General features: G+C 55.3%; 58 protein-coding genes, 1 tRNA gene and 2 pseudogenes (2 of these 61 only partly in view). 39 read left to right on the top strand and 22 right to left on the bottom strand.

Features of this window, described 5'->3' with window-relative positions; translation table 11 throughout:
• From COMA1_RS03015 to COMA1_RS03000, 4 genes are all read right to left on the bottom strand, one after another.
• Positions 1–144, bottom strand: the 5' portion of a protein-coding gene (locus COMA1_RS03015) for a PilZ domain-containing protein (protein ID WP_090743571.1). 192 nt of this gene lie to the left of the window's left edge; only the first 144 of its 336 coding nucleotides appear in the window; the start codon lies at positions 142–144; its stop codon lies beyond the left edge, outside the window.
• Positions 145–287: 143 nt separating this feature from the next.
• A complete protein-coding gene (locus COMA1_RS03010) occupies positions 288–1,991 on the bottom strand; it encodes a glutamine--tRNA ligase/YqeY domain fusion protein (protein ID WP_090743567.1) in 1,704 nt (567 codons plus the stop codon).
• A gap of 97 nt (positions 1,992–2,088) precedes the next feature.
• Positions 2,089–2,514: a DUF6941 family protein gene (locus tag COMA1_RS03005; RefSeq protein ID WP_090743564.1), complete on the bottom strand. Its 426-nt coding sequence runs from the start codon at positions 2,512–2,514 to the stop codon at positions 2,089–2,091.
• Between the two features lie 142 nt (positions 2,515–2,656).
• Positions 2,657–3,175 carry a hypothetical protein gene (locus tag COMA1_RS03000; protein WP_090743560.1) on the bottom strand — a complete coding sequence of 173 codons (519 nt, stop codon included), beginning with the start codon at positions 3,173–3,175 and terminating at the stop codon, positions 2,657–2,659.
• 259 nt (positions 3,176–3,434) lie between these two features.
• Between COMA1_RS03000 and COMA1_RS02995 the strand changes: the two genes are divergently transcribed.
• The 10 genes from COMA1_RS02995 to COMA1_RS02950 all read left to right on the top strand — a co-directional run bounded on the left by COMA1_RS02995 (position 3,435) and on the right by COMA1_RS02950 (position 11,582).
• Positions 3,435–3,512: transfer RNA gene (locus tag COMA1_RS02995), tRNA-Glu, on the top strand.
• Between the two features lie 152 nt (positions 3,513–3,664).
• Complete coding sequence (locus COMA1_RS02990) at positions 3,665–4,225, top strand: hypothetical protein (RefSeq protein ID WP_090743557.1); 561 nt, start codon at positions 3,665–3,667, stop codon at positions 4,223–4,225.
• A gap of 247 nt (positions 4,226–4,472) precedes the next feature.
• Complete coding sequence (locus COMA1_RS02985; RefSeq protein WP_141654198.1) at positions 4,473–5,165, top strand: hypothetical protein; 693 nt, start codon at positions 4,473–4,475, stop codon at positions 5,163–5,165.
• 329 nt (positions 5,166–5,494) lie between these two features.
• Positions 5,495–6,601, top strand: coding sequence for a deoxyhypusine synthase family protein (locus tag COMA1_RS02980; RefSeq protein WP_090743551.1), 1,107 nt, complete (start codon positions 5,495–5,497; stop codon positions 6,599–6,601).
• Positions 6,598–7,239, top strand: a complete 642-nt coding sequence (locus COMA1_RS02975; RefSeq protein ID WP_090743549.1) for a DsbA family protein — start codon at positions 6,598–6,600, stop codon at positions 7,237–7,239. The genes COMA1_RS02980 and COMA1_RS02975 overlap by 4 nt, the downstream gene beginning before the upstream one ends.
• Positions 7,240–7,351: 112 nt before the next feature.
• Complete coding sequence (locus tag COMA1_RS02970) at positions 7,352–7,621, top strand: hypothetical protein (RefSeq protein WP_090743546.1); 270 nt, start codon at positions 7,352–7,354, stop codon at positions 7,619–7,621.
• Complete coding sequence (locus COMA1_RS02965; protein ID WP_245630825.1) at positions 7,572–9,113, top strand: aldehyde dehydrogenase family protein; 1,542 nt, start codon at positions 7,572–7,574, stop codon at positions 9,111–9,113. The genes COMA1_RS02970 and COMA1_RS02965 overlap by 50 nt, the downstream gene beginning before the upstream one ends.
• A 153-nt stretch (positions 9,114–9,266) precedes the next feature.
• On the top strand, positions 9,267–9,839 hold the full coding sequence (locus COMA1_RS02960) for a pyruvoyl-dependent arginine decarboxylase (protein ID WP_176697809.1): 573 nt from the start codon (positions 9,267–9,269) through the stop codon (positions 9,837–9,839).
• Between the two features lie 62 nt (positions 9,840–9,901).
• Complete coding sequence (gene speB, locus COMA1_RS02955; protein ID WP_090743541.1) at positions 9,902–10,837, top strand: agmatinase; 936 nt, start codon at positions 9,902–9,904, stop codon at positions 10,835–10,837.
• A 43-nt stretch (positions 10,838–10,880) separates the two neighbouring features.
• Positions 10,881–11,582, top strand: a complete 702-nt coding sequence (locus COMA1_RS02950) for a pseudouridine synthase (protein WP_090746770.1) — start codon at positions 10,881–10,883, stop codon at positions 11,580–11,582.
• An 84-nt stretch (positions 11,583–11,666) separates the two neighbouring features.
• Here COMA1_RS02950 and nhaR read toward each other — a convergent pair whose 3' ends face one another.
• Positions 11,667–12,566: a transcriptional activator NhaR gene (gene nhaR / locus COMA1_RS02945; RefSeq protein WP_090743538.1), complete on the bottom strand. Its 900-nt coding sequence runs from the start codon at positions 12,564–12,566 to the stop codon at positions 11,667–11,669.
• A gap of 145 nt (positions 12,567–12,711) precedes the next feature.
• Between nhaR and COMA1_RS02940 the strand changes: the two genes are divergently transcribed.
• The 8 genes from COMA1_RS02940 to COMA1_RS02905 all read left to right on the top strand — a co-directional run bounded on the left by COMA1_RS02940 (position 12,712) and on the right by COMA1_RS02905 (position 24,868).
• The gene (locus tag COMA1_RS02940; protein ID WP_176697808.1) at positions 12,712–14,265 is read left to right on the top strand and encodes a TolC family protein; all 1,554 of its coding nucleotides are present in this window, start codon (positions 12,712–12,714) and stop codon (positions 14,263–14,265) included.
• 23 nt (positions 14,266–14,288) lie between these two features.
• Complete coding sequence (locus COMA1_RS02935) at positions 14,289–15,836, top strand: TolC family protein (RefSeq protein ID WP_090743532.1); 1,548 nt, start codon at positions 14,289–14,291, stop codon at positions 15,834–15,836.
• 25 nt (positions 15,837–15,861) lie between these two features.
• Positions 15,862–17,460 (top strand): TolC family protein, encoded by a 1,599-nt coding sequence (locus COMA1_RS02930; RefSeq protein ID WP_090743529.1) that lies wholly within the window; start codon positions 15,862–15,864, stop codon positions 17,458–17,460.
• Between the two features lie 141 nt (positions 17,461–17,601).
• Entirely contained in the window at positions 17,602–19,278 is a 1,677-nt protein-coding gene (locus tag COMA1_RS02925; RefSeq protein ID WP_090743526.1) for an ATP-binding cassette domain-containing protein, read from the top strand.
• Positions 19,279–19,326: 48 nt separating this feature from the next.
• A complete protein-coding gene (locus COMA1_RS02920) occupies positions 19,327–20,772 on the top strand; it encodes an HlyD family secretion protein (protein ID WP_090743521.1) in 1,446 nt (481 codons plus the stop codon).
• 293 nt (positions 20,773–21,065) lie between these two features.
• Positions 21,066–21,656, top strand: a complete 591-nt coding sequence (gene purE / locus COMA1_RS02915) for a 5-(carboxyamino)imidazole ribonucleotide mutase (protein ID WP_090743517.1) — start codon at positions 21,066–21,068, stop codon at positions 21,654–21,656.
• The gene (locus tag COMA1_RS02910) at positions 21,656–22,837 is read left to right on the top strand and encodes a 5-(carboxyamino)imidazole ribonucleotide synthase (protein ID WP_090743514.1); all 1,182 of its coding nucleotides are present in this window, start codon (positions 21,656–21,658) and stop codon (positions 22,835–22,837) included. Before purE ends, COMA1_RS02910 begins: the two co-directional genes overlap by 1 nt.
• A gap of 183 nt (positions 22,838–23,020) precedes the next feature.
• A complete protein-coding gene (locus COMA1_RS02905) occupies positions 23,021–24,868 on the top strand; it encodes an ATP-binding protein (protein WP_090743511.1) in 1,848 nt (615 codons plus the stop codon).
• Between the two features lie 29 nt (positions 24,869–24,897).
• Here the strand turns inward: COMA1_RS02905 and COMA1_RS02900 are convergent, their stop codons facing one another.
• The 4 genes from COMA1_RS02900 to COMA1_RS02885 form a co-directional block, all read right to left on the bottom strand.
• On the bottom strand, positions 24,898–25,602 hold the full coding sequence (locus tag COMA1_RS02900; protein WP_090743508.1) for a rhomboid family intramembrane serine protease: 705 nt from the start codon (positions 25,600–25,602) through the stop codon (positions 24,898–24,900).
• A 21-nt stretch (positions 25,603–25,623) separates the two neighbouring features.
• Complete coding sequence (locus COMA1_RS02895) at positions 25,624–26,487, bottom strand: DHHA1 domain-containing protein (protein ID WP_090743506.1); 864 nt, start codon at positions 26,485–26,487, stop codon at positions 25,624–25,626.
• A gap of 66 nt (positions 26,488–26,553) precedes the next feature.
• Entirely contained in the window at positions 26,554–27,609 is a 1,056-nt protein-coding gene (locus COMA1_RS02890) for an LOG family protein (protein WP_245630821.1), read from the bottom strand.
• Positions 27,610–27,689: 80 nt separating this feature from the next.
• Positions 27,690–28,466: a CBS domain-containing protein gene (locus tag COMA1_RS02885; RefSeq protein ID WP_090743503.1), complete on the bottom strand. Its 777-nt coding sequence runs from the start codon at positions 28,464–28,466 to the stop codon at positions 27,690–27,692.
• Positions 28,467–28,637: 171 nt separating this feature from the next.
• On the opposite strand from COMA1_RS02885, the gene COMA1_RS02880 reads away from it, so the two are divergent.
• The 7 genes from COMA1_RS02880 (at position 28,638) to COMA1_RS02850 (ending at position 34,724) form a co-directional block, all read left to right on the top strand.
• Positions 28,638–30,119, top strand: a complete 1,482-nt coding sequence (locus COMA1_RS02880) for a multinuclear nonheme iron-dependent oxidase (protein WP_176697807.1) — start codon at positions 28,638–28,640, stop codon at positions 30,117–30,119.
• Between the two features lies 1 nt (position 30,120).
• Complete coding sequence (locus COMA1_RS02875; protein WP_090743497.1) at positions 30,121–31,299, top strand: tRNA dihydrouridine synthase; 1,179 nt, start codon at positions 30,121–30,123, stop codon at positions 31,297–31,299.
• Complete coding sequence (locus tag COMA1_RS02870; RefSeq protein WP_090743495.1) at positions 31,290–31,922, top strand: Maf family protein; 633 nt, start codon at positions 31,290–31,292, stop codon at positions 31,920–31,922. The genes COMA1_RS02875 and COMA1_RS02870 overlap by 10 nt, the downstream gene beginning before the upstream one ends.
• Before the next feature lie 95 nt (positions 31,923–32,017).
• Positions 32,018–32,665 (top strand): hypothetical protein, encoded by a 648-nt coding sequence (locus COMA1_RS02865; protein WP_141654196.1) that lies wholly within the window; start codon positions 32,018–32,020, stop codon positions 32,663–32,665.
• A 53-nt stretch (positions 32,666–32,718) separates the two neighbouring features.
• Positions 32,719–32,997, top strand: coding sequence for a type II toxin-antitoxin system RelE/ParE family toxin (locus COMA1_RS02860; protein ID WP_090743489.1), 279 nt, complete (start codon positions 32,719–32,721; stop codon positions 32,995–32,997).
• Positions 32,998–33,009: 12 nt separating this feature from the next.
• Positions 33,010–33,324, top strand: a complete 315-nt coding sequence (locus COMA1_RS02855; protein WP_090743486.1) for a HigA family addiction module antitoxin — start codon at positions 33,010–33,012, stop codon at positions 33,322–33,324.
• Between the two features lie 539 nt (positions 33,325–33,863).
• Entirely contained in the window at positions 33,864–34,724 is an 861-nt protein-coding gene (locus tag COMA1_RS02850; RefSeq protein WP_176697806.1) for a DcaP family trimeric outer membrane transporter, read from the top strand.
• Here the strand turns inward: COMA1_RS02850 and COMA1_RS02845 are convergent.
• Positions 34,712–35,611 (bottom strand): integrase core domain-containing protein, encoded by a 900-nt coding sequence (locus COMA1_RS02845; protein WP_090743480.1) that lies wholly within the window; start codon positions 35,609–35,611, stop codon positions 34,712–34,714. The genes COMA1_RS02850 and COMA1_RS02845 overlap by 13 nt on opposite strands.
• A gap of 41 nt (positions 35,612–35,652) precedes the next feature.
• On the opposite strand from COMA1_RS02845, the gene COMA1_RS02840 reads away from it, so the two are divergent.
• The 5 genes from COMA1_RS02840 (at position 35,653) to COMA1_RS02820 (ending at position 40,442) form a co-directional block, all read left to right on the top strand.
• On the top strand, positions 35,653–36,078 hold the full coding sequence (locus COMA1_RS02840) for a hypothetical protein (protein WP_090743477.1): 426 nt from the start codon (positions 35,653–35,655) through the stop codon (positions 36,076–36,078).
• Between the two features lie 300 nt (positions 36,079–36,378).
• Entirely contained in the window at positions 36,379–37,371 is a 993-nt protein-coding gene (locus COMA1_RS02835) for a zinc-binding alcohol dehydrogenase family protein (RefSeq protein ID WP_090743474.1), read from the top strand.
• A gap of 119 nt (positions 37,372–37,490) precedes the next feature.
• A complete protein-coding gene (gene soxC / locus COMA1_RS02830; RefSeq protein WP_090743471.1) occupies positions 37,491–38,750 on the top strand; it encodes a sulfite dehydrogenase in 1,260 nt (419 codons plus the stop codon).
• Between the two features lie 235 nt (positions 38,751–38,985).
• Positions 38,986–39,501, top strand: a complete 516-nt coding sequence (locus COMA1_RS21940; protein WP_090746765.1) for a c-type cytochrome — start codon at positions 38,986–38,988, stop codon at positions 39,499–39,501.
• Positions 39,502–39,722: 221 nt separating this feature from the next.
• On the top strand, positions 39,723–40,442 hold the full coding sequence (locus tag COMA1_RS02820; RefSeq protein ID WP_218055292.1) for an SDR family NAD(P)-dependent oxidoreductase: 720 nt from the start codon (positions 39,723–39,725) through the stop codon (positions 40,440–40,442).
• Between the two features lie 193 nt (positions 40,443–40,635).
• On the opposite strand, the gene COMA1_RS02815 is transcribed toward COMA1_RS02820, so the two are convergent.
• Positions 40,636–40,830: a hypothetical protein gene (locus tag COMA1_RS02815; protein WP_090743468.1), complete on the bottom strand. Its 195-nt coding sequence runs from the start codon at positions 40,828–40,830 to the stop codon at positions 40,636–40,638.
• Positions 40,831–41,232: 402 nt separating this feature from the next.
• Positions 41,233–41,616 carry a CBS domain-containing protein gene (locus COMA1_RS02810; protein WP_090743465.1) on the bottom strand — a complete coding sequence of 128 codons (384 nt, stop codon included), beginning with the start codon at positions 41,614–41,616 and terminating at the stop codon, positions 41,233–41,235.
• Positions 41,617–41,954: 338 nt separating this feature from the next.
• Here COMA1_RS02810 and tnpA point away from each other — a divergent pair, with 338 nt between their 5' ends.
• From tnpA to COMA1_RS02795, 3 genes are all read left to right on the top strand, one after another.
• On the top strand, positions 41,955–42,404 hold the full coding sequence (gene tnpA, locus COMA1_RS02805) for an IS200/IS605 family transposase (protein ID WP_090743461.1): 450 nt from the start codon (positions 41,955–41,957) through the stop codon (positions 42,402–42,404).
• Positions 42,405–42,541: 137 nt separating this feature from the next.
• The gene (locus COMA1_RS20940) at positions 42,542–43,231 is read left to right on the top strand and encodes a hypothetical protein (protein ID WP_176697805.1); all 690 of its coding nucleotides are present in this window, start codon (positions 42,542–42,544) and stop codon (positions 43,229–43,231) included.
• Positions 43,143–44,162, top strand: coding sequence for a TIGR03790 family protein (locus COMA1_RS02795; protein ID WP_176697804.1), 1,020 nt, complete (start codon positions 43,143–43,145; stop codon positions 44,160–44,162). Before COMA1_RS20940 ends, COMA1_RS02795 begins: the two co-directional genes overlap by 89 nt.
• A 107-nt stretch (positions 44,163–44,269) precedes the next feature.
• Here the strand turns inward: COMA1_RS02795 and COMA1_RS21475 are convergent, their stop codons facing one another.
• The 6 genes and pseudogenes from COMA1_RS21475 to COMA1_RS22105 all read right to left on the bottom strand — a co-directional run.
• Positions 44,270–44,407 (bottom strand): hypothetical protein, encoded by a 138-nt coding sequence (locus COMA1_RS21475; protein ID WP_245630819.1) that lies wholly within the window; start codon positions 44,405–44,407, stop codon positions 44,270–44,272.
• Positions 44,408–44,445: 38 nt separating this feature from the next.
• Positions 44,446–44,787 (bottom strand): annotated as a pseudogene (locus COMA1_RS22110) (Mov34/MPN/PAD-1 family protein); the annotation flags it as partial.
• Positions 44,788–44,918: 131 nt separating this feature from the next.
• On the bottom strand, positions 44,919–45,560 hold the full coding sequence (locus COMA1_RS02785; RefSeq protein ID WP_090743450.1) for a hypothetical protein: 642 nt from the start codon (positions 45,558–45,560) through the stop codon (positions 44,919–44,921).
• Positions 45,561–45,639: 79 nt separating this feature from the next.
• Positions 45,640–47,367 (bottom strand): ABC transporter ATP-binding protein, encoded by a 1,728-nt coding sequence (locus COMA1_RS02780; protein WP_090743447.1) that lies wholly within the window; start codon positions 47,365–47,367, stop codon positions 45,640–45,642.
• Positions 47,368–47,463: 96 nt separating this feature from the next.
• Complete coding sequence (locus COMA1_RS20545) at positions 47,464–47,688, bottom strand: DUF6812 domain-containing protein (protein WP_141654195.1); 225 nt, start codon at positions 47,686–47,688, stop codon at positions 47,464–47,466.
• 68 nt (positions 47,689–47,756) lie between these two features.
• Positions 47,757–47,814, bottom strand: a pseudogene (locus COMA1_RS22105) (AURKAIP1/COX24 domain-containing protein); the annotation flags it as partial.
• Positions 47,815–47,962: 148 nt separating this feature from the next.
• On the opposite strand from COMA1_RS22105, the gene COMA1_RS02770 reads away from it, so the two are divergent.
• Entirely contained in the window at positions 47,963–48,418 is a 456-nt protein-coding gene (locus tag COMA1_RS02770; RefSeq protein WP_090743445.1) for a hypothetical protein, read from the top strand.
• Between the two features lie 3 nt (positions 48,419–48,421).
• Positions 48,422–50,056 carry an L-aspartate oxidase gene (gene nadB, locus COMA1_RS02765; protein ID WP_090743442.1) on the top strand — a complete coding sequence of 545 codons (1,635 nt, stop codon included), beginning with the start codon at positions 48,422–48,424 and terminating at the stop codon, positions 50,054–50,056.
• On the opposite strand, the gene COMA1_RS02760 is transcribed toward nadB, so the two are convergent.
• From COMA1_RS02760 to COMA1_RS02750, 3 genes are all read right to left on the bottom strand, one after another.
• The gene (locus tag COMA1_RS02760; RefSeq protein WP_090743439.1) at positions 49,989–50,687 is read right to left on the bottom strand and encodes a lytic transglycosylase domain-containing protein; all 699 of its coding nucleotides are present in this window, start codon (positions 50,685–50,687) and stop codon (positions 49,989–49,991) included. The genes nadB and COMA1_RS02760 overlap by 68 nt on opposite strands.
• Before the next feature lie 99 nt (positions 50,688–50,786).
• A complete protein-coding gene (locus COMA1_RS02755) occupies positions 50,787–51,662 on the bottom strand; it encodes an aminotransferase class IV (RefSeq protein WP_176697803.1) in 876 nt (291 codons plus the stop codon).
• Between the two features lie 16 nt (positions 51,663–51,678).
• The gene (locus COMA1_RS02750; RefSeq protein ID WP_090743433.1) at positions 51,679–53,145 is read right to left on the bottom strand and encodes an anthranilate synthase component I family protein; all 1,467 of its coding nucleotides are present in this window, start codon (positions 53,143–53,145) and stop codon (positions 51,679–51,681) included.
• A gap of 174 nt (positions 53,146–53,319) precedes the next feature.
• Here COMA1_RS02750 and COMA1_RS02745 point away from each other — a divergent pair, with 174 nt between their 5' ends.
• The 4 genes from COMA1_RS02745 to atpF all read left to right on the top strand — a co-directional run bounded on the left by COMA1_RS02745 (position 53,320) and on the right by atpF (position 55,206).
• On the top strand, positions 53,320–53,553 hold the full coding sequence (locus COMA1_RS02745) for an AtpZ/AtpI family protein (RefSeq protein WP_176697802.1): 234 nt from the start codon (positions 53,320–53,322) through the stop codon (positions 53,551–53,553).
• A 40-nt stretch (positions 53,554–53,593) separates the two neighbouring features.
• A complete protein-coding gene (locus COMA1_RS02740; protein WP_090743427.1) occupies positions 53,594–54,343 on the top strand; it encodes a F0F1 ATP synthase subunit A in 750 nt (249 codons plus the stop codon).
• A gap of 36 nt (positions 54,344–54,379) precedes the next feature.
• Entirely contained in the window at positions 54,380–54,610 is a 231-nt protein-coding gene (gene atpE, locus COMA1_RS02735) for an ATP synthase F0 subunit C (protein WP_086424598.1), read from the top strand.
• Positions 54,611–54,699: 89 nt separating this feature from the next.
• Complete coding sequence (gene atpF, locus COMA1_RS02730) at positions 54,700–55,206, top strand: F0F1 ATP synthase subunit B (RefSeq protein WP_090743424.1); 507 nt, start codon at positions 54,700–54,702, stop codon at positions 55,204–55,206.
• 29 nt (positions 55,207–55,235) lie between these two features.
• Here the strand turns inward: atpF and larE are convergent, their stop codons facing one another.
• On the bottom strand, positions 55,236–56,013 hold the 3' portion of the coding sequence (gene larE / locus COMA1_RS02725) for an ATP-dependent sacrificial sulfur transferase LarE (RefSeq protein WP_245630818.1). It continues 59 nt past the right edge of the window; 778 of the gene's 837 nt are visible here — the last part of the coding sequence; its start codon lies off the right edge, out of view; the stop codon is at positions 55,236–55,238.

Genomic DNA, 56,013 nt, shown 5'->3' with positions numbered 1-56,013 from the left:
TGCCAGCGATACGGCGCTGGTCACTGCACAACCGCCGGTTGAAATGTCGAACGTCGTCCCTTGGCGGACATCCGTCTGGTCGGTCATGGAAAAAAGGATTTGGAGCTCAATGGGGATGCGAGGATGTTCTCGACATTCGATCATGGTTACTCTCGAGGAGCCGCAAGGCTGGTAACCACAGGCTCAACAATCGGCTCCTCGAGAGAGTATAGCCCGCCTTGTTTGCGGTGGCACGCGTCGGGCGAAAATCCGCAAGGGCACTGGGAGTCATCAGCCTGAAAGGCCGATCAAGCGGAAGCCTGCTGGGTTTTCGCAACCTTGGCCCATGCATCCTTGAGGGGCACGGTTCGGTTGAAGAGGAGTGTGTCGGGTGATGAGTCGGAGTCGACACAGAAATACCCCTGCCGCTCGAACTGAAATCGAGAACCAGGTGCGGCGGAGCGAAGGCCTGGCTCCACCCAGCAATCGGTCAGTCGTTCAAGAGATTGTGGGTTCAGGGACTGTGTCCAGTCCTGATCGGCCGCAGGCTTGGCCTGGTCGGTGAGTAACAGCGGCTGATAGAGTCGGATGGTCGCCCGGACGGCATGTACCGCCGATACCCAATGAAGAGTAGCCTTCACCTTGCGCTGCTCCTGCACCGACCCGCTTCTGGTCTCAGGATCGTATGTGCACCGGAGTTCAGTAATCGCACCGGTTTGCGGGTCCTTCGTCACGCCGATGCATTTGATAATGTACCCGTAGCGCAGCCTGACCTCTCGACCCGGGGCAAGGCGATAGAACTGTTTTGGTGGGTCCTCCTTGAAATCATCCTGCTCGATGTACAGGACTCTTGTGAAGGGCACTTTCCTTGTTCCCGCGGATGCGTCTTCAGGATTGTTCACGGCCTCGAGCTCTTCAACGACATCATCTGGGTAGTTCTCGAGGACCACCTTCAGTGGTCGGAGGACCGCCATCACGCGAGGCGACCGTTTGTTGAGGTCTTCCCGGATGAAGTGTTCAAGCAGCTGCATCTCGACGATCGCATCACGCTTGGCGACGCCGATATGCTCGCAAAAGGTCCGAATCGCTTCCGGCGTCACGCCTCGCCGACGGAGGCCTTTCAAGGTAGGAAGACGTGGGTCATCCCATCCGGCGACCAGTTTCTTGTCGACCAGTTCGAGCAGTTTGCGTTTGCTCATGATGGTCGAGGTGAGGTTCAGCCTGGCGAATTCGATCTGCTGTGGGCGATGGGGCGCATCGGCTTCAGCGACCACCCAATCGTACAGCGGGCGGTGATCCTCAAACTCCAGGGTGCAAATGGAGTGCGTAATGCCTTCGATCGCATCGGACAACGGGTGGGCAAAATCATATGAGGGGTAGATGCACCAGGTGGAGCCTGTTCGATAGTGGATCGCATGGCGGATTCGGTAGAGGATCGGATCGCGGAGGTTGATATTGGGAGATCCCATATCGATCTTGGCGCGCAAGACCTGGGTCCCATCGGGGAATTCTCCGGCACGCATGCGTGCAAACAGGGTCAGATTCTCGTCGACGGATCGGGTTCGGTGGGGACTGTCACGGCCCGGTTCGGTGAGCGTCCCGCGGTATTCTCGAATTTGATCGGGCGTCAGACTGTCGACGTAGGCCTTCCCTTTCCGGATCAGGACCGCCGCGAAGGCGTAGAGCTGCTCGAAATAGTCCGAGGCATAAAACATCTGACCGTGCCAATCAAACCCTAACCAACGGACATCATCCTGGATGGCTTGAACGTATTCGAGATCCTCGGTCGTGGGATTCGTATCGTCGAATCGGAGATGGCAGACACCACCGGACATCTCGTTCGCCAACCCGAAATTAAGGGCCATGGATTTGGCATGACCGATATGAAGGTAGCCATTGGGCTCAGGAGGAAATCTGGTGACAAGCCGCCCCTCCTGTTTGCCTGCTGCACGGTCAGCGACGATGAGATCACGAATGAAATTTGAAGAGGCGGAAGACTCTGGTGTGGTCATGGTGTTGGATCAGTCCTGTCAGCCCTGGTACTGTGAAGGCTGTGTTCAGGGAGGAGTTCTATCACAGACAGGGCGATGAGAGGAATGGGGGGAACCGCTAGGCGGCAGGTTCGGTTGCCGTGGGATTCGGCATCGGCATGACGGTAAAGTCTTTTTGGGCGATCAGCCGGCCCTCCATCAGGAGGCGGAATTCATATCGACCGGGTGCCGGAAGGATGAGAAGCGGGATATTGACGCCGAAATCGGAAATTTGGAGACGGTCATGGATCTCAATGTTGGGAAGCGTGGCTCGACAGACCAGTTGTTCCGAGTTGAGATAGATCAAGTCGATATCAAAGTGATAGAGGCCTTCGGCATCGGTAAGGCAGAAGTAGAGTCCCATATGCTGGTGGTGAAACGGGAATGAAGCCGTCTGAAGATGTGTGAAAATTCCGATCAGGCTCTTCTTTTTGGTGAGGCTATCTTCAATGACTTGGTCGCAGACGAGAAACGCTTGCACGGACGGCTTGGGGATATCGATCATGTTGCGCTTCTAGGACAAGGTGCTGAAGGTAAAACGGTTTCTCATCGCCCAGGACAATACATGGCCGGTATGGAATTCTCAAGGGACAATGGGTGGGAAGCGCGCACCTGAGTAAGTGAAGGAGTGCGAACGATCAATTGAATCAGCCGAGGGTGGCGGGGCCGCCGCGCATGTCCAGGATCTCTCCAAAGAGCGTCGTGTGGGAGCCGATTCGACAATAGTGCGGGGTGATTTCCACCGGCATGCCCTTGTGCGAGAACAGTTTCCCGCAGACGAGGTCGACCCTATGCACGGACATCATGTGGACCTCGAGCGCCAGATTCCCGGACTGCAGATCGGACAACTGAATAGCCGGCAACGTTTGACCGTGAGACGTCTCCACGGCAAATCGTCCACGTTCATTCAATGTCAGAACGTTTCGGCGTAGGTGCGCGTTGCGAACACCCTGTTCGTTGTAGAGGTCGAGGGTGATGAGGAGTTGGCCGAGCTCGGGTTTGAGTTCGACCACGAGCTGCTCTTTTCCGTGAATCGTGACCACGCCGTTGGTGTTTCGGAAAATATTCGATCCGATTCGAAGTTCGAGTCGCGGCTTAGACAATACCCCCATCGCCGGTGAACGGGAGAAGGGATCGGTCCCGCGAAACGGCACCGACTCACCCATTTAGCAGCCTCGAACCGCAACGACCGTGGGTCGTGTAAAGCAGGTATAACGCATAGGGAGTATCGTAAAAACACTCATTAGGCTAGGCTTTCTGCCCTGTTCTGTCAAGTTTGTCTGGCATGGAAATGCCAGGTATTATGGCCCCATGCAAAAGGCCCACAGAGCAGACCCCCAAAGGGCTCCCCTTTCGATGGAACGGCGATTCGTTGCAAAGGGAAAACCGCTTGTGCTACCGTCGACCCTTCAGATTGGTTCGGCTGGTCCCATCGTCTAGCCTGGCCTAGGACGGAGCCCTCTCAAGGCTTAAACACGGGTTCGAATCCCGTTGGGACCACCAAACGTTCCTGCTCTCTGCAGAACTGGCGAAGTTCAAGCTTCCGTCAAGGAAGGAGCTGAACAGGTTGAAGAGGGATGGGAATGGATTAGTCGAGCCCGTGTCCCTTCCTAAAGGTTTCAGACATCGCGCCCCTTCGTGATGGGGAGTGAATTATGAACCTCCTGACCTTTCGCTTCCGCGAGTCCCAGGCCGTGGACTTTTATTGGAACCTCGAGCTGGCCAAGCGTGGATCCCTACGCGAATTCAAGGTGCATCCCAACATCGTCATCTACGAGTCGGCTTTCGATCTCCTGAACCCGATTCAAGTCGGGCACGCCTTGTCCCTTGCCAAGGCCTTGGTGCTCGACAAGCGAGCCGAGGTCTTTTCTGGGAATACGTCATTGACCATGGGGACGGTCCGTGATGTATTGCAATGCTATCAGCACTCAATGCAGGTCGACGATCACCATGCTCATTGTTGGTTCAAGATCCGGCTCACGTTTGATCTGACCGTGACACGATTCGAGGTGGAGTCCGAAGACGTGACGAAGTCATTCGTGTTCCCCTGTCGAAGTGCGGCCACCTATGCCTATGGCATTCACTATGAGCACCCAGGAACGATTGATGATCAACTAGACTCGGCCTTATGGCGTGCCGGCACACGTTGGTGTCCGCGGCTCACGGATCTCTCAGAAATAAAACTCGTCAACGTGGAATTTCAGACAAAACGATGAAGAGCTGACGACGGGTACCGATCTGATGGCAGCCGTAGCCAGACTGCTTCTGTATGACTTGTTCAGGCTTGATGGCAGCAGATAAACCCCTCCAGTGTTTTTTGCATTGATGCCGCAGTATCTACGTACCACCGCTCACGAGGTATCCCCTTTTTGTCGGTGGCGGCGAAGTCTCTGTAACTGATGGAACTGTTGCAAATCGACTATAATCCGTTCGGTCCGGACTGTCGGCTTAAGGGGAAATGACATGATGGCTAGATGGCAAGTGGGGTGGGTCGTCGTTGGTTGCTTCCTTCTCCTGATTGGTCTATCGACTGTGTGGGCTGGATCGAGCGAAGGCTCTGGACCAGAAGAGGGGCCCTCGTTGGAAGAGACAATGGCGTTTATCAAAGGTACATGGGAAGCGTGTGCGACGATGCGCAGCGGGTTACAACGGATGGCTCCGAAGGACGGAGCGCCGTGGCAGATGGATCGAACGGCGAAAGTTGACGTGGTAGTTCGGCCTCCCTCCGGACTGCAACTGACTACGCGGCTCAATGAGCGGATGCGCGTCGGCGGCGCCCTTGACCTCCAAGCACCGGTTGAAAAAGTTCAGGAGTTCGACCTGAGCGCCATGTCTCCCGCCGTCAATCCTGAACGAGAAGGAGAAGGAACGAATCTCTATGGGATTCGGCTGCGCTGCACACGTGCGGCCTGTGTGACCGAATGGGTGGCAACGCTTTCGATGCCGGGGAAGCCCATGCAGGATCTCAAGACCGGCCGGTTGGTCGTCACAAATCTGGAGGAGCTTGTGTATGAGGATCGTGCGCCACGAGACAAACAGGGGGAAAAGAAGGGGGAGCTCTCTCTCCCGGTTTGCGATGCAGCAGCTGCGGAGAGCCTTTCAAAAGCGCTGAGTCACGCCATCAGCAAGGCAGGCGGGAAGAAGCCGTTATTCTAGCCCGCATTGTTCATGAACACTTCCGTGGCAATTGTCGACCCGCGGTTGCGACAGGCCGGCGGAGGGCGTTCTCACCCATTCTTTTCTTTCGAATCGACTCGCTCTTACTTCCATCCAGGTTTGTGGTGCCGGGTTGTGTGAGCTTTATACCGAGGTTGATGTAGCGACAGTTCTCTAGGAGAAGGTCTCTCTTCGTGTTCTGAATCATTCTCGCTGAACAATCAATTGATACGAGTCCGTGCGCAACATTCATTGACGCCTCTATTCAGGGTTGTGTATAAACGAATCCACGTTAGTCACTGGTGCAGTTGGTTATAGAGGGTTGTCTTATGTACGCACGCGAGTTTCGTGATGGAGCAAAAGACGGGTTAGAGGCGCTTGAGCCGCTTGATCCTGACAAGATTTCCTCATTCGGTGACCTATTGGAGGCCATGGGCAAAACCGCCTTCGGTGGGCGGCACGTGGGAAAAGCCTTCGAGGTACTCTGGGAGATGGTCGCAGACCCTGAGTGTAAGGTGGTCATGACGTTGTCTGGTGCAATGACCATCGCCAAGATGGGGAAGATCATCACGAAGATGATCGATGAGGGGATGGTGCAGTGCATCATCTCGACCGGTGCATTGATGGCGCATGGCCTGAGCGAATCCGTCGGAAAGACGCATTATCGGCATGATCCCTCGATGAGTGACGAGGAGTTGTTCAAGAAGGGGTACAACCGCGTCTACGACACACTGGAGATGGAAGCGAATTTAAACTACGTTGAGCATGTCGTGGCGCAGACGCTGAAGCGCCTGGATCAGGATCAGCCGCTGTCGTCGCACTTGATCACGAGAGAACTTGGAAAGACGTTGGCGGAAGAACTGCATGGTGACGGCATTCTGAAAAGCGCCTACCTGAAAAACGTACCGGTGTACATTCCAGCCTTTACGGATTCAGAAGTGGGACTGGATATAGGAACCTTGGCGATGGCGCGGCAAGTCGAGCAAGCTCGTTCACGGGGCGATCAGAATGGTGATCTGGGGATCTTGCAGACGATTCTGCAATACCACCCATCATTTAATCCGTACTTGGACTTGAATAGCTATGCCGACCACATGCTCTCCGCGAAGCGACGGGGAATTTTTACGATCGGTGGCGGCGTGCCACGCAACTGGGCGCAACAAGTCGGCCCCTATGTTGAAGTGGGCAACCTTCGGTTAGGGCTGAACGTGACACCGCCACGATTTCACTATGGTGTGAGGATTTGTCCGGAGCCGGATTACTGGGGTGGACTGAGCGGCTGTACCTATCAGGAAGGACTCTCCTGGGGCAAGTTTGTTACGCCGAAGGATGGGGGACGATTTGCTGAAGTCTTGAGCGATGCCACCGTCGTGTGGCCGCTGCTGATGATGGGTCTGATGGAAAGAAAAAAAGCCGGGGTGGTGCGCAGTTCATGATCTGGTCGATGGGACAACGGGTATGTCTGGCTGTCCTTGGCGGCATGCTCTTGTGGTCTGTGCCGGCTTCTGCCGGAAATTCAGGTGAGACCGATTTGCGGATGAGGGGGCAAGCCAACGCCCCGGTCACCTTGATCGAATACTCGGATTTCACCTGCGGGTTTTGTTTGAAATTCTTCAAGCGAACCTGGCCGCGTATTCAAGCGCAATACGTTGATACGGGGAAAGTGCGATTTCTGTATCGGGATTTTCCGCGGGGCGACCAAGGGTCGGGGCTCGATGCAGCGACGGCGGCACGATGTGCCGGTGAGCAGGGTCAGTATTGGGCGATGCATGACCGGTTGTTTTCCGAAGGAGGACAGCTGGATAAGCAGGTGTATCGGCGACATGCGGCGACGTTGAATCTGGATCAAGCCGCCTTTGAACGGTGCATGAGCGATGGGCGGTATACCAAGGCGATTTTTGAAGATCGTCAGGAAGCCAATCAGTGGGGGTTTCATGGAACCCCTGGGTTTATCCTGGTCCGGACGGCGACGGAGCCGACGGACAAGGAACCGGCTGTGGCGATTCCGGGCGCATTTCCGTTCGAGATGTTCGCGGAAGAGATCGATCGCTTGTTGGCGAACGGCAAAAAGTAGAAGACGTCTCTCGCTGAGAAATGTGGAACGGAAGGTAAGTCTGTGCGCGTAGGGTTGACATCGGTACTCAGGTGCGATAGTCCTCTGTATCACACAAGGGAGAGGTATCCCTATGGATTCGATGCAATCGTTCTGGCCGGTCTCTCATCGCGATGACTTCTGGGTGTGCATGTCCTGCCTCACGGAAGTTTTTTATCGAAAAGTCCCGATGCCGGATTGTCCGTCCTGTCATGGCGTCTCGACCTACGAAGGGTTTACCCTGGAGGCGATTCGCGATTGGGGGACGGAAGAATTGATCGCCAAGGCGATTGCCGCACAGGAGGCAGCCGCGATTGTGGAATCGGCGGCCGAAGCGGCTGCGTCGGTGGAAGCGGCGGACTAATACCAACCTCATCCAAGAGACTCCAGCGAATCTTCCTGTGCAGGAATCCCGTCCATTTCTCGTTCATGGCCAGTGGAAACCGGGTGCGGTCACGACTCCGGTCGTCGATCCGTTCACCGGAAAATCCGTGGCTCAAGTCGCTCAAGCCACCGAGTTTGATGTAGAAGAGGCCGTCGCATCGACGTCCAGCTCTGCTGCGGTGATGGCGCAGTTGCCGGGACACGCCCGGTACAACATGCTCCAGCAGATCGCAGCGTTGCTCTACCGACGGCGCGATGAATGTGCGCAGACCATCACGGCCGAGTCGGGGAAGCCGATCACAGATGCCAAGCGGGAAGTCAGCCGAGCCATCCAGACCTTCACCGTGGCAGCCGAAGAGTCGCGGCGGATTGCGGGTGAGGTGGTACCGCTCGATTGGACGCCGGGCTTTGACACCCATCTCGGCATGGTCCGTCGGTTCCCGATCGGTCCGATTCTCGGCATCACCCCCTTCAACTTTCCACTGAATCTGGTGGCGCACAAGGTGGCGCCCGCACTCGCGTCGGGGAATCCGATTCTGATCAAGCCGGCTCCGCAGACGCCGTTGACGGCGCTGCTGCTCGGCGAGATCGCACTCGAAGCAGGCGTGCCTCCAGGCGGACTGAACGTCGTACCCTGCGACAACCCTCTTGCCGAACGGATGGTGATCGACCCTCGGTTCAAACTGCTGAGTTTCACCGGCAGTGTCTCGGTGGGATGGATGTTGAAGGCCAAATGCGGGAAGAAAAAAGTCACGCTCGAACTCGGCGGCAATGCAGGCGTGGTGATCGAGCCGGATGCTGACTTGGAACTGGCGGCGCAGCGCTGCGCCGCAGGCGGGTTCGGGTATGCCGGCCAGACTTGCATTTCGGTGCAGCGGGTTTTCGTGCATCAGGCGGTCGTCGACGCGTTTACGACCAAACTTCTCATGCATGTGGCTCGGCTCAAACTCGGTGATCCTGCCGAGGAGACGACGACCATCGGGCCTCTCATCGATCAAGCAGCTGCGCAACGAGTAGAGAGCTGGATCGGGGAAGCGGTGGCGGACGGGGCCCGACTGCTCTTGGGTGGGAAACGGATCGGATCGTTGATGGAGGCCACGGTGTTGGGGAATGTGAGGCCGGAGATGAAAGTCTCCTGTCGAGAGGTATTTGGACCGGTCGTGACCGTGACGCCCTATCGTGAGCTCAGTGAAGCCGTGGCGTTGCTCAATCAATCAGACTTTGGATTACAGGCTGGTATTTTCACCCAGGATATCAACAAAATCTTTTACGCGTTTCGTCATTGTGAAGTCGGAGCCGTCCTGGCGAACGAAATTCCGACGTTTCGCGCAGACCACATGCCCTACGGCGGCGTGAAGGATTCCGGGTTGGGACGCGAAGGCGTCCGTGCCGCGATCGAGGATATGACCGAGCCCAGGATGCTCATCATGAACCTCAAGGAACCATCCACGCCATCCGAAAAAGGTAATTAGAATATATTGCGAAGCCGGTTCAATCTTGCTACAACAAACGCCCGATACGACCGTTGGTACGGCGTAGTTTGTGTGTCAGGCTGACCGCTTGAGCGCACGTCACGCAGCAACTTCCGAACAGCCAGAAAGGCCGATAGTCGGACGAAAGGGGAGATGATGGTACCTACGCATATGTTTCTCACGAGAGGGGTGGGAGTCCACAAGGAAAAGCTGGCCTCCTTCGAAGAGGCGTTGCGCAGCGCCGGTGTGGCGTACTGCAACCTGGTCAGCGTGTCCTCCATCCTTCCGCCGCACTGCAAGATCATCCCCCGGAAGCGCGGTGAGCAACTGCTGAAACCCGGTGAAATCACGTTTTGCGTCATGGCCCGCTCCGAAACCAATGAGCGGAATCAGCTCGTGTCGGCGTCCGTGGGGCTCGCCAAGCCGACCGATCGCGGAACATACGGATATCTGTCCGAGCACCATGCGCATGGCGAGACAGATGAAGAGACGGGAGAATACACCGAAGACTTGGCGGCACAGATGCTGGCCACGACGTTAGGCGTTGAGTTCGACCCCAATGTCGCCTGGAAGGAGCGGGAACAGGTATTCAAGATGGGTGGGAAGATCGTGCAGACGCTGAATATCACCCAGTCGGCTGTCGGGAAGAAGGGCAAGTGGACGACCGTCATCGCACTGGCCGTGTTTATCCCGCCGGAAAACGTGCCCTCCCGTCCTCGCCGGTAAATGACTGTGGTGTGCGCCATAGGTACGCCTCAGTCGCTTACTCCGCGAAGGGAAGAACGCGCATGACGCTTCCCGTTGGCTGGGAAGGCCCCAACCATAACTTTTTAGGAATCGACGAACCCTGGTGCCATCCCGACCAGGCTGGTGTCTATATCCTGCCGGCTCCCTATGAGCACACCTCCAGCTACATCCGGGGCTCGAACCTCGGCCCTTCCGCTATCCTTGAAGCCTCCAGTCAGGTGGAATTCTACGACGAACAACTGCGATGTGAACCCTATCGAGAATGGGGTGGCGTAGCCACGGTATCCCCGTTGGAACTGAACGGCAAGGTCGATCGCGCTGCCGTCGATGCGATTGAGGCGTTTGTCTCACCACATGTGGGATCCGGCCGGTTTCTGGTCACACTGACGGGGGAACATACCGGTGCCTTGGGGGCGATTCGCGCCCATGCCAAACGATATCCGCAGATGACGGTCGTGCAAATCGACGCACATGGCGATCTGCGGGAGGCCTATCAAGACAATCCATTCAGCCACGCCAGTGTCATGGCACGGGTGGTGGATGATGGATTACCGCTTGTACAGGTGGGGATCCGATCGATCAGCGCTGAAGAGGTCGCCCGTATCGACAGGACGGACCGAATCAAGACCTTCTTTGCAGCAAGCATCCTCGACCCATCCGGTCCCTACGAAGGGAAGGCGGCCAAATGGATTCCCGATGTCGTTGCAGCCTGCCGAACCCCGGTGTACCTCACGTTCGATTGCGATGGGCTGGATGCCTCGATTATTCCGGCCTTGGGCACTCCAGAGCCGGGGGGCCTTGGATGGTACGACACTCTCAATCTCATCACAGCGCTGGCCAACGGACCGGGTATCGTGGGAATGGATCTCAGCGAGATAGCTCCTATAGAGGGATTTGTCGCGCCGCAATTTTCAATCGCGCGGTTGATCTATCGTGTCTTGGGGCGTATCAAAGCTGGCCGCCGCGTTCATTCGTAGTCGATACACATATTAATCGTCACCTGCTCTCGTGGCGCACACCATCCGCATCAATAAATTCTTTACCGAACAGGGGATCTGCTCTCGGCGTGAAGCCGATCGATTGGTCGAGTCCGGAGCGATCACGATCAATGGCCATGTGGCCAAGCTCGGGGACCAGGTCGGGCCATCAGACGTCATCGCTCGCGAGGGCCAGGTCTTACCCTGGGGAAAAGCTTCCCTCTATATCAAGTACCATAAGCCGGTCGGCGTCACGACCACGAGCGAATCGCACGTCGCTCGAAACATCATTGCCGAGATCGGACATCCTGAACGAATTTTTCCGATCGGGCGGCTCGATAAGGATTCATCCGGGCTCATCTTGCTGACGAACGACGGTAACATCGTGAACGAGATTCTCCGTACGGAATTCGGCCACGAGCGAGAGTATCTTGTGCGGGTGGATCGTCCGTTCGATCAGACCTTTCTGGATCATATGGCGGAGGGCGTCGTGATTCTCGGCAGCCGGACGAAGCCCTGCCGAATGAGTCGGGTCGGGCCTGACCGGTTTCGCATTGTCTTGACCGAGGGGCGGAATCGGCAGATCAGACGGATGTGCCATGCGCTCGGCTATCGGGTGATCCTGCTGCATCGAACCAGGATCATGCACATCACAGTCAACGGGCTGGGCATCGGTGAGTGGAAGGAGCTCACGAGTCAGGAGCGAGCGCAACTGCTGGACGCTGTTGGGCGCCATCAGATGTGACGGATGTTCATGGTAGAAATGAACCAGCTTAGCGGGGAGGTGTTTAAAAAGGCTACACCTCCGCAAGGTGCTCAAACAGCTCCGTCAGTTGAGTAACTCGCGTCGGGCGGTGCGGACAAGCGCAAGCACAGCGGGGTGTTTCAGCTTCCGTTCCACGGTGATCGCGTAGAAATGTTGGATGAGTCCGTCCAGCTGTCCAACCACCTGCACCTGGTATTGGCGACAGATCTCCTTTTCGATCACAGTGGCGCCGGGGAAGATCCCATGGCCATCCTGGCCGAAGGCTTTGAGAGTCGCACTGTCATCAAACTCGCCCACCACGGTGGGGTGGACGCCGTGGTTCACCATCCATTGGTCCATCAAGCGACGAAGCACCGCACTCGAGGTGGGGAGGAGGAGCGGGGCATTGCGGAGTGAGTAGGGAAAGTCTCGACGATACTGGGCAGCCAGTCTTGCCGTGGCGAACAGCGTGACGCCCGATTCGCCCAACGGGTGGTTGTACGCATGTGCCTTTACTCCAGGTGGAGCCGGAGTATCAGCGATCACCAAATCGGAACGATGAGCGGCCAGATCGGTCAGAAGCTGGTGCAGGTTATCCTCTTGGCAGATTAAGCGTGTCGGCTTATAGAGCCTGAGAGCGGACTTGAGCAGTTGGGTGGCGAGCGGTTTAGGAACGGCGTTGGCAATGCCCACGACCAGACGTGTCGGCTGTCCGTTCTCCTGCCCTCTCACGGTATTCATCAGCTCTTGCCCGGTCGCGAAGATGTCCTCCGCGTACTTGAACACGAGCTGACCCATCTCCGTCAGCACCAGACGCCGGCCTGTTCGAATGAACAACTTTTCGCCCAAGGTCGCTTCTAACAGATGGATCTGCCCGCTAATCGTGGGTTGAGCGAGGCGGAGTTCTTCGCAGGCTTTAGTTACGGTCCCGTGTTTGGCAACGGACCAGAAATATAACAAGTGATGGTAGTTTAACCAATCCATATGGCCCGTAGCTCTTGGGAGAGCGGCGGTACTATACCATCGGATTAATCGATACCACAAATCTGTTTTATCTATTTTGAAAAAAGAAGGGGAGGTTGCTAGTGTGTGCGCCGTCCGCCGAATGTATACGAGAGGAGCATCCCACATGGTCGCACTGGTGTTGGCTCTGGTCGTAATTCTGCCAATGACCGCGATAGCGGAGCCGGTGATCGACTCCCGCACGGTGCAGGCACAGTCGACACGCACCGAACCTCTGAGCATAGGGGAAGTGCTGGCGCGTATTGAGTTGACCCATCCCCTGCTTCAGGCCACGGGAGCCGAGCGCACGAAGGCCCGGGCAAAAATCCTCAAGGCGCTCGGGGCCTGGGAGCCGCAGGTCAAGAACTATACACAGTTCGAGCGTTATACTAACTGGAACATTACGACGGCGTTCGACATTCCAAATCAACATACGATTGGATATGCCGACAGCACGGTCGAGGTCGGGCATCCTTGGGGCTTCAGGGTTGCCGGTGGACTTCGCAGCGGCTTCGGGGATAGCGAAAGTATCAACCGTATTGCCCTACCCCCTGATCTGCGCGCTGCCTATCATAAGCAACACTTCTACTACAGTGGGACCATCCATTTCCTACGAGACTTCATGGTCAACGAAGAGAACGCCGAATTTCAAAGGGCCGAGCTCGCGGGCCCGCAAGCAGAGATCAAGGTGGCGCAGAAACGGCAAGACCTTTACTTGGCTGGAGCCGTGCAGTACTGGGATTGGCAGGTTGCGGTTAAGCAAGCTGATGTCGTGAAGCGTGCACAAGCTGTGGCTGAAGAGCGCTTAGTCCAGATCGAAGGGTTGGCGAAGGGCGGGAGGGTTGCGCCGCTCGATGCTATTGAGGCGAACCAAGAGGTTCAGGTTCGACGAGAGGCCGCCATCGCCGCGCAACGCAAGGTGGAGTATGAGCAGTACAAACTGTCCCTCTTCCTCTGGGAGAATGGGGAGCCGGTGACGCCCCGACGGGAATGGGCACCTGAATTCCAGGGGGAAACGCCGCTCCCGACCAACGCGGAGGTCGCAGGCTATAAAACAGAGGCGAAAGAAGTGCGGCCGGAAGTGCGAGACCTCTACGTCGAAGCTAAGCTCAACAACATCGATATGAAGCTTGCCAAGAACAAGCTGCTCCCGACGTTAGATCTAGAGGGGGGGCCGACCCCGGGCGCTGCGGACTGGTTGGTGGGACTCGGGTATCGGGTCGGCCTGCACACCGAGATGCCGCTGTTCCAGCGAGAAGCGCGCGGGAAGGTCATGGCCGCTGAAGTGGCTCAGCAACAATTGGCGTTGAAACAACTGTACACCGAGCAACAAGTCACCTTTGACGTGGACAACTGGCTCTCGGCCCAAGTGCGCGCCAGAGATCGGGTAACCGCGGCGACGGAAGCGCTGCGGTTGGCGAAGACGCTGGAAGAAGGCGAACGGACCCGATTCAATATGGGCGCGACCACCGTCCTCTTTGTCAACCTCCGTGAACGCCACGTGGTGGAGCAGGCGTACCAGCTGTATCGGGCGCAGGCTGACTACGCCGTGGCGCGTGGAGGGATGCTGTGGGCTCGAGGGCTGCTGTCCAAGCCGTGGCCCGAAAGCGAGTTGGCTAAGTACGGAAACCCGCTGACGGCAGCGGGCATGAACGGCTTCAAACAACCGGGTCGCGATTAATCCTGCACAAGGAGCATCTGTCGATGACCGCTCTCTTACTCGTGATTCTGATCTTGCTTCCCGTGACGACCCTGGCGGCACCGGTGCACGATTCTAGCGCGTTGAAGGCGCAGTCTGTCCGCACCGAGCTTCTGACCATCAGCGAAGTGCTCGCACGTATTGAGTTGACCCATCCGCTCCTTCGGGCGACCGGCGTTGAACGGATGCAGGCCCGGGCAAAAATCCTCAAGGCGCTCGGGGCCTGGGAACCAAAGTTTCAGAACAGGACAGAGGTCGATCGCTATCAGTCGTGGAACTTTCTGGCCTTCATCAATACGACGACGGGGGGATATAACGACAGCACGATCGAGATGGGACATCCTTGGGGCTTCAGGCTCAACGGCGGGATCCGCAACGGGTTTGGGGATCGCATCAACCAAGGCGCCCATGCACTCATCCCGAATGATGGACTGCTCTTCTATCATAACCAACAAATGCTCATCGGGGGGGAGGCTCACCTGCTGCGAGGATTCATGATGAACGAAGAGTACGCCGACTTTCAGAAGGCCGAACTCGCGGGGCCGCAGGCTGAGATCGCGGTGGCGCAGAAGCGGCAAGACCTCTACCTCGCCGGGGCCGTACAGTACTGGGATTGGCAAGTTGCCGTTAAGCAAGCTGATATCGTGAAGCGCACCCTGGCTGTGGCCGAAGAACGGTTCACGCAGATCGAGGGGCAGGCGAAGAGGGGGTTGTCCTCGCCGCTCGATGTCATTGAGGCCAACAAAGAGGTTCAGGTTCGGCGAGAGGCTGCCATCGCCGCGCAACGGAAGGTGGAGTATGAGCAGTACAAGCTGTCTCTTTTTCTCTGGGAGAACGGCGAGCCGGTGACCCCGCAACCAGAATGGGCGCCGGAATTTCAGGGCGAAACACCGCTTCCGACCAACGAGGAGATTGCAGCCTATAAAGTGGAGGCAAAGGAAGTGCGCCCAGAGGTGCGGGACCTCTACATCGAAGCCAAGAAGAATAATATCGATATTAAACTTGCGAAGAACTACCTGCTCCCGAAGTTTGATTTTAAGGGGGGGCAAATGGAGGCCAGCGCGGACTGGAATGTGGGAGTCGGGTATCGGGTCGAATCGTGGTTTGCAGTGCCGATCTTCCAGCGGGAAGGGCGGGGGAAGGTCCTGTACGCGGAGGCGGACCAGCAGCAACTGGCCTTCAAGCAGCTGTACACCGAGCAACAAGTCAGCATCGACGTGGATAACTGGCTCTCAGCTCAAGTGCGTGCGAGAGACCGGGTGAAGGCGGCGACGGAGGCCTTACGATTAGCCAAGACGCTGGAGGAGGGCGAGCGGACCAGGTTCAATATGGGCGCAAGCACCGTCCTGTTCGTGAACCTCCGTGAGCGCAACGTCGTTCAGCATGCGTACCAGCTGTATCGGGCGCAGGCCGACTACGCCGTGGCGCGTGGAGGCATGTTGTGGGCGAGGGGCGCCTTGGCAAGGCCTTGGCCAGAAAGCGAGTTGGCCAAGTACGGGAACCCGTTGACAGCGGCGGGCATGAACGGCTTTAAACAACCGGGCCGCGATTAATTCCGCAACAAAGGAGCATCATTCCTTGATCTTTCTCTTGTTGTTCTCGTTGATGATGGTGCCGGCGATCGCACTGGGGGAACCGGTGCTCGACTCCAGTGTCATGCAGGCTCAGTCAACTCGCACCGCTCCCCTGACCATTGAAGAGGTATTGGCCAGGATTGAGTTGACTCATCCGCTGCTCAGGGCCGTCGGACTGGAGCGAGCGCAGGCTCGGGCAAAAATTCTCAAAGCACTAGGTGCCTGGGAGCCGAAATTTCGAAACGAAATCGAGTACGATCGGTATCAAACCTACAATCTGACGAATGCGACAGGTCTGAATAGCCTAAGTGCTGGCTATGTCGATACCATGCTCAAGATCGGGCACCCCTGGGGCTTGGAGCTCTTCGGCGGCATCCGTAACGTTTTCGGCGATCGTGCAACGCTTGAGGGGAACAGAGCCTACCCTATTATCGATGAACGCAACGTCCAGAGTCCTGCGATTGCGGTCCCTCAAGACTTTCAACTGTTCTATCCGCAGCAAATGGGCATAGTCGGTGGAAAGATTAATCTCCTGCGGGGGTTCATGATTAATGAAGAGTATGCCCAGCTCCAGCAGGCGGAACTCGCTGGACCACAAGCGGAAGTGAAGGTGGCTCAGAAACGGCAGGATCTTTATCTTGCTGGGGCGGTTCAATACTGGGATTGGCAGGTTGTCGTCAAGCAGGCCGATGTGGTTAAGCGTACGCTGGCGATCGCGGAGGAACGCTATCGTATGGTGGAGGGCCGAGCCAAATCCGGCGCGGTCGCTCCGATCGACGTGGTCGAAGCCCGGGAAGAAGTTCAGCGGCGTCGTGAGGCTGCCATTGCCGCGCAACGGAAGGTGGAGTACGAACAATATAAACTCGCCCTCTTTCTCTGGGAAAACGGGGAACCGGTGACGCCGAGACCGGAATGGGCTCCAGAGTTTCAGGGTGAAACGCCATTACCAAGCGAAGAGGATGTCGCGGCCTTTAAGGTGGAAGCTGCGGAGGATCGTCCGGAAGTGCGCGATCTCTACATTGAAGCTAGGTTGAACAATATCGACCTGAAACTCGCCAAGAATGGCCTCCTTCCAAAGCTCTCAGTTGAAGGTGGTCCGGCGATCGGCGCCATCTATTGGGTCGGTGGGATCGGCTATCGAATGGCTGCTCTGTTCAGCATGCCGTTGTTCAATCGCGCTGCGAGAGGGAAAGTTCTTCATGCAGAGGCAGAGCAGACACGGTTGGCATATAAGCAGGCCTACACCGAGCGCCAGGTTCAGATCGAGGTAGATAACTGGCTCTCGGCCATCGTGAGGGCCAGAGATCGAGTCAAAGCTTCGACCGAGGCGTTGCGCTTGGCCAAGACCTTGGAAGAAGGCGAACGAGCGAGATTTAACATGGGAGCCACGAGCGTGCTCTTCGTCAACCTGCGAGAGCGTGCGGTGGTTCAGGCAGCGTACGAGCTCTACCGTGCACAAGCCGACTATGCCGTGGCTCGTGGAGGGATGCTCTGGGCGAGAGGAGCCTTGTCGAAGCCTTTGGCGGACAGTGTGCTTGCCAAGTATGGGGACCAGGTACAATCAGCGGGTTCATCCGGACGAAAACTCCCAGGACGTGATTAATGACTCCTGATGTAGCTGGTAGTACCACATAGTTCATTTGGTGGGCTTGGATCTTGATCAAAGAATAGCGTATTTTTCGTTGTATACAAGAGTTGGAAAGGGGCCGATGATTCACATTCTGACATATTACTGGGGGTGCTCATGAAGGAACCTCAGGGCGAAGGTTATAGGGGCCTGTTCGAAGCGCTGATGAAACAGTTGTCCGTGGCCATCCGGGCTGAGAAAAAGATTATGAGTCTTCTTTTCTCCTACGCCCTTGCGGTTGGCTTTTTCTCCCTTATCATTCCGTTGACCGTACAGGAATTGGTCAGCACCTTTTCCTATGCGATTCAACCGGTCATGATTTATACCTTGACGGCGGTGATGTTCTCGGTGCTCCTGTTCGTCGGTCTGTTCAAGACCTTTCATTTTTATGCCGTGGACGTCGTCCAGCGCAGAATCTTTGCCCGCGTGGCGGTGGCGATGGTTGAGGCATTGCCTCGTAATCGATTTAAAGGAGCCCGTCCGGAAATTGCGAACTACTTTATCGAAACGGTCTTCATGCAGCGGGCGCTTTCAACGCTGCTCATCGATCTGTTGAACGTGGTGGTCGGCGGATCGGTCGGGATGATCATGCTGGTCGTGTACCATCCCTATTTTCTCATTTACAACCTCATGCTCATGACTGGCTTTGCGATCACGTTCTTCGTACTCTCCCGTGGTGCGCTGAAAAGAACCCTGGAGATGTCTCACGCCAAGTACGATGTCTTCAATTTCATCCAAGAGGTTTCGCGGAACGCCTTACAGTTAAAGGCGACCGACAGTAAGCCGTTTCTTATCCAGAAGACCGATGCATTGGTCACCAGGTATGTCGAAGCTCGGAAAGCACGGTTTGCCGTGTTGGTGCGGCAGTATATCGGGTCTGTGGCCGGACAAGCCATTGCACAGGCCGGTGCGCTCTCCATCTCAGGCTCGCTCTTGGCCTCAGGACAATTGACACTTGGGCAGCTGGTCGCAGTTCAAGCGGTCGTCAGCGCCCTGGTCATCAATTTTGACTCGCTGATCAAGAACATGGGGTACATCTATTATTTCTTTGCTTCGCTGACCCACCTTGATGAGGTGTTTAGTCAGGAACAGGATTACGTGTCCACCGAATCTACCGTGGCTCTGCCAAAGCACCTCGGTCAAGGGGTTCGCGTGACCTGCAAAGGGGTGAGTCTGGTTCACAGTGGCGTGGCGGTGTTCGATGGCTTCAATCTGGATGTGGCCCCCGGTGAGAAGCTTGGGATATATGCTAAAACCACGGCTGCAAAAACGGCATTGGCAAGAGTGCTTGGTGGACTTGAAGTACCGACCGGTGGCGTTGTGCAATATAATGGTGTCGATCTTCGCTACATCGATCCCAGCGCGATCAATCAGTGCCGCAGTGTCATGATTGACTCGCAGTTGTCCCTCGTTAAGGGCACGATCGAAGAAAATATTGTAATGGGCCGGTCCTATGTCACCTATGATGACCTGAACTGGGCGCTCCGCTTCACGGAGTTGGAAGAAGATATCGAAGGCCTTCCGCGCGGGGTGAAGTCCGAGGTCTCCGCACTCGGAGAGTCGTTGTCGCCAACTCACGTGGTCCAGATTCTTCTGGCCCGTGCGATTCTCGGTCGTCCACAAGTGCTCGTGTTTGATGGGCTGATTCATTCGCTTGAGCCATCATTGCGCGAGCGCATTTTACGACGGCTTTGCTCGAAGGATGAGGCCTGGTCGGTCATCTTTGTGTCGACCGATCCAAATCTAACGGATCATGCTGATCGTCGTATCATGTTGCATCATACTCATGCGTAAGTCGTTGAAACGGCCAATTCATAGCAGTACTTTTATTATGGAGGCTCCATGGCTAGCCTAGGTAGCGGTCATGATAGTAACGGTGAGCGTGCGCTGGTTCAACGAGGGGTCGGCTTGGCAGCGATCACGATTGAACAAGGCCCGGCATTGGCAAAGTTGCCTTGCTGGCAGGCTGTGCAAATACCACGAGGGATGTTTACGGCGTCCCGTGCCATTCTCACAATTCTTCTCTTGTTTCTGATCGTCCTTGAGTTTGTCCCCTGGACACAAACGATTCAAGCGTCCGGCAAGGTTTCTGCCTATACTCCCTATGATCGGCCCCAGAATATTGAATCTCGAATTACTGGTCGGATCAAGGCGTGGCACATTTATGAAGGTGTGAAGGTTAAAAAGGGTGAACTTGTCGGTGAGCTTGAAGATTACGATCCGACCTTTATGGCCCCAGAGATCCTTCCTCTGTTTGAGCAGAGAAAAGACGCCTTGGAGAAAACCAAGCAAGCGGCATTGGCCAGGGCAGACCAGTTGAACCGGCGAATCGGTGAGATGAAGAAACTGGTCCAGGCGGCTGTTCCTTCAGCAGAGGCGCGGGTTGTTGAGGCAGACAATAAAGTGCGTGAGGCTCAACAGAAGGTTGAGCAGTACAAGATCGACGTGCACACAGCCCAACTCAATGTCGACCGCCATCGGCAACTAGTTCGGGAAGGGTTGGTCTCCCAACGTGAACTTGAGTTGACGATCCAAACCGAGATCGGGACCAAGGCAGGCTTGCAGGCGGCACAGGCGAGTTTGCAGGGTGCCGAGCAGGCCAGGTCATCGCTGAGCTTTGGTCGTGATCAAGTCTCAGCGGATGTCAATCAGAGGCTGATGGATGCAATCGCATCCCGCGATTCCGCGGTTGCTGAAGCTGCGAAGGCCACCGAATCGTTGGCGGACATCGCTTATCGGCAACAGGGGGTTCAGCAACGTATTGAAGCAGCAAAACTTTTTGCCCCTATGGACGGCACGGTCGTCAAGATGGCGAAAGTTGGTATCAATGAGACGGTCAAGCAGGGAGATAATTTGGTCACCATCTCTCCCCTCGCTGCCGATCCAGCTATTGAAATGAAGGCTGAAGGGTTGGATTCTCCCCTCCTGAAGCCTGGGCGCAAGGTGCGGATTCTCTTCTTCGGGGTTCCGGCTATTCCGCTGCCGGCTTGGCCCGGCCTAATGGCTGGCACCCGTGGAGGTATCATCAAGGTAGTTGACCAGATCGATGATGGTAAGGGGAACTACCGATTCTGGGTGGTTCCGGACCCAGATGATCCTCAGCCATGGCCTGAGCAAACTCAGGTAAGACAGGGAACAAAGGTGCTGGGTTGGGTGGTTATGAATCGTGTTCCGCTCTGGTACGAACTGTGGCGGCGATTCAACTTCTTCCCACCTGACTATCTGGAGCGTGAGCCGAGTCTGTTTGAAATGTTCGCGCCGAAGGTGGCAGCGCCTGCCGCTAAGTAAGTGAATGGCGCCGCGGCGCCGAGATCCTCAGAACAATGGCCCAGGGGAATCCCCCCTGGGCCATTTTATTTGAACCCTCCGGCCGAATGTAAACCAATCAGCGTTAAGCTGACCGCTTACGGCATCACATCTTGAATGTCTAAGCTGGGATTCTCCTAAGTACTCAGTACCAAGCTGGTACTCGCGGGGTCCTTGTGGGTGGATTGTCTTGACCCGGTTCGGCGGACTCGCTATGGTGCCGCTATCAAGCTGCTATTGGTGTGTGTTCTGTCTACTCAAAGGAGGCGGAGGGTATGGGTAAGCGTAAGCTGCCGGTACGACAATCTCAGGTCAGCACCCGTGCGAAAGCGCTGGGTGGTCGGCCGATTGTTGGAGTATTAGGAGGTAGTAAGTCGGACTTTCCTATACTTGAAAAAGCCGGGGCGATCTTAGCTGAATTGGGGATTCCGTATGAACTCCTTGTTGTTTCGGCGCACCGGACACCAGATCGACTCTTTGAATATGCCACCACGGCTCCGGAACGAGGTATTCAAGTTATTATCGGTGGGGCAGGTGGTGCGGCGCATCTTCCTGGAATGCTCGCTGCGAAGACCCATCTCCCCGTGATTGGTGTGCCGATTCCGACGGAAAACCTTCGTGGTTTAGATTCATTGCTCTCCATCGTTCAGATGCCCAAAGGTGTTCCTGTGGCAACGGTGGCGATCGGTGGTGCAGAAAATGCTGGTCTCCTGGCCGCGCAGATCCTTTCAGGGAGCCGTCCTGACATAGCGGAGCGCCTGATTGCGTACCGGCGTATTCAGACAGAGACGGTTCTCCACTCCCCTGAAGCGAAGGGAGTCGGTTGTGACACGTCAGAGGTGTCATCGACCAAACGGCGACCGTGATGCATACGATACTTGACCCAGGGGCTATGCTGGGGGTGCTTGGTGGTGGGCAACTCGGAGCGATGTTCGCCGGAGCAGCTCGTCGCATGGGCTACCGGGTTGCCATTTGGGATCCCGATCCCGATGCCCCCGCCCATCGGGTTGCGGACGAATCATTCTCTACATCCTTCGCAGATCATGACATTAGGGAGCGGTTCATCGATACGGTTCAGGCCATAACGCTCGAATGGGAAAATATCCCGGCCGAGCTCTGTCAATGGCTTGAACAACAGCGGCCGCTGCGTCCGTCCAGTGCCGTCCTGCGCATCATTCAAGACCGGCTTACCCAGAAGCAGTTTTTATCGTCCTGTTCGCTCCCCCTTCCTGACTTTGCTGAAGTGACATCGGAGCATCAACTTCATCAGGTGATCAGTCGCCTTGGTCTTCCGCTGATCTGTAAAACGGCAAGGAGTGGTTACGATGGGAAAGGGCAATGGCTGATTAGAGAGCCCTCTGATATCCAGCGGTTTGAGCGTATTCTTGCCACATCCTCTACCAGGGTCAGGTGGATTGCCGAACAGTTTGTCTCGTTTGTGCGGGAGCTCTCGGTCCTCGTGGTCAGAAGTGCGAGCGGGGAAACACGAGTCTATCCTGTCGTTGAGAATCGGCATGAGCAGGGGATTTTACGTGATAGCGTCGTTCCTGCTTCCATCTCCCCCAGTGACGCCGAGGCAGCCTGTGAGCTTGCCGTCCGGGCAGTGGCTGAGCTGCATGGAGTCGGAATCTTCTGTATCGAGCTCTTTCAGGCCCAAGACGGTCGCCTTCTCATCAATGAAATTGCACCGCGCCCGCATAACTCCGGCCACTATACATTGGATGCCTGTACCGTCTCTCAGTTTGAGCAGCAAGTGCGCGTGATGTGTGGTCTTCCATTGGGTGAAGTGAGACTCCTGTCCCCTGCTGTCATGGTGAACCTCCTTGGTGACGAGGTGACCACGGTGCTGTCCGGTGAGAGAAGCCGGGGAACCTTTTCCATCCCAGGTGCCGCAGTACATCTGTATGGAAAGCGGGTGATTCGCCAGGGAAGGAAGATGGGTCATGTGACGTTTACGGCTCCAGAAAGAGAAGCTGCAGTCGCATCGGCTCAGCAATTCCTGTCGCAAGTCCGCAAACCTCCCTCCGCCATTCCATTCCATCAATAGGCCAAAGGTGCCCTTCAAACGTTCGTTCTTGACCGACAGTGTCCGTTCGATTTTGTCCCGTGATGGTCCGGAAGCGGTCCAAGCCAGGGCGGCACAGGCAGAAAATCGAAGAATTCACCACGAGCTGGGGGGCACACAATTTGCTGTTTTCCCGCTATTCTCACCTCTGGAGGTAGACCTAGCATGGGAACTCGCTCGACCCAATCTCACTCCCCCCAAGCGCCAGACAGACTTTATCGGATGCTGACGGACTCGGGATCACGCTACCTTGTCCTTCAGGGGCTGGTCACCATCATCTTGTCCTATGAGCTCCTGTTTGGTGCAGACCCCATTTTGAGCCGAGTGACTACCAATAGCTTGGTGCTGGGGCTCTGGCTTGGGGCCATTGCCCTGGTCATGCTGCCTCGAACCGTTTTTGACGCAGCCTGGTTTGGGTCCGTGCTGGTGACCCTCGATACGATTCTGGTGACCGCTGCTATTTATCTTTCAGGGAATGCCCGATCTGATCTCTATATCACCTATTTTGTGCTTATGTTACTGGCGGCTTCCGTTCGGCGACTCAGTCATCTATTTGGTCTCTCCTTGCTCTTGAGCGCCGGATATTCTGTCGTCCTGTATGAAGGCATTCTCAACACGGGAGCGCCGGTAACCGGACAGTTGTTGGGAATCCCGGTGCTGGTCGTGATGGCGGTTTTCTATGGAGTGGCTTTAGAAAATACGGAGGTTGTCCGGCAGGAAAAAGACTCCTTACAAAAAGATGTCGAAGGGTTGAAGAAGACCGAAGAGGGCCTGGTCGCTGCGAAAACAGAATTGGAGGCCAGGATCGCGGCATTAAAATCAGATCTGACCAAGGCGAAAATGGATCTGCGAGAAGGTCAACTTACCCGTCAGGGGCTTGAGCGGCAGCTGCAGGAAACGCAGAAACTAGAGGCCGTCGGTCGAGTCGCGGCGAGAATTGCGGTGGAATTTGGATCCCTGTTTTCAGCGGTTGGGAAACAGACGGGTGTTATGTTGGCGCACCTTCAGCAACATGACCCGCTTCGAGGTACGGTTGATGAACTGTTTAAGGTCGGAGAGCAGGCGGCTACGCTCACGGCACAACTCATTGCGCTGAACCTTGAGAAAGGTTCGGATAGAAACAAGGTGTCGGTCAATGCCGTATTGGGTGATGTACGTAGCATGATTGCTGATCTTCTACCCGAGCAGATTGAACTGAAAGTCATGCTGGATCCCCAGGTGAGTCATATAGAAGTTGATCGGGAGGGATTAGAAACCATCCTCTTTCAGCTGGTCGTGAATGCAAGGGATGCCATGCCGAATGGAGGTCGGCTCACGATCGAGGTCAAGACGATCGAAACGCCAGTGAAATCCGCCAAGACAACTCAGATCGGTGCGGCGGCCTCTCAGATTGAGATTGCCATCAGCGATACCGGAACCGGTATGAACCTGGATACCCAAGCCCACATGTTTGAGCCGTTGTTTTCAACCAAGGAAATGAATATTGGACTCGGACTAACCGCTGTCTTTCGGATTGTCAAACAACATGGAGGTCGGCTTAGTGTGGAGAGTCGGCCAGGGCAAGGGACGGTCGTCCGCCTGTCCTTTCCCGCTGCATCCGTACCAGAGGGACAAGAGGAATCACTTCCAAAGTCTATGTTGGCCAGGGGGGGAGAGACCGTCCTGCTGGTGGAAGAAGACGAAATTGAACGAAAGTTAGCGAAGTCGGTCTTGCAGCGGCACCGCTACCATGTCCTGGAAGCCGCCTCACCGGTTGAAGCGCTGATGCTGACACAACAGTATCAGGGGATTGTGCATCTTACGGTGAGTCCATTGGTCATGCCGGAGATCGGTGGGCGTGAATTGGCTCGCCGGCTTTTAGACCTCCAGCCCACAATGAAGGCATTGTTTCTATCCAGTTATGATGATGAAACGATTCGACAGCATCGAATCAATCAGCGGTTTGTCCTGCAGCAGCCGTATCGCCAAACCGGATTGATCGGGAAAGTTAGAGAAATGTTGGATGCCGCCTAACCTTCTTCGGCGGCGTCTGGATTGCTTAGTTACCGATCCCAGGTTGACCGTCCTGGAGCAAAGAACCGCACGTCCTTCCGCTTGAACAGTCCGATTAACGCCATACCTGCAAGAAATCCTCCGATGTGAGCGAAGAAGGCGACCCCACCGCCTTTGGATCCTACACTCATGCCTCCGCTGACGAGTTGAGTCACGAACCACATGCCTAGGACGATGCCGGCCGGCACACGGGTCATTCCGATTGCCGGGAGCATCACCAAGACCCGCGCGCGTGGGTAAAGCAAGAGGTATGCGCCCAGCACCGCAGAAATGGCTCCACTGGCACCGACCATAGGAATCTCGGAGGAAGGATCTGTGAGTGCATGGCTGAGTGCCGCCAGAATCCCGGATAGGATATAGAAGACGATGAACTTGGCATGACCCATGGCGTCTTCAATGTTGTTCCCGAAAATCCATAGGTAGAGCATGTTCCCCAGGAGATGCATCCAGCCTCCATGCAGAAACATGCTCGTCACCAGTGTGAATACGGCGGGAAACGCGACCGCCGCTTCCTCTGGGAGTGAGGCGTGGCCGAAGATCACAGAGGGAATGGCACCATATTGAATGGCAAAGAGCTGAGCTGGTACGTCTAATAGATTGCTCTGATAGAGAAACACGACGAAACACATGGCGATGAACACCATCGTCACGAAAGGGGTCAGTCTGGTCGGGTTATCGTCGTGGAGTGGGATCACGACTCTTCACAGGTATAGGTGTTAGCGTCGATCCATAACCAAACGAGGCAATCGCTCGTCGATTGGGGGATATCCATCGGGGCTTAACGGAACCGAAAACCCGGCAGCATGAGTATGGCCGCCACCGCCGAATGCAGCGGCAATCGCGCCCACGTCCGTCCCATCTGGTCGAGAACGCATGCTGAAGTAGCGACGGCCATCCCGATCATGCCAGATTACGCAAAACGGATGCTTTGGCGAAAGCCGCTCGCCGATCTGGCTCGTAAGGATCGCACTCTGGACGGACGGAACGACTTCTTCCTGGAATGAGACCATCACCGCCTGTGCCGCAAGTTTCCCAACTAATTCCTGTTCATAGCGGAGAATGGCCCGACCTTCCTGCTCGAGTGTCGATTGCGAAAACTTATCCCATAAGTTGAAGTCGAGTGGATAGGAAGCCAATGCCGCGCTGATTTCACGACTGCCGGATAATGCCCATGTCCATAAGTCCTTGTCTTGCACGTACTGGAGCAGCCAAGGTGCGGTCGTTCGATGAGTCCATTCCCAGCTCAAGACGGCTCCGGACTTGGTCTGGTCAAAGTAGGCATGGGGAAATCCGGCCAAGGTTCGTTCGGCGGTGATATGGTGGTCCAAGATCAGGAGTTCTTTAGTTTCTGCGGCCATCGTCTCCAGAATCGGTCGTGCATAGCTGAAGTCGACGATTAATACTCGACGATCATTGAGGTCGGATGGCGGAGGCTGGCCGTGTTTCACGGGGAGAAATCTGGCGTTCGGAAACTTTTTCCAGACCGCCCAGGCGGCTCCAAACCCATCGAAACAGTCCGCATGGTACAGGACGATGTCAGGGGAACCGTGGAATGGTGGAGCGGTTGATACGGGAACCATAGACTTCGGCGAGGACCTATATCTGGCGTAATACAACGGGTTAACTGTACATGGAATCGGAGTGTCTTACAAGTCGTTGAGATGGTGAATCAGTTGGCGGAGCCGTCCGGCACTGCGTCGATTGAAGCTGAACACGAGCCGTGGGAGCTCTCGTATGGTCGGTTCATCAAGTTCTTCTTGCAGAGAGCCGCTCTGTTCAAAGGTGCCGTCGGAGAGTAGATCGGAAAAGCGTTCTCGAATCTGTTCAAGTTGTTCCGCAGCAATGGGCTGTTTCAGTCGCATAGCCAACTGTCTGCCCACAAATCGCATGGAGTGATAGCGCCGGTAGAAGCGGAGAATGTGGCTCACGGCTTCATCGGCGGAGGTCACGATGGTGAAGAGCGCCAGGTCTTCCTCATTGATCAGTTTGCGGCGCAAGAGTTGTCTTGTGATGAATGCCGCCCAATCGTCCCAATAGTCACAGCCGGGAGCCTGAAGACAGACGATCGGCTGCGGATCGCTCTTCCCGGTCTGAGCGAGCGTCAGGATTTCAAATCCCTCGTCATGTGTGCCGAACCCTCCGGGAAACAGCGCGATGGCATTGGCTTCCTTTTGGAACATCAACTTGCGGGTAAAAAAATACTTGAAGGTGATCAGTTTCGGGTCGTCGGCGATCGTCGAGTTCGGTCCCTGTTCGAACGGCAGCATGATGTTGACGCCGAAGCTGTGCTCACGTCCCGCACCCTCTTGTGCGGCGCGCATGATGCCATCGGCACCGCCGGTAATGACCATGAATCCCGCTTGCACAATGGCTTGGGAGAATTGGTGGGCCAGCTGATAATTAGGGTCGTCGGTGGGAGTCCGTGCCGAACCGAAAATGCTCACTTTTTGTCGATCGCGATATCTGTGGAATACACCGAAGGCATGGCGGAGCTCTTTGACCGCGCGGTTGATGATTTTGACGTCCAGCAGATCCAACTGCGCTTCGTGCAGCTTCAACAGTCCGGTCATGAGCTCACGCATGAGTGCGGCATGAAGGTCGTCTTCCGGACTATCAAGGAGCAGGTTGATCTGCTGGAGGATCTCCTCTCGCGATAAGGCGGGGCGGGATCGGAGCGACGCAGACTTGCTGGACATCGTCATGGGTATCCTTGTGTGTGAGTAATAAGAGAGCTTACCAACGGAATGGATCCTGGTCAAAGATTGATGCAAACAGGACCAGTCTACGATGAACTGAGCGAGGGAGGAAGGTGCCCGAGCACCCAGGCTTTGATTCGAGACTGATCTGCAGGAGAAAGATCGAGAAACTGGACTTCTACGGCAGGAGGCGTGGACAAAATGGGTCGGGTCACACCCGATATGGCTTCAAGGCTGGCGTTATTCAGTACGGTCGCTCTGATAGTGAGAGGGCTCATTGTTTCTGAAAGCGAGAAGCCCAAAACAACTCGGGCACCGGGTAATAGTAAGGCGGAAGAGACCAGCGACGCACCGGCATGGCTTAGTTGGGTGATGGTGCTCTGATGGGCTGCTCCCGCGCCCTCTCCCTCCATCACACTGATGGTTGCCGGAATATTGGCTGCACATCGCTTGGGTGACAGCACCAAGTCTCGGGCGGTCAATACACCGACGGGCTGATTTTCTTTGGTGACGATGAGAATCGGGGTTCCCGAGGACATCATGAGGGTAGAGGCCTCTTCTATGGCTCGATCGTACTCAATGAATTGGACCGGACGTGTCATGATCGTCCGTACCTCGACATCGTCTGGTTCGAGTCCTTGAGCCACGACCTTCTTGACGATGTCGGTTGGAGTCATGAGGCCAAAACGCCATTCGCTGTCTTTGACCAACAGGCAGGGCATCCGCTCGCGTTCTAGCAGTGAGGCCGCTTCAGTGACCGATACATCTCCGGGAATTTGGACTACACCGGGTGTCATCATATGTCCAACCAGGATAGTCTGCGGATCCTCCCCTCGCGGCCGTTGAATATCCTTCTCCAGCATCGCTCAGCCAGGTCCTTTCTTCTCACGAATCTTCTTGCCTGGCCGCAATGTATGCCAAGTATAGCAGACGGTTTTTGCAGGCCTTGGTGACGTGAAATCCTTGTCATTCAAGGGTTTGACGGCATACACTAGGGCGTCATTTTGCCGGTTGACAGAATGGGATATATGGGGATGGCAAGCCTGTCTCACAAAGAATTCCTTCGTCGTGTGACGCACATTCCGATCCATGGGTTAGGACTATCCGTGGATATCCATGCCCCAGAGGTCACTAGCTTGCTGCGAAGTCTACGAGCACGTCAAGTGCCACCTGGCTATTTTGAAGTATTTTATACAGAACCGGCGGCATTAGAGGTGGTGCGAGAGCAGGTCGGCGAACGTTTTCTTGCCTATCATGGTGAAGGGCTGTGGATAACCCAGCCTGAAATGTCTGGTTCCTGGGCCGGTCGGCAAGAACTGGATGATGCGATCACCCATCTGCAGATCCTCCAGAGTGCGTGGCTCAATCATGAATGTGCGACAAAATACCTGGCAGGTTATTCGTACGGAACCTATCTTCCTCCGCTTTATACACGAGCCAGTGCTGAGACGGTGGCGGAGAATGCGAGGCAGATCCAAACGCTCTTGGATGAACGGTGTGTGCTGGCAAACGAGAGTACGCCGTTGCTGTTGCTGGAGATGCCACCGCTCACTTATTTTGTGGCGGGGACTCTCCCGATTCCCACTTTTTTTCGTCTAGTAACTGAATTGGCTCCGTGCGGGCTGGTTCTGGATGTGGGCCATCTCTGGACCGTATTTCGATATTCGGGAGCATATCGAACGAGTTCATTGGAGACATTCGTCCAAACCTTTCTCGACGAGTTTCCTCTGAACCGTGTGGTTGAGATTCATGTAGCAGGGCTGGCCATCCATGAGTCATGCTTGGATGCTGCTTCTGCACAGGTCCGGTCAGACTCCAATAGTGTCCTTCCGGCATGGACCGATGCCCATGCAGCGCCCATTCCTTCGGTCTTGTTCGAGATGCTGGATCAGATTTTAGCTCAGCCTCAGCTGACCAACCTCAAAGGTCTGGCCTTGGAGGTTGATATGAAACCAGAGGAATTGATTGTCGAGGAGTTTGCCAGGTTCACCCGACGCTATTCCAACGGCTTTCGACGTATGAACGTGGAGAACAGTGCAGCGTCAGAATCAGAGGCCATATCCATAGAGCGAAAGGTTGTTTCGCCCGCTGACAAGCTGGCGCTTGCAGAAGCCTACGATCGGTATGCGCGGGCTGTAGTTGGCAAGGCAGAGGCTATTGGGGAAGAATGGAATGGGGGACAAGCTTGTTTCGATGAGCTCGGTCTCTATCGCTTCAGCTATCTCCCGCATGAGATTCTCCATTGGGGCGGCGAGATCCCTGATATGTTTCCAGAGTCATGCCGAGGACTCGAGGAACTGCACCTGTCACTCGCTGAATTTGTCCAGTTCTGGTTTCGGGAACCACGATCGCTCTCAGGGACCTATGATTTCTTCTTGCTCAAGGTTGACCGATTTGTGGAGTTTGTCCGCGAGGTGGCACCGATGTTGGAAGCGATTGCTGAGCGAGAGGCCGAGGTGCTTCGACAGGGCTATCGTACGGCCAATACTCCTCACGGAGCCGCGCAGGTAAATTAAGATGAACTTTTGGTCGACACTTCCCAGACCACTCGTCGGATTATCACCGATGGACGGTGTGACCGATGCAGCATTTCGGTCCGTGATCACGGGCCAAGGTAAGCCGGATGTTACCTATACTGAATTCACGCACGTGCATGATGTCTGCCGTGGTCCTGAGATTCATTTGGAGACGCTTCTCTACAGTGATGTCGAGCGTCCCATCGTGGCCCAACTCTATGGGAAAGATCCGGAGTTGTTCTATCTCGCGGCGCAGGCTGTGTGCGAGCTCGGGTTCGACGGACTGGATATCAACATGGGCTGCCCATCAAAGAGTGTGGCTCATTCCGGATCCGGCGCAGGTCTCATTCGAACCCCTGAACTAGCCCGTTCCATCATGCAGGCGGCTCGATGTGGAATTGACGATTGGGCAAGCGGACAGACGCTGGAACAGGCTGGCTTCAAGTCGTCACGGATTGTCGCGTTTGAACGAATGAATCAACAGCGTGGCGCCGCGAGTCCCGTGCCACGACGACCGCTGCCGCTTTCAGTAAAAACCCGCCTCGGGTATGAAGATGTGACGGTGGAAGCCTGGCTGGAACAGCTCTTATTGGAAAAGCCGACGGTGATTTCGCTCCATGGTCGCACGCTCAAGCAACTGTACCGTGGCACAGCAGACTGGTCTGCCATTGCTCGTGCTGCGGCGTTCATGAAAGGGACCGGAACGTTGTTGCTGGGAAACGGCGATATTCAGAATCTCGAAGAAGCTGCGATGCGTGTGCGCGAGACCGGCGTTGATGGGGTATTGGTCGGACGGGGAGCCCTCGGGGCGCCGTGGCTCTTTCGCTCAAAGGAGCGGTTCCGCGCATGTTCCCAAACAACAACTGAAGCAAAAGGTCTCTCAGGTCCGGCTGAGAAGGTTTTGCTAGACGAACGCTTTGCGGTGCTGCGTGATCATGCCCATCAGTTCCAAACGATCTTCGGAGAGCGGCAGTTCCACCGGATGCGCAAACATTTGGGATGGTACTGTAAGGGCTTCCCTCATGCCGCGGCACTCCGTGCGCGAATGGTTCGGGTGTCATCCGTTGAAGAGCTCAACCAAGTTCTCTCAGATTTTCGGAGCAGCGCCCAGAAGGGGCTTGAACCATCATCCGCAGAGTCGGTCGATGAAACCATTCTCCTGGCTTCGCGATGCAGCTGATCCTCGCCTCGAGTTCACCGCGCCGCAACGAGCTTCTTGCTCTTTTGGGGCTGGTCTTTGAGATCTATCCGTCGGACTTCCACGAGCTTCCGTCGGTGGGACTGTCACCACTCGAGCAGGTCAAACATTTCGCGCTTGAAAAAGCGCGAGCAGTGGCCAAGATTCATCCCCAAGCCTACGTGCTGGGCAGCGATACCCTCATTGAGCTGGAGAGGCGATTGTTGGGAAAGCCCCGAGACCTTGCTGACGCGCGGGTCATGCTGGGGGCCCTAGCCGGCCGATCTCATCATGTCCATACAGCTGTGGCACTCATCAACGGCGAACACAACTATGAAGCGGTCAAGGTGGCAACGGCAACGGTCCACATGAAACCCGACAGAGGGGAGCTGTATGAACGGTATCTTGCGTCAGGGGAATCACTTGGGAAAGCCGGGTCCTATGCCATTCAGGGGCTCGGTGGAGATTTAGTGGAACGAATCGAGGGCGACTATACTACTGTGGTGGGCTTACCGTTGAAGCTTGTCGTGGAGTTACTTCAATCGGCTTCATGTCAAGTTGCCGTAAATGTGGGATCTCTCTATCAACGAAGGCCCTACGCGAACTGGCGCCGGTTCGCGGTGTAATTGCAAAGGCAGCATGGTTCCCCTACAATGCCCACCGATCCTTGGAAAGGGCAGCAGCCACTGGATTTCAACCATCAACACAGTCACAGGACACCATGACTTGTCGTAAACAGATGATACTGATGTGTGGGCTCATCGGAATTCTGAGCGCGGGCACGAGTGCAGCCTGGGCGATCGATGTGAAGCTGTCGTCAGAAGACGCACATAAGGCGTTGGAGACCGGCCGGCTTCCGATGGAAAAGGCCAACTCCCCGGAAGACGTGAAGAAGGTGCTTCAACAGGCATCGTTGGCTACCCGCGTAGGTGCCGATCCAGAAACGGATCCCTGTGGGGCGAGCGCCGTTCTACGGACAAAACGTTATCGGCTGGAAGCCTTCGGTCGCCAGGAAGCGGCGGAATCGAAGAAACGGAATACCGAAATTCGTATGCCCGAAGAGTTCATCAAGAAAGTGATGGACATGCCGAACATGGAGATCGAGGTACAGCTTTGCGGCGACGATGAGTACTTCGCCGAGGGTGCCCTGATCGAGCTGCAGCAAGGGGCCAAGCGGATCAAAGCCATCGACATCGGCAAAGCCGAGCGAGGGAGAAAAAACGAAACGAATGGCCCAGCCTACCGGTCCCGCTTTACCGCGCTCTTTGCTTACGAGCAGTTTGACCCCACCGCCTCATCAGTGTTTGTCGTCAATCTGCAAGATGGCAAAGAAATTCGCATCCCCGCCGAATTCTCCAAAGTGAAGTAAGCATCGTCCTCGTTCTTGACTGATAATCACGCCACGCGTTACTATTAGTGTCTGTGGTCAAGTCGTTTAAGTGTGCCGAGACGGAAGCGCTTTCAAAGGGATCGCCAGTTAGGCGATTCGCGAGGATCGCAACCGTGGCACGGCGGAAGCTGCGACAATTAGAGGTCGCAGCCCAACTCGACGATTTGCGGATTCCCCCTGGAAATCGACTGGAAGCTTTGAAAAGGGATCGTGTGGGGCAGCACAGTGTCCGTATTAACGATCAGTTCCGTCTCTGCTTCCGTTGGACGAACACGGGGCCTGAAGACGTCGAGATCGCGGACTATCATTGAGCGAGGAGAACGATGCGTAAACTCAAGCCTGTCACGCCCGGGGAACTCTTACTGGAGGAATTTCTGAAACCAATGGAGATTAGTCAGTATCGATTGGCGAAAGAAATCGGTGTGCCGGCGCAGCGAGTCGGGGATATCATAGCGGGAAAACGTACCATTACGGCCGATACCGACTTACGCCTCTGCCGGTTTTTTGGTCTTTCGAATGGTTACTGGCTGCGCGCGCAAGCCGCCCATGATACGGAAGTTGCCGAACGTGTCCTTGGTTCGAAGCTCTCAAAGATCAAACCATGGACCGGGTCGAAAACATTGAAGGTTGCATCCTGACCGATTGTGTCCCGTGTTTGTCGTCAATCTCCAAGACGGCAAGGAAATCAGAATCCCCGCCGAGTTCTCCAGGGTGAACTAGACACCGATTCAAGTCAGCACCGATTTGCCGAAAGAAAACACTGCTGGGGAGACGGCTCTCTAAGCGTTAGGGGAGGTTGCCAGTTGCAAATGCTTCTCTGTTCTCGTAGATTTTCCATGAGCGAAGTGGTCACGAAAGTTTGTCTCTCCTCGCCACAGACATTTCACTTATCTGTGAGATCGTGCCTCCGATAAATCATCTTCATTCAACGAGAATGATCAAAGAGCAAGGAAAGCTGATTGAGGGTTACTGTTCCTCCATGAGGAGAATGAACCGGTGTCCGCGGATTTTGGTAATCGCACATGCATTTGTAGCTCTGAGTGTGACATATGCGTCGCCCTGGGCATTTGCGCAACGTCCCAGCTTCGATATCCAAAATTCTGAAGCACGGACTCAGCGGACAGAGATAGAGGACTTGAAAGCCAGGGTTAAGCAGCTGGAACAATCAGTTGAAGACATGAGAAGAAAAGAACCGCAGCCGGATGAACCACTTGCATCGGGAACTCAAACGGAAGTGCCTGCCATAGATCGTGAACGAGAGCTCGTCACAGAAGATGCGTATGCGGATGCTCGACTGGATAATGCCCCGTTTGACCCTGCCCTTCGCGGATTTTTCCGCTTTCCTGGTTCCCATACGCTGATGCGGATAGGGGGATATATCAGGACCGACGCGATTTATGACTCCAGCGAGCTTGGGAATATCAACCAGTTTCGGACCGAAACTATCCCAACGCCGAACCTCGATGCATCAAATTACAATATGGCGGCAAGAGCCTCGCGCATCAGCCTTGAAACGAGGACGGATACTCGATGGGATGTTTTGCGAACCTATATCGAATTTGACTTTGTCGGCCCCGGGAACACTACCAATTTTCGCCTGCGACATTTCTACGGGCAGTTAAAAAATCTTCTCGTTGGGCAAACGTGGTCGACCTTTCACGATTCGGATGTGATCCCCGAAACAGTGGATTTCAATGGCCCGAATTCTTGGATCTTCCAGTTTAGCCCTCAGGTGCGATATACGCACCGGTTGGCCACACGACATGCCATTTCGGTTGCCGCTGAACAGCCTTCCTCTGGGATTCCCTCCACGAATCCGGTCACTGCTCAATCGGTGTCCTCAAACAGTCCATTCCCAGATTTTGTCCTTCGCTATCGGTATGAAACCGATGATTACCACTTCAACACTGCGGGACTCTTTCGCTCCGTCGGCGGGGTGACGAGCTTAGGGCAATCGGATCATGTATTTGGCTATGGAATAATGGCATCAGGGCTGGTGAGGCTCTGGGGTCGAGACAATACGCACTATTCTCCGTAAATATCCGACAGTCCGTCAGGTCCTTCACGGCTTGGCGATAACGGCGGTCGCATCGGGGTGCATCCAAGATGCGGCCGATGATAGTGATACCGGTCCAGAAATGCACGCACCTCGCCCTGGAGTGTGGGCAGTTCTTCTACTCGATAGGAGATCCACCCCAAGCATTCCTTGCGCAGGGTTCGATTGAAGCTCTCAATATACGCCTGCTCGTTCTTCTTATAGGGACGGGCGATGCGATGTCGTGTACAATACTGGAGCACCTGTTGGGCAAACACGCCTTTGAACTCTGAGCCCCCATCGGTCTGGATGATCTGCACAGGCCCGGTAAAGCGGCGAGTCATGGCTGTGCGCAAAAACATGGCCCCATCCTCGCTTGTTAGTCCGGTCCGCAGAACGACATCCGCTTCCTTTGTATAGATGTCCACCCCGGTAAAGGCGAAGACCTCGCCAAAAACCACGGTATCCATCTGAATGACCGCGCGGGGAGCCGTGGCAATCGGCACAACGCCGCGTGGCTGATTGGTCCGGCCCCGAGGCCGTAAGACGTATCGTTCAGCCAAGATTTCATAGATCTTGGGAACAGAGAGATGGATATGCTGTTCATGAGCCAGAAAGTACTGAATCTTCTGCCCACAGCAGTCGTGTTCACGGGTGCGAATCGCCCAGACGAGGCGTTTGACCGCTCCCGGGACCTGTCGTGCCGGACGTGGCCCCGTCTTGGCCGCAGCATAGCGATCCAGAAAGACAGAGAGTCCTTCGATTCGAACCGCCTTCAGCCAGAGTCCTATGGTTTCTCGATGGCGCTCGAGTTGGCCCGCGATCGCGGAAACGGAGAGCCCTTGAGTCGCCAGTTCCGCTGCAAGAATGATCCGAGTTCTTGTGTCCATGTCCAGAGTCTACTCTGGACTGTCGGATATTTACGGCAACAATGCGCAATATTGTATTTCAGGGGGTGTATGGGGAGGGGATCACTCGGTACTTTAGCGATACGAAGAATCTCAATCTTGACGCGGGATATGAGTTGTCGGGATCCATTAACGTGCAGCCGACCTATGGAGGCTATGCGGCCATTCAGCATTTCTGGAATGAACATTGGAGGTCAACGGTGAGCTACGGTTTCCTTCAGGTGAATACAACGGAACTCTCTCCTGCTGAGACCTATAAGCGAACGCAGTATCTCGACTGTAATCTCATGTATAGTCCGGCGGAAGGGATCACGATCGGTGGAGGGTTTCTGTGGGGGCAAAGAGTTAATAAAAACGATGTATCAGGAGAGGGATTCAGAGTCAATTTTCTGGTGAAGTACGACCTCGTCAGGTTGCAGCAGGATGTCAAAAAAGTATTACCGTTTTAGGACCCTCACGTCCTCTCAGCTATCCCACGCGAGCAGCCCTTGACCTATGAACAGTCCGACCATACCCCGTCTTCAGTGGTTGTCGTGTGCTTTCGAGATGGTGAAGAGGGCGGAGCCTCTGTCAAGTTCTCTGCAGTGAGTCAGACTCGATTGGTCTCCCTCGTTTCCGTCGTCCAGTTCAAATGAACAGAATTTCTGTTGCGCCATTATGGTCAACTTCCCATATTCGCCCAATCGTGGGTGGCCTTGTCTTCCGAGCTTGCGGATCTTTATGGTAGACGCCAGAACTAGGAGGCACACATGAAAGCCCTTGGCTACACACAGGCACATAAGCTGGATGCGTTCAATCTTCAGTTGACGGAATTGCCCGATCCCATTCCAACTGGCCATGATCTTCTGGTTGAGGTCAAAGCCATTGGTTTGAATCCAATTGATTACAAGATCCGCTCGCGGCGATCCGGAACAGACGGAAAGCCTGTCATCTTGGGGTGGGATGCCGCGGGGATTGTACGGGCCTGCGGCAATGATGCAGTGCACTTCAAGGTCGGTGACGAAGTGTTTTATAGCGGAGATCTGAACAGGGCTGGATGTTACGCGAGCTGGCAGCTGGTCGATGAACGGCTCGTGGCCATGAAGCCGAAGAACCTTTCATTTGCCGAAGCCGCAGCTCTTCCGCTGACGAGCCTCACAGCTTACGAGATGCTCTTCGAAAAGATGCGCCTCACTGGGCCTGACCGTAAGACCATCCTCATCATTGGCGGCGCCGGAGGCGTGGGGTCACAGGCGATCCAATTGCTCAAGCTCAAAACTCCCCTGACCGTCATTGCCACCGCATTTCGTTCGGAGAGCCGACAGTGGGCGACCAGTTTGGGTGCAGATCATGTGGTGTCACATCAGGACTTCGTCTCAGACATTCGAGCACTCGGAGTACAGTTCGTCGACTGCATCTTCAGTACAACCCATTCCGGTCAGCACTGGACCAACATGGCTGAGATCGTAGCGCCGTTCGGCGAAATTGGGCTTATTGACGACGCCGATGGTCTGGATATATCCATCTTTAAACGAAAAGCCGTGAGTCTTCATTGGGAATTGATGTTTACCAAGTCCATGTTCGACTATCGCATGGAGTCTCAGGGAAGAATTCTTGCGGAGGTGAAAGATTGTGTTGAGGCCGGGAAGATGCGCACGACGGCGAACAAGGTGTTACACGGACTGACTGTCGAACATCTTCGTGCCGGCCATACCATGCTGGAACAGCACACCAGCATCGGCAAGGTGGTGGTGCAGCTGTAATGGCCCCCTCCTAGTGATAAGGAGGAATCTGGTGGTCAGCAGATTGGCTGTTGGCTCAGCTCACGAACCGGCGTAGAATTATCCACCTACCTCCTCAATGCTCAAGAGAGTGTCGTGCTATGAGCGACAACGTTCGGGATGATTCGGAATATTCGAACCGAGCGCGGACTGCGCCGGCACTCAATCGACGCCAGTTTCTTGCTGGCGGTGCATCGCTGCTGGCAATGAGCGCATCGTCGGCGCTGTTCGATGCACAAGCCGAACAGTCACATGACACCAGTGATCCCACGCGGGTGCCTGGTGCCTCGCCACATCCCTATGGCGAGCGGTCGCCTTTTGAGAAGCAGGCAAGACTCGTCGCGCCGACCTCTTCAACCACTCCGCTTCAAGACCTCCAGGGGATCATCACCCCTTCAGCACTCCACTTTGAACGACACCACAATGGGGTACCAGCCATCGATCCAACCCGCCATCGTTTGTTAATACATGGGTTGGTCGATCATCCCCTGTTCTTCACTCTGGAGGAATTGATGCGGTTGCCGTCGGCGTCTCGCATCGCCTTCGTGGAATGCTCTGGGAACAGTCGAGACGGGTGGGGTGAGGCACGGGACTCCACCGTGCAGGGGCTTCATGGCTTGACGAGTACGAGCGAGTGGACCGGCGTCAAGCTATCCACCTTATTGGATGCGGTTCATGTACAGCGGGAAGCGACCTGGATGTTGGCGGAAGGAAGCGATGCGGCTGCTTTGGCTCGCAGTGTGCCGCTCACCGATGAGGTGCTGAACGAAGCGATGGTCTGCTATGGCCAGAATGGTGAAGCATTGCGGCCTGAACAGGGGTATCCACTGCGATTACTCCTCCCCGGATTTGAGGGCAACATCAACGTGAAATGGCTGAGACGATTGAAGTTTGGTTCAGCGCCGTTCATGACCCGGTGGGAGACGGCGAAATACACGGATCTGCTCCCTAACGGGACAGCCTATCAGTTCAGTCTCGCCATGGAGGCGAAGTCGGTCATCACGAGGCCCTCTGGACGACAGCAACTTCACCCAGGCGTCCACGAAATTCAAGGTCTCGCCTGGAGTGGGCGTGGGCGCATCACAGCCGTCGAAGTGTCGGTGGATGGCGGACAGATCTGGAGACTGGCACAGCTACAAGAGCCGGTGTTGCCCAAATGCCATACGCGCTTTCGGTTTCCCTGGAAATGGGATGGTCAAGAGACCATCATCCAGAGTCGCTGTTTCGATGAAACTGGATACCAGCAGCCGACTCGCGATGCACTCATCAAGGTGCGTGGGCTCCATTCAAGCTACCATTACAACGGGATTCAGAGCTGGAAGATCGGGCGAGATGGCACTGTGAGGAACGTCTATGCCTGACAGGCTGTTGAAGAAGTGCGCCAGCGGCGTTCTTGCATTGCTTAGAGATTCACCATACCGCTCAGAGTATGTCTCGTCTCTTCGCTCGCTGCGGCCTTGCTGGACGGAATTTTTGAACAGCCTGTGGGCCGCTTTGCTCTCGGTAATCATTCCGAATGCCGTACGTGTTCAGCATGATGAACATGTTTATCAACGTACTGCTAACGGTCTTTGGAGTGTTCCAATCGGTTTGGTGATGCTGGTGTTGTTCATTCCATCGGTCGGATTGTCTGCAGAAATGGGTGATCCAGGTTATGGCGCGGGGCAGCCTGCGTCGGCGAGCGATATCGCAGCGTGGAATATCGACGTCTCACCGGATGGACAGGGTCTCCCACCGGGTCAGGGCACGGTGAAACAGGGGGCAGAGCTCTATGCGATGAAGTGTGCTGCGTGCCATGGGCCGACGGGAAAAGAAGGGCCGAATGACGTGCTGGTCGGAGGGCAAGGCAGTTTGCGGACGACCAAGCCGCTCAAGACCATCGGGAGCTATTGGCCATACGCCACGACTTTGTATGACTATCTCCGTCGGGCGATGCCGTTTACTGCCCCTCAGTCGCTGAAGGCGGATGAAATCTACGCACTGGTTGCCTGGCTACTGCATCAGAACCAGATTATTGCCGAGGATGCTATTCTGGATGCCCACAGTCTTCCCAAGGTTGAGATGCCCAACCGGAACGGGTTTATCCTTGATCCCAGGCCTGATGTGCACTAACAGGATGCTGAAAAAGTCCACCAGCGGCGTTCTCGCATCGCCCAGAGGCTCGACGTACTGGAGCGTATGCCTTACCTCTTCGCTCACTGCGGCCTTGCCGGACGGCCTTTTTGAGCATCCTTAAGTTATTGTGGTGTGTATCCCACAGGGAACATTCAGCGACTTTCATAACTGAGTTGTTCAGCATATTGCTAAATGAGAGCAGAGGCTATGTGTAAAACATGTTGCGATTAACAGACAAGATCGCAATTGTCACCGGTAGTAGCAGCGGGATCGGCAAGGCCATTGCCCTTCGGTTTGGCCAGGAAGGCGCAAAGGTTATCGTGGCGGCCAGGCGAATGGCACGCTGTCAGCAAACGGTGCAACAGATCCAACAGAATGGTGGAGAAGCCATAGCGGTCCAAACAGACGTGGCCGACGAGCGGCAGGTGGAACGGTTGATCACCGAATCGGTCTCTCGTTACGGTCGGATCGATATTCTCGTCAACAATGCCGGCATCGGCGGTGGTGGGCGAATCGCTGACACGAGTATCCAGGCATTCGATGAGGTGATGACGATCAACTTACGTGGCACCTTCTTGTGTTGTCGGGCCGGCTTCCGGCAGATGAAGCAGCAGCGCGGCGGGGTGATTCTCAACATGTCGAGTGTGGCTGGTCTGCAAGCCTGGGGAGGCACGGGAACCTACAGCGCGTCGAAGCACGGCATTATGGCGCTGACTAAATCCTTGGCTGATGAAGGCAGACCCTACGGCATCAAGGTCAGTGCTATTTGTCCAGGAGCTGTGGCTGACGAATTGGTGGATGCGCCTCAGGCAGAGATTGAACGCAGTGAGAAGATTGACCCATTTGATGTGGCCGAGGCCGCTGTGTACCTTTCTACGTTGGGAAAGTACACGGTTGTCCATCAGATCGTCATCGATCGGCTTGGCGCGGATTGGTAGCAACCAAACAAGCCTGCGTGCCCCTTCACCACTCGGTCTGCGGCTCTTTGGTCAACTTCGCACCAATTCGTTCCAATTGCCGGCGATGAACCAGTGGTAAACGTCTGCCAGACAGTGCCAGTTGTGATTTGCTGTAGATAAGTGCATCCAGGCTACGGAGTTTGGTCAAGAAGTGAGCCTGCCGCGTACCGAATTACGAAACCGCTCGTAACTCGTAATCAACTCCGCGTCGATGCAAACAAATCAAGGCATGACGGCTGAGGTTATCCACGAGCGCGAAGACCTGGTTCCAGGTGAGTTCGGGACAGCGGTCCAGGAGTTCTTCGAGTGGAATACGTTTCCGTTCCTGCACAATGGCCAGTAGTTTCGTCGCCGGTGATTCAATCATAGCGCACCTCCTTGGGGTGAAGATCAATAGGCACAGTATTGTGAGGCCTTGTTCGTGTCGTTGGGTTCCAGCGGGAATCCCGATTTCGAGTGTTGCCATCGCTTCCTTCCTGTTCTCCTTCACAAGCAGGGTATCGGATGCTCATTCCAAACAGATCACGAACAAGTAAAACCTATGTTAACTGCAAGGGTACTTGGCGGGAGGCTCGTACGATTCGAAGTGCAGGGAGGGTGAGGGGGTAGACTGTGGCGTGTCATGGCGTTACCGTGAAGATGAGGAGTAGGAAGGGCCGGAGAGGACGCCCCCTTTTGAAGACAAGGTAGAGATGCGCTTGGGAGAGGTTGAAGAACGGGGCGGAACTGCCGCGTCGACTAGGCAGGCAGCTCACGAGCGGAGAGATGCTTAAAACTCGTCGATGGACACCGGTCGAAGAAAGTCTCGAACAGAAACAAGCCCGATGAGTGCGCCTCCTTTGGTCACTCCGAGGTGCAGCGTGCGATGCTTATCCATGAGGTCGGCGGCTTCTGTTAATGGCCGCCGCTCTTCGATACCAGGAACGGGACTGCTCATGATGGCATCAACCGGCACAAAGTAAGATGCCTTCTCAGCACCGACGAATTTCTTGACGATGTCCGACTCGGTGACGATCCCGATGATCTTTGCTTTGTGTGTCACCAATACACTTTCTACATTGCAGGCTCTCATGAGTTTCGCTGCCTCGATGACTGATGTACCTGCCTCCACTGTCACCGGTTCTGTCTGCATCAAGTTGCCAACTGTTACCATCTGATCCTCCTTTTTAAGATTATGTATTGCTATCAGGGTAGCAAGAGTCTGTTGCTGGAGCGTTATGGGTCTATTACAAGCATGTAAAGTTATTGGGGCGGTTGGCGCACCATCACTGTTTCAGACAGTGAGAATTATGTGATAGTAGGGCGGTAGCCAACAAGTATGAGTACGTCGACGGTCTGGGCTATCGCTTGGGGGGGGGTGCTGCGTACCGCTAGTATTTCTGCTGCTGGGCATGACTGGGTCGTCACAGCCTCTTCCGCCAGAGCTGAGCTTCAACTTGTGATTCCCCGTAGCTTGCTACGGGGATCCTCTCCTCTGGTACCCTCTGGCGCATGACGGATCAGAGGGAAGATGAAGTTCGCAAGGGGGCGCACTGTGCGTGGCAAATCCACTACCATGTTGTGTTTCCGGTGAAATACCGCAAGGCGCTGCTGGATGAGGAGGTGACCGCGATTATCCAGGAAACGGCGGCCGAGATTGCGGCTCGGTTTCCGATCGAAATGGAAGCGATTGGAACGGATAAGAATCATATTCATCTGCTCTGCAGTGCCCACCCGAAAATGGCTCCGGGACGGATTGTGCAGATATTCAAAAGCATCACGGCCCGGGAAATCTTTCGACGGAAGCCTGCCGTCAAACGAGTGCTGTGGGGCGGTGAATTTTGGACCGACGGGTATTATGTGGCGACGGTCGGAGAGCGAGCGAACTGGCAGACAGTCGAGCGGTACGTACAGCGGCAAGGGCAACCCCGCGCAGAGCTCTGGCAACTCCGAATGTTTTAGTTCTGTGATACCCCGCAGCTTGCTGCGGGGAGCTTCATTCCGATCAGGTCATGATTGTGGCCAATGGTAATAGTCGTAAAAGTGTCAAAGTTGCAGAATATTACGCGGCACGCCGCAGTGTCCCATCCTAGCAGATTGTGAAGTTGGATCTGCCGGAGGGTGAAACAATCAGCCGAAGCGAATATGACCGGAAGATAGTGGTGCCGATTCGACAGATGCTGCAGCAACAGAATCTGCACAAGCGGGTTCGCGTGTTGGTGACTGTCTATGGAGTTCCGCTTCATGTGGGGCCTTCCGATTTTACAACAGCAGAACGAACGCTGCGTCGTGATGCTGCTGAAAGATTGGAAGCTGCGCGTACTCACCTGGTTGAGGTGGAACAGCAGGTTCGGGCGCTCGTGGTTCCATCCGATGGTGGGGGCGCGCCTGGTAGCGACCAGAATCAGAACTTGCCGACCTATGAGCGGAACATGGGGACGGTCTTCCGCCTGGATCGCGTCGTCCTGAGTTCGCTGGAATGGGCTCGACAGCACTCACCGATGAATCCTCAGGTCTACGCTAAGCTGGAGTTCCTGTTTCGACGCTATAAGGGGCTGGCAGGTGTGGCCGAGTTGCACCATGAGGTGCCGTCATCAGTGCAAGGGTCGGACAGTACCCACGAAGAACGACGAGCGCAACAACGTGAAGGATTGCAGTTGTTGGTGGGATCGCTGGAGCTTCCGGTTCGGCAGAACCGAGATGATCTCTATCGGCGAATCGAATTGGTTTACGGACAACATGGGGGTTTTTGTGCTGGCGGCGATGGAATTGGAACTGCTTTCCGATGAATCGAGCAATGCCAGTGTCGATAGTGAACTAAGCCTGCTCTGGTGGGAATGGGGTGACTACCCGCTCGCCTGGCGGCATCCGAATCCCTTTTATCATGCAGGTCCTGCTTCAAAGAACAAATTCATTCGAGATCCTCCAGCTTTGATGGTCAGCCGTCTGGATGCGCCAACAGCTGAGTTGGCCGCACAGTTGGACGATCATGCGATGGAGGCAGAAGCGAACGGTTTAACCGGATCAATGTATCTCGATGCTCAAGGGATGCCTGCCAAGGAACGACCAGATACCTACAGGAAATACGATCAGAGCCTCCAGCACCTCGATACGTTTATCACGGAACAGAGTGGGTATCGATCCGTCTTGGAAAATACCAAAGCACGATTTGACCATCCCGGCCAGACCCCTGATGTGGCACTGTATATTGGGTGGTACCGATTGAGGCATTATGAGGATGCCTTTGCTTTTCGGCCTGGTGCCATTGGATATCACATGGCCTCGGCCGAGGCGGTCAGTCTGCATCAATCTGGCGTGACGGGCTGGTGCAAGAACGCGTTAGAACACGGCATTACCGCCACACTTGGTTCGGTAGGGGAACCCTACCTAGACGCTTTCCCAGAGCCACTGGAGTTTTCAGCTTTGCTGATGACCGGCCAATATACCCTGCTCGAAGCCTATTATCTGACCAGCCGCTGGGTGAGCTGGCGCATGGTGCTTGTTGGAGATCCCCTCTACAATCCTTGGAAACAGAAGCCAGCCGTCAAACGGTCGGCGCTCCGTATGTTCCCCCTGGCGCCAATGGCACCGTCGGACCAGACCTTTGCTGATCCGTTTCGCGCCCAGGAAGAGCGGCGACATCTCTATGCGCGAGCGAGGGCCAGACTGGACGATATCCTTCGCCGTCAGGAACGTGCTGCCCAACACAAGACATCGTGATGAAGAGAGAGCCTATCTTGAAGGTTGAGTGTGAGGTGTTCGATAAATGTTCGCCCTGATGGGCGCTTTCCCAACAGCCTGGCCAAAATATGTGCAGCTGGATGATTTCAAGATATCATCCCATGCTTGATGTACAAAACTGTTGCTGGTCTCCTTTCTTCCTTCTTTTTGGTTTTCTTCTCTTTTCTAAAACCAGAGGAAGCTCCCTCAAGATCTTCTTCCTTCCCCGGCTCAGCTGCTGCCATAACTTCAACTCTCGGCCACAGACATCGTAAATCAATTCAATGCCCCGATAAAACCCATTCTTGCGGTCTCTTAAGCTAGGTATTGCTTCACTTAAAGGGTGGGAGTGAAATGTGCCGAGGAGACGTTTGCCATATTGTGAAATAGATCTCTTGATGGATCTAACGTCTGAAAGGCGTAGCGCATATCTGCCAGGTTGAGCACTGTAATTCTTCAAAAATTCAAAGGAGATGTATCCTCGTTGGTCAATGATCGATACACCGCATACTTCAGAATGATCTTGTTGTTGGGCCTTATAGGCACGACGGTGAAGTCGAAGCTTCTCGCGGTTGGATATGAAATACTTCTGTTGCGACTGTCTCCGATCGTTCTTGTTAACCATAATGAGTGGGGTCGTTCGGCAGAGGGGCGAAGAATAGCCCGGGTGTCATTGCTCAATCATCGTCTGACTCCTTACGACCTCTGTCTTGTATTATAGACAGTCGAGCGAACATCGGAACTGATTTCACGGAATCATTCACTGAATTCTTCCCACCCACTCAGCCGACTCCCTAAGACCAACGAGCGTCTGTTTGTGGAGACGAGAATGAGTCCATTGTCGTTTGTGATCTCCACGATACGCTCGTGCACATCCAAGGGCTTCGAAGAAAAGCTGCCGAGCAGCGAGGTGAACCCGATGATCCGTTCATTGGTGATGAACACGGCTCCATAGTCATTACTGTGGAAGCGGGTGACCTGTTCTCGCACTCCCAACGCGTCCTCAAACCAAAGACCATTGGCGCCACGGAAGGCGTATAGATTCCGGTCGGTTCGAACCAGGCTGAAGGCTGCCAGAATCTTTCGTTCCAACACCGTTTCGTTCAAATCCAGATCTATCTTGGTCCACGTCAGGCTGCGGCTCGAAAACCCCAATAGCCGTCGTGAGGTCACTACAATGCCATTGATACCGATCGCTCCCGAACCGATGACCCGTTCTTGAGCCTCCAAGCGAATTTCCCTTCGGCCACTGAATGGGCTAGTGGCCACGGCGTGGTCGGACTCCAACCACAGAGTGACCTCCGTGCCCGTCTCCAGCGCTGGCGCAATCCCTACCCATAGGAAGTGAGTGTGGAGGCAGACGAGGATGATGAGGAGCAGTCGACGAGAAACAGCCATACCTCATTCTACCGTAGATTTACGAAGGGTGATGGGTGAGCTGGGAGTTGAAAAGGTAAGGGAAAAAGAGGCCTCTAGCTTACGCGGGTTCGTTGAGCCGGATGGTGTAGAGGTAGTGGTACAGTCCCTTGCGTTCCATCAATTGTGCGTGCGTGCCTTCCTCCACCAACTGCCCCTTGTCCAAAACCAGAATTCGGTCGGCGCGTTGGATGGTTGACAACCGGTGGGCGACGACGAAGGTTGTCCGACCTTCCATGAGGCGTTGGAGGGCTTCCTGCACCAACCGCTCCGATTCGGTATCGAGAGATGACGTGGCCTCATCGAGTAAGAGAATACGAGGATTCTTCAAAACGGCTCGAGCGATCGCGATTCGTTGGCGCTGTCCGCCGGACAGATTGACCCCCTTCTCGCCCACCACGGTTTGGTACCCATCCGGCAAGTTTGTGATGAAGTCGTGTGCATGGGCCGCTTGGCTTGCCTCAACCACCGCGGTTTCGTTCGCCTCTCTGTTCCCATAGCGTATGTTGTCGAGGATGGTGCCTCCGAACAAGATGGTTTCTTGTGGCACCAGCGCGATCTGTCGATACCAACTGTCCAGGGTCACATCCCGCAAATCTCGTCCGTCGATGGTCAGGCGTCCCTCTATGGGATCGTAGAACCGATGCAGGAGATTGATCACTGTGGTCTTCCCGGCGCCGGTTGGTCCGACGAAGGCGACCAATTCACCAGGCTTCGCCTCAAACGACAGGTGAGCAAGCACTGGATGACGGGTGTCATAGCTGAAGGTGACGTCTTCCATCCGCACGTGCCCTGCGATTGTCCCGAGCGGCTGCGCGTCTGGTCGATCGTCGATCTCCGGCTTGGCATCCAGAATCTCGAAGACTCGCTGTGTCGCACCTTGAGCTTCCTTGATCTGGGTAAAGATCTTGGCTGCTGAGCTGAAGGGACCAATCAAGATGCCGGCAAAGAGTACAAAGGCGAAGAGATCACCCGGCGTGACCACACCGTCGATGACCTGGCGACCTCCGTACCACAAGACGGCGGTGGCCGATGAGAAGGTCAGCAGGCTGATCACCGGAATGAAGACGGCCATGATGCCGGCTCGACGGAGTGTCTGGTGCAGTGTCTGCTCGACCTGATCAGCAAAACGGGTCCGTTCCCGTTCTGTCTGAACGAAGGACTTGACGATGCGAATGCCGGAAATGACTTCTTCGGTGAGGGTGCTGAGTGCAGCCGTGTGGTCTTGAATCGAGGTCGACAGGGATTTCAGCCGTCGGCCGAACATTTTTGAGACGACCACCAACAACGGGAGCAGGACAAGAATCAGGAGGCAGAGCTGCCAATTCATCAAGAGGAGGAACGTAATGCCGCCGATGAAGGTCACGAGTTGTTTGACCCCGTCGATGGGAGCTTCTGTGACGAGGGATTGAATGACGGTGACATCGGACATCAACCGGGAGAGTAATTCTCCTGTGCGTCGGCGAGCGAAAAAGCTGACCGTCAGCTTTTGGAGATGCCCAAAGAGATGTTTGCGAAAGTCAGCGACGACGGTCTGGGAGACCCAGGCGGTGAGGTAACTATGGCCCATCGAGCAGAGCCCCTGGAGAATCACCAGGCCGAGGAATAGCCCGATGGAGCGCGTCATCTTGTCAGCGTCATGTTGAACGGTGATGACGTCCCAGAGTGTCCCGGCCAGCCGGACCAAGGTGAGGTTGATGAGAGCCACTCCGGTCACGAGAAGTCCGGCCAGTAATAGGCGAGGGACGTAGGGGCGAACGAACGGCAGGAATCGCCGAAAGATCACCATGGCAAGTCAGGTGGTTCGATTGACGGTGACATTGAGTGGTCGTGTCAGCCTTCTTCCACGATATCGGAGCGTGAGGAGGGCAGGGGGTGGTTTGGGCTAGATCTGAACGATTGACTCGATCAGGTTTTTATTGACTGCGACAAAATCCGACTGTTCTTTCTCATTGATGACCACGTCGGTGAGGCTAATGAACAGACGAGCTTCTTCGTTAATCGCGTCGGAGACGCGATTTCGCATTGGGGGTACCAGGAAGTCTCCCACGTAGGTACAACTGACCGTCCGTACGCGGATTCGAACTTTCTTGCCCTTACCCTCGGACACGGCCTTGGCCTCCCGCCATGCAGGCTGAGCTTAGCTTTTCCGGCGAAGGAACTTTTGACGTTGGCGCAATTTCTTGTACTTGTGCTTGCGCATCTTCTTCCGTCGTTTCTTCAAGACGCTTGACATGCTTAGTATCTCCAAAGAAGGGGGAGTCTAAAAGCTTTTTCGGAAAAATGCAAGCTCACGGTACCCTTTTCCCCTATGTTATACTGCCTTTCTTATGTTTGTCCGGCGAACCTGTCTTTCACCAACTCTGCGTATAGGATGGCTTCTGTTGCTGACTTTTCTTGTCACAGGCTGTCCCTCCAAGACGATTCAGTACCCCGCCGAGCACGAGCGGCTGCTTCGCCTTGACCAGGCCCTGGAATCCCTCCGAAGGGCGTATGAGGAGAAGGATCGGGCAGGGTTTCGGGCGATGCTGTCCCCGCTCGATCAGACAGAAGAGTTGCGACGACAAGCGGAGATGGATTTTGAGGCGTTCCATGCGATTACGCTTGAGTTCAAGATCGAGCGGGTCATGTTGGCAAAGGACGCCTTCGATGTGTTGGTCAATTGGCAGGGGACATGGAAAAAAGACGCCAATGACTCGGGCACGCGTCAACGTGGCCATGCCCGATTGCAATGGGTCGGGACACCCTCGATTTTGTTGAGCGGGGCGCAGGGCGACCTGCCCTTCGGGATGCAGACCAAGCAGATGTTGTCCGAGCCGTCCTCTCCATCACGACGATAAACAATGCCGCGATCTGTGCCGGAAGCAGATTTTCTCGTCATCGGCAGCGGAGTGGCCGGACTGCGTGCCGCCTTGGAGCTCTGCCGTGTCGGGCGAGTGATCATGCTCACCAAAGGCCATCCTCTCCAGAGTAATTCGATCTTCGCGCAAGGCGGCGTTGCCGTTGCGTTGAGTGAAGAAGATGATGTCTCCATCCATTTGACGGATACGGTGAAAGCGGGCCATGGGTTGTGTCGTCGAGAAGCGGTTCGTGTGCTGGTGGAAGAAGGGCCGGATCGAATTCAGGAGCTCATCCAATGGGGAGCGAAGTTCGACAAGGCCGGCGGAAAGTTTGCTTTTGCACGGGAAGCCGCTCATAGCCGTAGCCGCATTCTTCGTGCGCGAGGCGACGCCACGGGAAATGAAATGGTCCGAGCCCTCATGGCGCAGGCGGTTCGGCAACAGCGGATCGCCCGCTTGGATTACCACTTTACGGTGGATCTTGTCGTCGAGGGAGGGCGATGTTCCGGCGCGGTGGTTCTTGATGAAAACTCCGGTGAGCAGTTCATTATTCCGGCCAAAGCGGTGGTACTGTCGACCGGTGGCGCCGGCCAGATCTTTGCCCGAACGACGAATCCTCCCAATGCCACGGGCGATGGGATGGCGATGGCCTTTCGTGCAGGGGCGGAACTGCAAGATATGGAATTCGTGCAGTTTCATCCGACATCGCTGTATCTGCCGTCAAGCCCACCGTTCTTGCTGTCGGAGGCCATGCGTGGGGAAGGTGGTCAGCTGCGCAATAATAAGGGCGAGTCCTTTATGACGCGATATCACCCGCTCGGAGTGCTGGCTCCGAGAGATATCGTGGCACGGGCCATCTGGGCGGAAATGGCGGCGACGCGTGCTCGGCATGTCTATCTTGATGTCACGCATCTCGGCGCCGATTTTGTGAAACGTCGCTTTCCCACGATCTATGCAACCTGTCTTCGTCACGATATCGACATTACGGAAGAGTGGATTCCGGTCTCGCCAAGTGCCCACTATATGATGGGAGGGGTCACGACCGACCTCAATGGAGCGACCACATTGCCGGGCTTGTTCGCGGCCGGAGAGGTAGCCTGCAGCGGGGTACACGGGGCCAACCGATTGGCAAGCAACTCATTATTAGAAGGGCTTGTGTTTGGGAGGCGGGCCGGCGCGGCCGCCATCGCATCGGCCGCTCACGGCTCGGTTTCGAATATGATCGAGTCTCGTGAGCCGCTACCACGCGGCCAGGGTGATCGACTCGAGGATGTGGAAAAGGTACGAAACTCTCTGCGCCGGATCATGTGGGGACAGGTCGGGTTGATCCGATCCAGAGAGTCATTAGTGCGAGCTACAGCGCAACTGGCTCGATGGGAACGGATGGTCTCGCGATCCTTTTCAACGAGGGCCGACCTCGAGGTGAAGAACATGGTCCAGGTGGCACGTTGTGTGGCCGAGGCGGCCTTGTGGAGAGAGAACAGTGTGGGTGCTCACTACCGATCCGACTTCCCTGGGACGCGACGTCCTGGATGGAAGGCGCATAGTAGACTGTGTCTCACGGATCGGACTACTGGGCGGGTGGAATCGAGACCTCAGGGGAAACTGGTGCCATTGCGTACTCCGAAGACGGGATGACATGGCCGGTCGACGCCAGGTCATGTGCGAGAAAGGTTCGGTAGTAGCGAAGGACCTTCCTGACATATTGCCGCGTTTCATCGATGGGTGGAAGGGTACGATACCGGTCGACCACGCGCTCTCCGGCATTGTAGGCAGCCAGTGCGAGGGGGAGATTCCCTCGGAATCGATCCAGCAAGTGGCGGAGATACTTGGTTCCCCCGCCGATATTATCCTCCGGATCGTAGAGATCCCGAACATCCAGCTGAAGCGCGGTCTGCGGCATGAGCTGCATCAACCCGATTGCGCCGGACCGTGACACTGCGCGAGGATCAAAATTCGACTCGGCCTTGATCACGGCGCGAATGAGAGCCGGATGGAGTTGATGTTGCCGCGAAAATCGCTTGATCATCGGCTCCAACTCCTGCTCGGATATGACGGGGTGCAGCCGATTCTGGCGGATGTCGACTCGTCGATATCGGACATCAGAAGGGACGTTGGTCAGAGAAATAGTCCCTTTGGAGTCAATATACTGGTAGATCTCCGCGTGTAGGGGTTGAACCCGACCCAGGAAACAGCCGCCAAGCAAGATTGCAGTTGCCAAGACGGTACGCAGGCATGGAGTGACGGACGGGTATCTGTGATTCAGCATGGTCACACGATAGCAGCCTCTAGCGGGCTGTCAAGAAATTGCAGATCTTCTGTTGGTCGGCTTGGGGAAGACCTTGGAAAACTGTACAGATTCAGAAGGTTAGCGCGATGGGGACGGTTCCGAGAATCGGTCTCGAGACTCAATGAACCGTGCGTGTAGCTTGCGGGTCACTGGGCCTGGTGCGCCATTCCCGACGGGCTTGCTGTCGATCGATATCACCGGCATGATTTCCATGCTGGTGTTGGTCAAGAAACACTCATCGGCTTGATAGAGCTGGTCAACAGTAAAATGTCCTTCCTCGATGGGCAGGTGGAGTTCTTGGGCCAATTGAATCACGACTTGTCTGGTGATGCCGTCGAGTAGGCCGCAGTCCAAGGCAGGCGTACTCAAGCGGCGATTCCGGATGAAGAAGAGATTGCTGATCGTGCCTTCGGTGAGGTGGCCCTCCCAATTGAGCAGCAGGCTGTCGAACGCGTTTCCAGCGATGGCCTCTTGCTTGGCCAGGATGTTGTTGAGGAAATTGGTGGTCTTGATTCGCGGTGGGAGCGCACTCGGCAAGTTACGTGTGGTCGACGCGACCATCACGGCGATGCCTTGGTCATAGAGATGTGATGCCGGAGGCACCAGGGGCTTGGTCATCACGACGACGGTCGGTGAGGGACACAGGGCCGGATCCAGCCCAATGTCTCCGACTCCACGCGACAGGGTGATTCGCACATAGGCGTCTTGTTGATCGGTTCCCACCTCGTTGCGTACCAGAGATTCCTGAAGAATGTCGGCCCACCGTGCGAGCGGAATCGGAACCCTCAAGCCGATGGCATCGGCGGACTGAAACAGTCGTGATAGATGGCGGTCTCGCATGAAGAGGCGAGGACCATACGAGCGCATCGTTTCAAAGACTCCGTCGCCGTAGAGAAATCCATGATCAAAGACGGAGATGACGGCTTCGTGGTCTTGCACAAATCGATCGTTCAAGTAGATCCACATCGTGCTACCCAAACGCGCTGAAAAAAGCCTGGGCTTTATGAATGGTTTCTTCGTACTCGCGTGCCGGGTCGGAATCGGCCACAATTCCGGCGCCGACTTGAAGATATCCAGTGCCTTGTATCATCGTGAGCGTACGAATCAAGATATTGAAGTCAAGGTCGCCGCTCCAGCTGAGATACCCCATGGAACCGGTATAGGGACCGCGGCGGACCGGTTCCAATTCCTCAATGATCTCCATACAGCGGATCTTCGGAACGCCAGTGATCGTGCCTCCCGGAAACATGGCTCGCAGTAGATCGAACCCGGTTGCCTGCTCCGTGAGCGTGCCGGCGATATGAGACACTAAATGGCTGACATGCGAATACTGCTCCAAGGTCATGACTTCATCGACTTGGAGGCTCCCAAACCGGCAGACACGACCGAGATCGTTTCGCTCGAGATCGACTAACATAATATGTTCCGCGCGCTCCTTCTCATTGGCCCGCAGTTCCCCGACGAGTTGTCGATCTTCGAGCGATGTTTTCCCTCGGGGCCTGGTTCCTGCGATTGGCCTGGTATCGGCTCGACGCCCATCAAGGCGAACAAGGCGCTCGGGTGAAGAGCTGATGAGCCGGACGGTATCGAGCCGGAGTACTCCTGAAAAGGGCGAGGGGTTCAGGGTCCGTAGGCGACGATAGGCGGAGAGATCGGCTTGTAGCTGTCCTTGCCGGAGTGCCGCGCAATTGACGGCGAAGCGGTGTGAGAGATTTGCTTGGTAGATGTCACCGGCGGCGATGTAATCCTGGCACCGGCGGACACTCTGCATATAGGCGGATTGTTCCTGCTCCGGTGTAAAGGTCAGGAGGCCTAGATCGTCTGGATGGGTATCGCCGGTATCTGGCTGCGTCAAGAGGGCTTCGAATGCAGCAAGCCGGTCCCTTCCTTCGCGGAGTAATTGTTCTCGCGACTCTCCTAAAAATCGTGTCAGTGGCGGACAGAACATCAGTATCAGACGGTTCTGCTCGTGGTCGACCGCTGCGACGAGATCAAAAAATGCGAATTCCAAGTCAGGAACGGTGGGATGAGATGAGGCGAGTGACGGTAATGTCTCGAATTGGCGAACGAGGTCATAGCTGAGGTAACCCACGGCCCCTCCGAAAAACGGAGGAGCGTCGGGCGGGCGAGCGATGTGCTGGTCGGCAAATAGTTGAGCCAACCGCTGAAAGGGAACCAATTGTGAGGTTCCGTACCTTCCTGCCGGTTGTTCGACCAGGTGACTGCCCATTCCGGACAGCCGATAATAGGGGTCTGAAGAAAGGTACGAATATCGCCCCATCGATCGTCCACCGCCACTTTCCAATAGAAAAGACGGTTGCCTGGTCGAAGCGATGTGTGCATACAGTGCCAAGGGGGTCGTCGGTGGGCAGGGACAAGTGACGATAAGCGGTGCAGGGGGCCCATGCAAAAACTTTGATGATGTAGCTTGTCGCATGGGTTGGGGGTGCCTCGATCAGTACTGCAAAATAACGTCGGCTCACTATACCGCAGAGATTTCTAGGGAGATAGATGGCTAACGGCTTGACATTACAAGCAGACCTTTGCTTAAATTGCACGCCCATCAACGGCAGAGTTGTGACTGCGTGCTCCGCCTCCCATGGGTTTCAGAATGGCCCCTCCACAAGATCCCTTATATGCGGGGCTCGGCCAAGCGATTAGGATCGCAACTGATCTGCTTGCGGCCTTGATTGTGGGGGGAGCACTAGGGTGGGTTTGTGATACGTATGTGTTGGACTCGACCCCATGGGGTATGATCATCGGGCTTCTGATGGGGATCGTCGCAGGGATGAGGAATGCGTATCGGTCGGTCCAACGGTGGCCGAAGACCGAGCGTCCAGAGTAAAGATTCCATAACTACAACCTAAAGGACTGACGAGAATATCGTGGAAGAAAGCCCCCTTCATCAATTTGAGCTTCAGAATTGGGTTCCGATTTCGCTCGGTGGATTCGATATTTCCATCAATAAGGCCGTTGTCTTTATGTGGATCGTCGTGCTGGTTGCGGCGGTGCTCATGGTCATGGCAGGGTCTGCCAGGAAGCTGGTCCCAGGAAAATTGCAGAGTTTGGCGGAGATGATGGTGGATTTCATTCGCAGTATGATCTTGGACACGATGGGGAAGGAGGGAATGCGGTTTTTCCCTCTGGTCGCCACCCTCTTCGTGTTTATCCTCTTCAGTAATCTGATCGGGTTGATTCCTGGTAGCTACACAGTGACGAGCCAAATTATTGTCACAGCCGTTTTCTCTTTCGTGGTCTATGGGTTGAGCCTGGTCATAGGGTTCATGTTACACGGTGCGAAGTTCCTCGGAATCCTAGTTCCTCCTGGGACGCCCGGATGGTTAGTGCCCTTGATGATTCCGATTGAGATTATTAGCCAGATAGCTCGGCCGGTTTCGCTGGCAGTTCGGTTATTTGCCAATATGACAGCGGGACATGTGATGCTCGCGGTGTTGTTCAGCCTCACGATCGGCGGCGGGGTGCTGATCGGATGGTTACCCTTTGCGTTTACGGTTGCCATCTATGGATTGGAATTCGGTATCGCATTTATTCAAGCCTACATTTTCAGTATCCTGACCTGCGTCTACCTGGGTGACGCATTTCATTTACATGGCCACGATGAGCACGCGCATTAGCGCATGCCAGTTTAGACAAGAGAGGAGTAAGACATAATGGATTCAGCAGCAGCAGGGTTAATCGGTATGGGATGTGCCGCGGCAGGGTTTGCCGGAGCGGGTGTCGGTATCGGGTTCATCTTTGGAAAGATGATCGAGGTCGTGGCACGTCAGCCTGAGGCGGAAGCGCGCGTCACGAAGTATATGTGGATCGGTTTCGCATTGGTGGAAGCCATTGCGCTCTACGGCCTGGTCATTGCCTTTATCATCATGGGATTCCGTAAATAACTAGGGAGCGTTAACCGTTACTCGTTAACCGTTTATCGAGAGGTCATTCTCGTCTGACGTTTCACGTGTAACGTTTTACGAACGCGTGTATGCCACAGTTTGAATCGCACTTTTTCTCGTCCCTGATTTTCTGGGAAGTTGTATCCTTCGGCATTTTATTATTCATCCTGTATAAGTATGCATTCCCAGGGATCCTCAGCGTCCTTGAAGAACGAGAAAAGAAAATTAAGGACAGTCTCGATCAGGCTGACCGTCACCGAACAGAGGCCGAAAGCCGACTGAAGGACTATGAGGCGAAGCTCAGTGCAGCCGGTAAGGAAGCGGAGGCCATCCTCGCAGCGGCAAAAGAACGAGCACAGCGGCTGCTTGATGAAAACGAGCAACGGTTGACCACTGACGCTGAGCGGATCAAAGGCGATGCCACGAGAGAAATCGAACAAGAACGGCGTAAGGCCCTTCAGGACATCCGTACCCAGACCACGGAATTGGCGCTCATGGTTGCGGAAAAGGTTGTGCAGCGGAGTTTGACCGACGCTGATCAACGGAAGTTCGCCGACGAAGCGCTTGAAGCCCTCTCTCGATCACAACAGCGCTAATCTGCCCGTATCGGGATTTTCAGGGGGTGTCAGCTCAGGCTGATTCCCCCTGGCCGATACCCATCAAGATCTACCGTCACAAACTTAAATCCCAGTTCTTTCAGCTGTGTAGTGATTCGTGTGCGCCGAGCCGGCTCAATGATCCAGGGGAGGTCGCCGGGGGCGACTTCAATTCTGGCGATCTCGCCGTGGTTTCTGACTCGAAAATGGCGCAGCCCCTCGCGTTGAAGCATGGCCTCGGCTTCTTCCACTCGGCTCAGTTTTTCCAGTGTGATTGGCATTCCACGTGGGATTCGTGACGAGAGGCAGGCTGCTGCAGGCTTGTCCCAGTTCGAGAGACCGAGTTCCTTGGCCAAGATGCGGATGTCGGATTTTGACAGCTCAGCCTCGACAAGCGGGCTCCGGACGCCCAATCCCCGTGCCGCTTTCATACCAGGGCGGTCATCCCCCAGGTCATCCAGATTGGTGCCATCCACGACATACGCGGCGTTCTTTGATTGTCGGACATTGCCGAGCAGCTGATATAAATCTGTTTTGCAGTGAAAGCACCGGCTGGCGTCATTCTTGACGAAATCCTCAATGGTCAATTGGTCAGTTTGCACCAGTTCATGCCGGGCGCCAATTTCTTGAGCGACTCGCTTGGCGGCTTCAAGTTCCAGTAATGGGAATGTCGGCGAGACGGCTGTGATGCCGATCGCGTTTTCCCCAAGTTGGTCATGCGCAACCTTCAGTACAAAGGTGCTGTCGATTCCACCGGAGTAGGCGACAACCACAGAACCCAAATCTGTGAGTACGGTTCGAAGTCGA

The organism is Candidatus Nitrospira nitrosa, from assembly GCF_001458735.1.
Taxonomy (GTDB): Bacteria; Nitrospirota; Nitrospiria; order Nitrospirales; family Nitrospiraceae; genus Nitrospira_D; species Nitrospira_D nitrosa.
This window is presented reverse-complemented; position numbering and strand designations above follow the sequence as displayed.

What these genes read in the sequence shown, in the direction of transcription:
- COMA1_RS02835 (WP_090743474.1), top strand. Translation starts at nt 36,379, where the DNA reads ATGAAAGCCCTTGGCTACACACAGGCACATAAGCTGGATGCGTTCAAT.
- COMA1_RS02745 (WP_176697802.1), top strand. Translation starts at nt 53,320, where the DNA reads ATGGCCCCTCCACAAGATCCCTTATATGCGGGGCTCGGCCAAGCGATT.
- atpF (WP_090743424.1), top strand. Translation starts at nt 54,700, where the DNA reads ATGCCACAGTTTGAATCGCACTTTTTCTCGTCCCTGATTTTCTGGGAA.
- COMA1_RS02985 (WP_141654198.1), top strand. Translation starts at nt 4,473, where the DNA reads ATGATGGCTAGATGGCAAGTGGGGTGGGTCGTCGTTGGTTGCTTCCTT.
- COMA1_RS02750 (WP_090743433.1), bottom strand. Translation starts at nt 53,145, where the DNA reads ATGCGACAAGCTACATCATCAAAGTTTTTGCATGGGCCCCCTGCACCG.
- COMA1_RS02920 (WP_090743521.1), top strand. Translation starts at nt 19,327, where the DNA reads ATGGCTAGCCTAGGTAGCGGTCATGATAGTAACGGTGAGCGTGCGCTG.
- COMA1_RS02870 (WP_090743495.1), top strand. Translation starts at nt 31,290, where the DNA reads ATGCAGCTGATCCTCGCCTCGAGTTCACCGCGCCGCAACGAGCTTCTT.
- COMA1_RS03005 (WP_090743564.1), bottom strand. Translation starts at nt 2,514, where the DNA reads ATGATCGATATCCCCAAGCCGTCCGTGCAAGCGTTTCTCGTCTGCGAC.
- COMA1_RS02820 (WP_218055292.1), top strand. Translation starts at nt 39,723, where the DNA reads ATGTTGCGATTAACAGACAAGATCGCAATTGTCACCGGTAGTAGCAGC.
- COMA1_RS02785 (WP_090743450.1), bottom strand. Translation starts at nt 45,560, where the DNA reads ATGGCTGTTTCTCGTCGACTGCTCCTCATCATCCTCGTCTGCCTCCAC.
- COMA1_RS02935 (WP_090743532.1), top strand. Translation starts at nt 14,289, where the DNA reads ATGACCGCTCTCTTACTCGTGATTCTGATCTTGCTTCCCGTGACGACC.
- COMA1_RS21940 (WP_090746765.1), top strand. Translation starts at nt 38,986, where the DNA reads ATGCTGGTGTTGTTCATTCCATCGGTCGGATTGTCTGCAGAAATGGGT.
- COMA1_RS02885 (WP_090743503.1), bottom strand. Translation starts at nt 28,466, where the DNA reads ATGCTGGAGAAGGATATTCAACGGCCGCGAGGGGAGGATCCGCAGACT.
- COMA1_RS02810 (WP_090743465.1), bottom strand. Translation starts at nt 41,616, where the DNA reads ATGGTAACAGTTGGCAACTTGATGCAGACAGAACCGGTGACAGTGGAG.
- COMA1_RS02905 (WP_090743511.1), top strand. Translation starts at nt 23,021, where the DNA reads ATGGGAACTCGCTCGACCCAATCTCACTCCCCCCAAGCGCCAGACAGA.
- COMA1_RS02925 (WP_090743526.1), top strand. Translation starts at nt 17,602, where the DNA reads ATGAAGGAACCTCAGGGCGAAGGTTATAGGGGCCTGTTCGAAGCGCTG.
- COMA1_RS02840 (WP_090743477.1), top strand. Translation starts at nt 35,653, where the DNA reads ATGCGCAATATTGTATTTCAGGGGGTGTATGGGGAGGGGATCACTCGG.
- COMA1_RS03000 (WP_090743560.1), bottom strand. Translation starts at nt 3,175, where the DNA reads ATGGGTGAGTCGGTGCCGTTTCGCGGGACCGATCCCTTCTCCCGTTCA.
- COMA1_RS21475 (WP_245630819.1), bottom strand. Translation starts at nt 44,407, where the DNA reads ATGGCAGCAGCTGAGCCGGGGAAGGAAGAAGATCTTGAGGGAGCTTCC.
- COMA1_RS02910 (WP_090743514.1), top strand. Translation starts at nt 21,656, where the DNA reads ATGCATACGATACTTGACCCAGGGGCTATGCTGGGGGTGCTTGGTGGT.
- COMA1_RS02970 (WP_090743546.1), top strand. Translation starts at nt 7,352, where the DNA reads ATGGATTCGATGCAATCGTTCTGGCCGGTCTCTCATCGCGATGACTTC.
- COMA1_RS02895 (WP_090743506.1), bottom strand. Translation starts at nt 26,487, where the DNA reads ATGGTTCCCGTATCAACCGCTCCACCATTCCACGGTTCCCCTGACATC.
- COMA1_RS02980 (WP_090743551.1), top strand. Translation starts at nt 5,495, where the DNA reads ATGTACGCACGCGAGTTTCGTGATGGAGCAAAAGACGGGTTAGAGGCG.
- COMA1_RS02890 (WP_245630821.1), bottom strand. Translation starts at nt 27,609, where the DNA reads ATGACGATGTCCAGCAAGTCTGCGTCGCTCCGATCCCGCCCCGCCTTA.
- tnpA (WP_090743461.1), top strand. Translation starts at nt 41,955, where the DNA reads ATGACGGATCAGAGGGAAGATGAAGTTCGCAAGGGGGCGCACTGTGCG.
- COMA1_RS02990 (WP_090743557.1), top strand. Translation starts at nt 3,665, where the DNA reads ATGAACCTCCTGACCTTTCGCTTCCGCGAGTCCCAGGCCGTGGACTTT.
- nadB (WP_090743442.1), top strand. Translation starts at nt 48,422, where the DNA reads ATGCCGCGATCTGTGCCGGAAGCAGATTTTCTCGTCATCGGCAGCGGA.
- soxC (WP_090743471.1), top strand. Translation starts at nt 37,491, where the DNA reads ATGAGCGACAACGTTCGGGATGATTCGGAATATTCGAACCGAGCGCGG.
- COMA1_RS02780 (WP_090743447.1), bottom strand. Translation starts at nt 47,367, where the DNA reads ATGGTGATCTTTCGGCGATTCCTGCCGTTCGTTCGCCCCTACGTCCCT.
- COMA1_RS02875 (WP_090743497.1), top strand. Translation starts at nt 30,121, where the DNA reads ATGAACTTTTGGTCGACACTTCCCAGACCACTCGTCGGATTATCACCG.
- atpE (WP_086424598.1), top strand. Translation starts at nt 54,380, where the DNA reads ATGGATTCAGCAGCAGCAGGGTTAATCGGTATGGGATGTGCCGCGGCA.
- COMA1_RS02850 (WP_176697806.1), top strand. Translation starts at nt 33,864, where the DNA reads ATGAGAAGAAAAGAACCGCAGCCGGATGAACCACTTGCATCGGGAACT.
- purE (WP_090743517.1), top strand. Translation starts at nt 21,066, where the DNA reads ATGGGTAAGCGTAAGCTGCCGGTACGACAATCTCAGGTCAGCACCCGT.
- COMA1_RS02975 (WP_090743549.1), top strand. Translation starts at nt 6,598, where the DNA reads ATGATCTGGTCGATGGGACAACGGGTATGTCTGGCTGTCCTTGGCGGC.
- nhaR (WP_090743538.1), bottom strand. Translation starts at nt 12,566, where the DNA reads ATGGATTGGTTAAACTACCATCACTTGTTATATTTCTGGTCCGTTGCC.
- COMA1_RS02760 (WP_090743439.1), bottom strand. Translation starts at nt 50,687, where the DNA reads ATGCTGAATCACAGATACCCGTCCGTCACTCCATGCCTGCGTACCGTC.
- COMA1_RS02815 (WP_090743468.1), bottom strand. Translation starts at nt 40,830, where the DNA reads ATGATTGAATCACCGGCGACGAAACTACTGGCCATTGTGCAGGAACGG.
- COMA1_RS02940 (WP_176697808.1), top strand. Translation starts at nt 12,712, where the DNA reads ATGGTCGCACTGGTGTTGGCTCTGGTCGTAATTCTGCCAATGACCGCG.
- speB (WP_090743541.1), top strand. Translation starts at nt 9,902, where the DNA reads ATGACGCTTCCCGTTGGCTGGGAAGGCCCCAACCATAACTTTTTAGGA.
- COMA1_RS03010 (WP_090743567.1), bottom strand. Translation starts at nt 1,991, where the DNA reads ATGACCACACCAGAGTCTTCCGCCTCTTCAAATTTCATTCGTGATCTC.
- COMA1_RS02855 (WP_090743486.1), top strand. Translation starts at nt 33,010, where the DNA reads ATGCGTAAACTCAAGCCTGTCACGCCCGGGGAACTCTTACTGGAGGAA.
- COMA1_RS02960 (WP_176697809.1), top strand. Translation starts at nt 9,267, where the DNA reads ATGATGGTACCTACGCATATGTTTCTCACGAGAGGGGTGGGAGTCCAC.
- COMA1_RS02880 (WP_176697807.1), top strand. Translation starts at nt 28,638, where the DNA reads ATGGCAAGCCTGTCTCACAAAGAATTCCTTCGTCGTGTGACGCACATT.
- COMA1_RS02865 (WP_141654196.1), top strand. Translation starts at nt 32,018, where the DNA reads ATGACTTGTCGTAAACAGATGATACTGATGTGTGGGCTCATCGGAATT.
- COMA1_RS02795 (WP_176697804.1), top strand. Translation starts at nt 43,143, where the DNA reads ATGATCTCTATCGGCGAATCGAATTGGTTTACGGACAACATGGGGGTT.
- COMA1_RS02845 (WP_090743480.1), bottom strand. Translation starts at nt 35,611, where the DNA reads ATGGACACAAGAACTCGGATCATTCTTGCAGCGGAACTGGCGACTCAA.